Genomic DNA, 57671 nt, shown 5'->3' with positions numbered 1-57671 from the left:
TCGACAACCACATCCCGTTCTGGACCCTGTTCATGGTCTATGTGCTGCAATCGGTCGGTGAGCTGTGCCTGTCGCCTATCGGCCTGTCGATGGTGACTAAGCTGGCGCCTACCCGCCTGGTTGGCCTGGGCATGGGCGGCTGGTTCCTGTCTACCGGTATCGGCAACAACCTGTCGGGCATCTTCGCTTCGGCGGTCAGCGGCGAGAGCGGCATGTCGGTGACGTCGGCGCTGTCCGGCTACACCTTCGGCTTCTGGTCGCTGATGGCTGGCGGCGCGCTGCTGTTCCTGATCGCACCGCTGATCCAGAAGCTGATGCACGGCGTGAAGTAAACGCACCCAGTACCAAGAAAAATACCACCGGCACAGAGCGCGATCTTGAGCGCGTTCTGGCTGGTGGTATTTTTTTATGCTGCTTGTTTGTACTGGAACGGGTTCGCCGCCAACCAAGCCTGCAGTTTGTCGCCGGTGTCCGGCGGCAGGTGCAGGCCAAGCTTGGAGCGCCGCCACAGGATGTCCTGCGCGGTGCGCGCCCATTCGTAGCGGCGCAGGTATTCCACTTCCGCCGCGTACAGGCCCGGCGCGATCTCCTCGCCCATCGCGGCGATATCGTCCTTCTTCCCGAGCAGCGTGTGGATGCGGGTGCCGTAGGCGCGGGCGTAGCGTGCCACCAGCAGCTGCGGCAGCCAGCTGTAGCGGCCCTGCACATTGCGCACCCAGGTGTCGAACTCCAGCACCGAGCGGTTCTGCGGCTCGGCGCCGAACAGGTCCCCGCCAGGCAGGCAGGCGTTGTGGGTCCAGGCGCCGTGGCGGTTGCCCAGCGCCTTGGCGATCTGGTCGACCGCCTCCTCGGCCAGTTTGCGGAAGGTGGTGATCTTGCCGCCGAAGACGCTCAGCATCGGCGGGCCTTCGCTGTCGACTTCCAGCCGGTAGTCGCGCGTGACCGCCTTGGCGTCGGCGCCATCCTCCACCAATGGCCGCACGCCGGAATAGGTCCACACCACGTCGGCAGGCACGATGGGCTTGACGAAGTACTGGCTGGCCAGCCCGCACAGGTAGGCGATTTCGTCCTCGCTGATGGCGACCTGGCCGGCGTCGCCCTGGTAATCGAGGTCGGTGGTGCCGATCAGCGTGAAATCGCGCTCGTACGGGATCGCGAACACGATGCGGCCGTCCGGGTGCTGGAAGATGTAGGCATTGTCATGCTCGAAGATGCGCTTGACGATGATATGGCTGCCCTTGATCAGCCGCAGCTTGCCCCGGCCCTCTTTCGGCAGCGCCGAGTGGAGGAAGTCCGCCGTCCACGGCCCGGCGGCGTTGACCACGTAGCGCGCGTTGACCCGGAAGTCGCCGCAGCCGCTCTTGTGCAGCGACGCCTCCCAGCCGTCCGCCTTGCGCGCCAGCGCGCTGCACACGGTCTGGGTCAGGATGGTGGCGCCTTTTTCGCAGGCGTCGATGGCGTTCAGCACCACCAGCCGCGCATCGTCGACCCAGCCGTCCGAATAAATAAAGCCGCGCTGGAACTCCGGCTTGAGCGGCTTGCCCGCCGCGTGCGTGCGCAGGTTGATGCCGGCCGACGCGGGTAGCAGCTCGCGCTTGGCCAGCAGGTCGTAAAGCATCAGGCCGGCCCGTATCATCAGCGCGGGACGCTGGCCGGGCGCGTGCGGCATCACGAAGCGCAGCGGCCACATGATGTGCGGCGCGGCGCGCAGCAGCACCTCGCGCTCGATCAGCGCCTTGCGCACCAGATTGAATTCGTAGTACTCCAGATAGCGCAGGCCGCCGTGTATCAGCTTGGTGGACGCCGACGAGGTGTGCGACGCCAGGTCGTCTTTCTCGCACAGCACCACCGACAGCCCCCGCCCCGCCGCGTCGCGCGCGATGCCCGCGCCGTTGATGCCGCCCCCTACGATGAGGACGTCGCAATCGAGAGTGTGCTGCGGTTCCGCCATGTCTTCCCCGGTAGTAAAGCGTGAGTAAAGCGTCGTTGAGTCGAATATCTGTTACGTTACGACAAAATCACCAATAGTCATAGGGCTGAGTGACCAATTTTGCATAAAAAACCACTTTTCCGGTCCAATTGATTTAAGAGTGCCCAAATTGTGTTGGTCTATAATCGCGCCTACCAATGCTACCGTGAGACCACGCCTTGACTGCTTCCCCCACTGTTATGTCCAAATGGCTGACCCGCCGCAACGCCATCCGCGGCTTCGTCCTGGCCGGCGTCGCCGCGCTGATCGCCGGCGGCCTGCTGCTGGCCTACATGCTGCTGTACGTGGCGCCCAACCTGCCGTCGCTGGAAGTCATCACGGATTACCGGCCCAAGATCCCGCTGCGCATCTACACGGCCGACAACGCCCTGATCGGCGAATTCGGCGAGGAGCACCGCGATTTCGTGCCGATCAAGGACATTCCGGAGATGATGAAGAAGTCCGTGCTGGCCATCGAGGACAAGCGCTTCTACGATCATAACGGCATCGACTGGCGCCGCGCCCTGGGCGCCGCGCGCGCCAACCTGGGCGGCGCCATGCGCCAGGGCGGTTCCACCATCACCATGCAGGTGGCCCGCAACTTCTTCCTCACGCGCGAGAAATTCTACGGCCGCAAACTCAATGAGGTCATGCTGGCCTTTAAGATCGAGGCGGCGCTCAGCAAGGAACAGATCCTTGAGCTGTATATGAACCAGATCTACCTCGGCCAGCGCTCCTTCGGTTTCGGGGCGGCGTCGCAGGTCTACTTCGGCAAGTCGCTGAAGGATCTGGATATCGCCGAGATGGCGATGCTGGCAGGCCTGCCGCAGAATCCGGCCCGCCACAACCCGGCCGTCAATCCCAAGCGCGCCAAGCAACGCCAGCACGTGGTGCTGAAGTCGATGCGCGACCTGGACTACATCACCGAAGAGCAGTACCAGAAGGCGCTGCATGAAACCCTGCACGTCAGCCATCGCGGCCAGGAGTTCGACACCCACGCCGAGTACGTGGCCGAACTGGCGCGCCAGGTGGTCTACGCCCAGTTCAAAGAGGACTCGTACACCAAGGGCATCAGCGTCTACACCACGATCCTGAAGGCCGATCAGAACGCGGCCTACGAATCGGTGCGTCGCAATGTGCTGAACTACGACCAGCGCCACGGCTATCGCGGCCCGGAAGCCTTCATCACGCTGCCGGCCGGCGAGGAAGAACGCGACGACGCCATCGAGGAAGCGCTGCAGCGCCGCCCGAGCAGCGACCGCCTGATCCCGGCCGTGGTGCTGGATGTCGGCGCCAAGTCGGTGAAGGTGCAGAACCCGTCGGGCGAAGAGATCACCATCAGCGGCGACGGCCTGCGCCTGGCCGCCAGCGCGCTGACCGACAAGGCCAAGGACAGCGTGCGCCTGCGCCCCGGCGCGGTGATCCGCATCATGCAGGAGAAGAACGGCTGGAGCATCTCGCAAGTGCCGCAGGTGGCTGCGGCCTTCGTGTCCATCGATTCGGTCACGGGCGGCTATCACGCCATGGTCGGCGGTTTCGACTACAACCTGCAGAAGTTCAACCACGTGACGCAGGCCTGGCGCCAGCCGGGTTCCTCGATCAAGCCGTTCGTGTACTCGGCGGCGCTGGAAAAAGGCTTCTCGCCGGCGACGCTGATCAACGACGTGCCGCTGGACCTGACCGGCGCCGAAACGGGCAACGAAGCATGGAGCCCTAAAAACGACGACGGCAAATTCGACGGTCCGATCACCATGCGCACCGCGCTGGCGGAATCGAAGAACGTAGCGTCGGTGCGCATCCTGCGTTCGATCACGGTGCCGTACGCACACAACTACCTGGGCAAGTTCGGCTTCGACCTGGCCAAGCATCCGAAGAACCTGACCATGGCGCTGGGCACCGGCTCGGTGACGCCGGCGCAGCTGGTGGGCGCGTACTCGGTGTTCGCCAACGGCGGCTACACCGTCGAGCCTTACCTGATCGCGAAGATCGTCGACGGCAGCGGCAAGATCATCTCCGAAGCCAAGCCGCGCACCACGCTGCCGGACGACGCCCGCGTGATCGATCCGCGCAACGCCTTCGTCACCGACAGCATGCTGCGCCAGGTCACGCGCACCGGCACCGGCGCCGCCGTGGCCCGCCTGGGCCGTCCTGACCTGGCCGGCAAGACCGGCACCTCCAGCGACGCGGTGGACGGCTGGTTCGCCGGCTACGGCGGCGGCATCGTCGCGGTGTCGTGGATGGGCTACGACGATTCGAAATCGTTGGGCGGCAAGGAGTTCGGCTCCAGCGTGGCGCTGCCGATCTGGATCGACTACATGAAGGTGGCGCTGCAAGGCCGCCCGGCGCAGGAGCGCCAGGTGCCGGCGGGATTGACGCAGGTGGACGGCGAGTGGCTGTTTGACGAATTCACCGGCGACGCCGCGCGCCACACGCTGGACATGGACGACGCCGCGCCGGGCGCGGAGAACGTGGCGCCGCAACCGGCCGGCACGCCGCCGAACAACTAGCCAGCCGCCGGGCTGGTTGGTGCGGCCAGGTAGCCGCGCATCATGCGCACGGCGCTATCGGCAAACTGGTCCGGGCTGATATCCGCAGCCCGGTACTTCCAGCGTTTGACATACCAGTCCTGGAACATCGCCATGACGTGGGCGGCCAGCAGTTCCGGCCTGCCTTCGGGACGCTGCGGGATCTGCGCGATCACCTCGGCGAACAAGGCCTGCACATACAGCTCCGACTCCTTGGCCGTGGTGCGCTGCGCCGCCTGCAGCACGCGCGAATCCATGAACACGAAATAAAACCACGGCTGCAGAATCTCGGACACGTAGATCGACGCGCGCATCAGCGCTTCCAGCTTGTCCAGCGGTTCGGCGATCTCGCTGAACAGGCGAGGCATCTCCAGCGTGGCGTGGCGCACCACGTCTTCTATCATCTCCGCCAGTTGGTCCTTGCCGCTGATGTAGCCGTACAGCCCACCCATCGACAGGCCGGTCTCCTGGCACAGGTCGCGCAGGTTCATGGCACGGAAACCGACGTCATTGGCCAGCTTGAAGGTGGCGCGGAAGATGCGCTCCAGGTTTTCCAGCGCCGGCTTGCGGCGCTTGACGGTGATGCGTTCAGCGTTGTGGTCGAGCAGATACGCCCAGATATTGACACCGTCCAGCGGCGTCATCGCCTGAAATTGTTGGAAGTCGAATCGCGCCTGCAAGATAGTCTCTTTGTATGATTTTTGTAACCGATTATAGCCCAGGAAAACAACTGGCATCAGCGCCGCCGCAGATTGGCTCCCCAGGCCTAGCGTGCGGACTGCAAGGCCAACGCCTCGGTGCTACATTTTGCTGACCGGGGAAATACCCGGACCTCAAAATATAATCGGAGACTTCAATGAAAACACGCTTCTGGAAGTATCTGGCGGTCTGCCTGATCGCCCTCGCCTCCCTGCCCTCGCCCTCATGGGCCGCCGGCTACACCCAAACCAAATACCCTATCGTGCTGGTGCACGGGCTGTTCGGCTTCGACAGCGTCGGCCCGGTCGACTACTTCTACGGCATCGCCCCGGCGCTGCGCAGCGGCGGCGCCAATGTGTATGTGACGTCGGTGTCGGCCGCCAACAGCACCGAGGTGCGCGGCGAGCAGCTGCTGGTGCAGGTCAAGCAGATCCTGGCCGCCACCGGCGCCGCCAAGGTCAACCTGATCGGCCATAGCCATGGCGGCCCCACCGCGCGCTATGTGGCCTCGGTGCGGCCCGACCTGGTGGCCTCGGTCAGCAGCGTCGGTGGCGTCAACAAGGGTTCGAAGGTGGCCGATGTGCTGATCGGTGCGGTGCCCAACGTGACCTACAGCCTGGCGAACGCGGTGTCCGGACTGATCAGCTTCCTGTCCGGCAGCCCGACCTTGCCGCAGAACGCGCGCGCGGCGGCGGCATCGCTGAGCACCGCCGGCACGCTGGCCTTCAACAGCCGCCATCCGGAAGGCGTGCCGACGTCGGCCTGCGGCGAAGGCGACTACCAGGTGCGCGGCGTGTACTACTTCTCGTGGAGCGGCGCGCAGCCCTACACCAATGTGCTGGACGTCAGCGATCCGGTGCTGGCATTGACCGCCATCGCTTTTGAAGGCGCCAAGAACGATGGCCTGGTCAGCAGCTGCTCCAGCCACCTGGGCCGCGTGATCCGCGACGACTATGCGCTGAACCATCTGGACGAAGTCAATCAGCTGGTGGGCATCACCAACCTGTTCGAGACCAGCCCTGTCACCATCTTCCGCCAGCAGGCCAACCGCCTGCAGGGACTGGGACTGTAAGGAGCGCGCAATGGACACGAACGCAAAACTGCTGGGCGTCGGCGCGCTGGCCGCAGTCGCCGGCATAGGCCTGTATTTCGCGCTGACGCGTGGCGAGGCGCCGGCGGCGCAGGCCAAGCCCGCCGATCCCGACTACTTTGCGTTCGTGCCGTCGATGACAGGCACGCGGCCGGACGGCGACGTGCGGCAGACGGCGGCCGACAAGCTCGCCGTCAACGCGGAACTGGCCTACCTGTTCGACTACTATCTGGCGGGGCTGGGCGAAAAGCCGCTGGAGGCGATCCGCGCGGAGATAGGCCGCGAGCTGGATCGCCGCCTGAGCGCCGCGCCGGCGACCGAGGCAAGGCGCTTGCTGGATGCGTACCTGGCCTACAAGCGCGCGCTGGTCAATGTGGAGCGCGGGTTGCCGGCCACGCAGGATCTGGCGCAGGGTGCGCGCCAGCGGCTGGAAGCCATGCAGCGCCTGCGCCGCTCCTACTTCAGCGATGCGGAAGCCGAAGGCCTGTTCAGCGCCAGCGACGCCTACGATCTGGATGCGGTGGCGCGGCTGGAGATCAACGCCGACCAGCGTTTGAACGATACGCAACGCAAGGAACGCATCGCGGCGCTCGATGCACGGCTGCCGCAGCAGGTGCGCGATGAGCGCGACGCGCCGGCCAGGGTGCTGAAGCTGGAGGAAGCGGTGGCGAAGGCGCGCGCGCAAGGCCAGGGCGACAACGAAATCTACCGCATGCGCGCGGCGGCGCTATCGCCGGAAGCGGCGGCCCGCCTGGCCGACGTCGACCGGGAGGAAGCCGACTGGCAGCGCCGCATCACCAGTTATCAGGCGCAGCGCCAGCAACTGGCGGGCGCCTCCGATCCGGCGTCGCTGCAAAAACTGCGCGACACCATCTTCTCGGCCGATGAGCAAAAGCGCCTGGGCGCTTATGAGCAGTGATGTTTAAATCATGACGGTCAGCTCCACCCCGGACTCGAAGTCCAGGGTGATGGACGAGTAGGCCGGATTGCCGCTCAAGTACCGTTTGAACGCGCGCACTTCTTCCTCGGCGGTGTACATATTGTCCGTGATGACGACCGAGCCAGGCTTCAGAAAAGGCTCTATCTTCCGGAAGAGATCAAGGTACAAGCTCGCCCATACATCCATGAAGATCATGTCGAACGTTCCTTCAAGCTGGCCGACCGCGTCGAAGACATCGCCTTCGCGCAGGTCGACCCAGGACTGGACGCCGGCAGCGCGCAGGTTCTCCAGCAGTGCTTTGCATTTGAGGGCATCGAGCTCCGTGGCGATGATTTCTCCCTTGCCGATCTGGCGCAGCGCACTGGCGAAATACAGCGTCGAAACGCCGTAGGAGCTGCCGAGTTCCAGTATCCGCGCGGGGCGCTGCATCAGCGCCAGGCTGTACAAGAAGCGCCCCATCTCAGGCGATACGGCCAGGGACATGGGCGTTCCCTGCGATGTTTGCGTGTCGCCTGTCGACAGGCCATATCGCTTCAGGAATTTTCCTTTTTGGCTGGGGGCCAGTAACATGTACTCGCCCAGAAGGCGGGTGAAGTCCTCATCGCCGCCCGCAAACTGCATACGCGCACGCGCTATCGATTGCTGTTGGCTTTGCTCATGCAAAGGCCGCAAAATTTCGTCCGTAGAAAAATTCATGCCATCTCCCTTTGGTTATCCAATGGTGATGACGTTTGAACTCGAAGGAAATTGTGCGGCCCGCTGGCGATCTAATGCACATAACGGGCGATGTAATACACGCCGGCGATCAGCAACGAAGCCAGGCTGTAGATTTTCCAGGCATGACTTGCCAGGGTTTTGTGCAACTCGATGGATTGCATGGCCAATGCAGCATGGAAGTCCTCCCGTTGTTTGGCCAACGCATCGTAGAGCTCCTCACGTTGCTTGCCCAATGCAACGTTGAACTCTTCACGATGCTTGGCCAATGCATCGTAGAGCTCCTCTCGTTGCTTGGCCAACGCAACGTTGAACTCCTCACGATGCTTGGCCAGCGCGTCGTAGACATCTTGACGTTGCTTGGCCAAGGCGTTATTGAAGTCGATCCGTTGATTCGCCAGTGCGGCAATGACCTCCTCGCGTAACTTGTTGATTTCCGACTTAACATCAAGCTTGTGGCTGTTGAACGCCGCAGTAACGCGCTCGAAACCAGCGTGCATTTCCTCTCGCAACGCTTGCAAGTCATCCTTGGTGGCAAAGTTGTTTTGCTTAACAGCCACTTCCGTCTCCAGTGCCGTCAATCGGGCCACGATGCTTTCATCATAGGGCCGGTGCGCGACATTTTCAACTTGACTTCCTTCAACGTTCGCTGACATGACAGATCCTCCCAGGCAGGCAATCCTCCACACTAGCGCCTGTGTCTCCCGCACGGTTTGCGCCAGATCACAGATAAAAAAAGGCAGCCCGAAGGCTGCCTTACTGTGCTGCTGCGCCAGATAGTGGCTTACTTTATTGTTAGAACTCTTCCCAGTCGTCGGAGGCTACGGCGGCCATCTGGCGCGCCGGCGTTTTGGCCGGAGCGGCTTTCGCCACGGGCCGCACAAGCGCCGGTGCAGCCACCGCAAGGCGCTCGCGCACCGGCGCGGCCGCGACGCGCGTCTGCCGCTGCGCCATCGCCTGCGGACGCGGCGCCGCCGCCTGGTCCATCTTGAACACGCTGACCACTTCCGCCAACCCCGCCGCCTGCTCCTGCAGCGAGGCCGCCGCAGCAGCCGCTTCCTCCACCAGCGCGGCGTTCTGCTGCGTCACCGTGTCCATCTGCCCGACCGCCATATTGATCTGATCGATGCCCACGCTTTGCTCCTGCGTCGCCAGCGAGATCTCGGCCATGATGTCGGTCACGCGCTGCACGCTGGTGACGATCTCGCTCATCGTTTCACCCGCCTCGGCCACCAGCTTGCTACCGGTGCCGACCTTGCCGACCGAATCGCCGATCAATTCCTTGATCTCCTTGGCCGCCGCCGCCGAGCGATGCGCCAGCGTGCGCACCTCACCCGCCACCACCGCGAAACCACGTCCCTGCTCGCCGGCGCGCGCCGCCTCCACCGCCGCATTCAACGCCAGGATATTGGTCTGGAAAGCGATGCCGTCGATGACGCTGATGATGTCGACGATCTTCGACGACGAAGCATTGATCGACTCCATGGTATCGACCACGCGCGACACCACGTCGCCGCCGCGCAGCGCCACGCCGGATGCCGATACCGCCAGCTGGTTGGCCTGACGCGCATTGTCCGCATTCTGCCGCACGGTCGAGGTCAGCTCCTCCATCGACGACGCGGTCTCCTCCAGCGAACTGGCCTGCTCCTCGGTGCGCGACGACAGGTCCAGGTTGCCGGTGGCGATCTGCGACGACGCCGTGGCGATCGTCTCCGTGCCGCTGCGCACCTGTCCGACGATGCGTATCAGGCTGCCGTTCATGTCCTTCAAGGCCTGCAGCAGCTGGCCGGTCTCCTCGGTGGTCTTGACCTCGATGCGGCTGGTCAGGTCGCCCGACGCCACCGTCTGCGCCACCTGCACCGCCTCGTTGATCGGCGTGGTGATCGCCGCCGTGATGTAGGCCGCGCAGCCGATCGCCACCAGGGCCGACAGCACCGCCGCGATCACCATCGCCCACTGGGCGCTCTTCACCGCCGCCGTGCCCTCTTCCACGCTGGTGTTGGAGATATCCTCGTTCAGCTTCTCGATCTTCATCAGCGTCGTCTCGGCCTTCTGGAACAGCGGCCGCGACAACTGGTACTGGGCGTAGAAATCGACAAACAAATCCTTCTGCTTCTGTTCGTCCTTGTTGGCGGCCATGGCGCCGATGATGGCGCCGAGCTTGTCGTCCACCGCCTTCCACGCTGCCCACTCGCCGGTGAACTGTTTCCACATCACCGCCTCGTCGGCCGTCTGCGGCAGCGGCTCGTAGCGCTTCCAGCCGCGATCGATATTGGCCCAGGCTTTCTTGCGCAGCTCCTGCGCTTCGGCGAATTTGTCCTGCGAGTGATAGTCGTTCTCGTAGACCGCCGTGTACAGCGTGGCCGACGCCACCGCCGTCTGGCCCTCGCTCATGGCCAGCAGCCCCTGGATCGATGGCAGCCGCACCACGCCGATTTCCTCGACGGCGCCGCCGACCTTGACGATGCCGCGATAGCCGGCCGCGCCGACGATCGCCAAAGCAACCATCATGATAGCCACCAGAACGGCAAGCTTCCACTTGATGAGTAAATTCTTGAACATGCTGTACCTCGTGAAGTGGTTAGTCTGCGTGAGTATTCGTGATATTTCCCCACATAACTAAATATGCTGCCCGACCCCGGCAGCGTCAATCACATTCGTACAGTGTGTGGCTCAGCGCTCACAGTTGTAGGTTAAGCTTGAGGTTTTTACACTGAGAATCAAGATACATGGAACCATTGGACCTCGTCGACACGCAGAGCGACGCGCCGGCCTCCGGCAAGAAGCTCAATGCCACCGTCGCCATCACCGTGGCGCTTCTGGCCACCTTCATGGGCATCTGCAAGGTCAAGGACGATAACATCAACCAGGGCATGCAGCAGGCGCAGGCCAACCGCGTCGACCACTGGGCCTTCTACCAGGCCCGTAACGTGCGCGAGGAAGTGGCCAAGTCCACCGTGGTGCAGCTGCGCCTGGCCGCGGCGGGCAAGCCGGCCGCCGAGCAGGCGGCGTATGGCGTAGCGATACAGCAGTACGAAAAGATCGCGCAGGACCAGGCCGCCAAAAAGGCCGACGCCAAGGCCCAGGCCGAGCAAGACCAGCAGACCTACGACGCCGCCAATTTCAAGGACGACCAGTTCGACCTGTCCGACGCGCTGCTGGCGATCGCCATCTCGCTGCTGGCCATCACCGCGCTGACGCAGCTGTGGGCGCTGTACTTCACGGCGCTGGTGCCGACGGCGTTCGGCGTGTTGATGGGCTTGTCGGGCCTGGCCGGCTGGGGCCTGCATCCGCAGGCGCTGATCGCGCTGCTGTCCTGACGCGGCACGCCGCCCGGTGGCCGGCTAGCCGCCGATGACGCGGTTGCGGCCGGAGCGCTTGGCCTCGTACATGGCGGCGTCGCCGGCGGAGATCAGGCGTATCAGGTCGTAGCCGTGCTCGTCCGACGACACCACGCCGACGCTGGCCGTGTAGCGCACCGACAGCGCGTCGATCTCCACCAGTTCCAGCTCGATGCGCGCGCGCAGGCGCTCGGCGACCTTGATCGCGGCATCGCGGTTCAAGCCGTCCAGCATCAGCACGAACTCCTCGCCGCCGAAGCGCGCCAGCAGATCGTAGGGCCGCAGCTCCAGCCGCAGGATGCGCGCCATGTGGCGCAGCACCTCGTCGCCGACCGGATGGCCGTAGGTATCGTTGATGGTCTTGAAGAAGTCGACGTCGATCATGATCACGGCCAGGCTGCGCCGCCCGCGCTGCGCCCGCAGGCCCACGCGCTTGCCCTGGATCTCCAGGCCGGCCCGGTTCAAGGCGCCAGTCAGCGCGTCCAGCGTCGACAGCTTGCGCAAGCGTTCCGCATAGCGCCACATCACCATCAGGATCAGGCCGAAGGCGATGCAGACCTGGGCCAGCGGGATCGCCAGCATGCTGGCCCCCATCACCAGGGAGCCCGGCACGTCGGCCGGATCGCTGTGGAATACCATGTTCATGCCGCGCGCGAACAGCGCCAGCCCCAGCACGGTGAAGCCGGCCACGCTGATGACGATGCCGCGCCAGCCCCCATGGCGCGCGAGCGTCAGGGCGCACTGCCAGTTCAGCAGGGCGAAATAGAAACCGCTGTAGCACAGCCGCGCGCGCAGGCTGGGCACGATGAAGGTGAAGTAGGCCGGGATCAGCAGCGCCACCGCCGTCACGACGATCACCTCGCGCCAGCGCGGCACCTCGGAGCAGTAGACGCGCAGGCCGCGCAGCACCAGGCCCATGCCGAAGGCGATCATGCCGTAGCCCAGGATGGCGCTGAAGATGTCCGGCACGCCGTACATATTGGCCATCGCCAGTCCGAGCGACACCACCAGGTTGCCCGCCGCCCACCAGCGCTGCTCGGACGGGCTGCCGGTGTAACAGGCGGAGGCAACCAGCAGCGCCGTCGTCAACAGCGTGATGCAGACCTGAACCAGTAAGAGAGTGTCGAGATTGAGCACGCCGGAGTCCGTCCTGAGGATGCCCCAATGTATCGCAGCCCACGGCCAGTGGCAATCGTCCATGCAAGAAAGAAACAAAAAAAGCTGCCGAGGCAGCTTTTTTTTAACGACGAAGCGCCAAATCAGACGGCGCGACGGCGACGTGCGACCACGCCCATCAGCGCCAGGCCGCCCAGCAGCATGGCATAGGTTTCCGGCTCCGGGACCGGCGTGGCGACGTAGCCTTTGAAAGGCTCGTAGCCGATCTCGACCGCGCTGACGATGGACTTGGCGACAATGCTGCCTTCCAGGTGGCCGGCGCCCGACAGCACCGCGTCGTTGGCCAGTACCGAGCCCCAGACGAAGGTGTTGACCTTGACCACGTTGGCGTCGTTCAGGTTGAACAGCACGTTGGCGCGCAGCTTTTCCAGCAAGCCGTCCTGGCCGCCGCCGAAGACCACGTCGCCGCTGCCGGTCACGTTGATGACCACGGTGGCGCCGTCTTTCACGTTGCTCAGCGTCAGGTTGCTCAGGTTGCGGGTGTTGACGTTGAACACTTGCAGGCCGGCGGTGTTGTTGCCGACCAGCTCGATGCCGCCGTTGGCGAAGTTGACCGTGCCGTTGCCGGCTTGGCTGTTCAGCGTGCTCGACAGGCCGGTCAGCTGGGTCTTGGCCGCGCTGAAGTCGGTATAGCTGGAGATGTTGGCCTTGCTCAGGTTCAGGTAGGACGACGACGTGTTGTTGCCGCCGTAGACGCCGTAGCCGTTGTAGTTCTTGGTGTACTCGGTGATCGGGCCGATCGACGCGTTGGTGTTCACATTGGTCAGCGGGGCGGCATAGATGTCGCCGCTGCTCAGTTTGACGTTGCCGCCGACCACCACGGTAGGCGCGGTCACGCCGTACGGGGTGCGGTAGCCGATCGAGGCGCCGTTGGCCGACAGGTTGCCGCCGACGGCCAGGCGGCCTTCGACGTCGGTGAAGTTACTGGCGTTGCCATAGAAATAGCCGCTGTAGCCGGAAGCGAGGCCCAGGTCGAAACTCGGCGCTGCGGCCTGGGCGCTGCACACGGCAGCGACGCCCAGCACCAGCGGCAAAATGCGGTGCATCAGAGTGGAAATGGTCATGGTATGTAATTGGTATGTTCGTTGAGAAACAAGGGAAACCCGCAAGCAAGGGCTGAATTATATCTCATTAACAACATCAATAATATTCTTGATAAGAAAAATATTTTATCTATATAACCAATGCAATACCAATAATATGCCGCGCATGATGATGGCGTATCGGTTAAAGTGATGCTTATAGCAATCCACCGACTAGACCATGGCCTACCCTATCGAGCACAAACTGGTGATCGGCATCGCTTCGAGCGCGCTGTTTGACCTGACCGAATCGCACAAGATCTACCTGGAAGGCGGCGCCGAGGAATACCGCAAGTACCAGGAGCAGCATATCGACGTCATCCTGGGCAAGGGCGTGGCCTTCCCCTTCATCCGCCGCTTCCTGGGCATCAACAAGCACTACGCGCAGTCGGCGCCGGTGGAAGTGGTGCTGATGTCGCGCAATTCGCCGGAAACCGGGCTACGGGTGATGAATTCCATCGCCCACTACGGGCTGGACATCTCGCGCGCCTGCTTCGTCACGGGCAAGTCGCCGTACAGCTACCTGCCAGCCTTCAATACCTCCTTGTTCCTGAGCGCCAACGAAGAGGACGTCCGCAACGCGCTGGAGGCCAATTATCCGGCCGGCCTGGTGCTGCCGTCGCGCACCGAGGACGACGACGACGAGGAATTGCGGGTCGCTTTCGACTTCGACGGCGTGATCGCCGACGACGAATCGGAAACCGTCTTCAAGCGCAACAACGATGTCGACGAGTTCCACGCGCACGAGCGCGAGCGGGTCGCCATCCCCCACCAGCCCGGGCCGCTGGCCGACCTGTTCCAGAAGCTGTCGCTGATGCAGCGCCTGGAAGAGCGCGCCCAGCGCCGCGACCCTTCGTACAAGCGCATCCTGCGCATCGCCATCATCACCGCCCGCAGCGCGCCGTCGCACGAGCGCGTCGTCACCACGCTCAAGAGCTGGGGCGTGTCCGCCAACGAGACCTTCTTCCTGGGCGGCATGGAAAAAGCACGGGTGCTGGGCATCTTCAAGCCGCACATCTTCTTCGACGACCAGCTCAGCCACCTGAAGTCGGCCGACGGCAACATACCGATGGTCCATGTGCCCTTCGGCATAGCGAACCGGCCGCGCTGACCCCGCACGGCGGCGCCGGGGGGTCGGACCCCGCATGGGGTCCGACCCCGGTCTCCCGGGGTTGCAGCGGCGCTCACTCGAACACTAGGCTTCGTCTATAATGTCGGCAGCGGCATTGCCCCTGCGGCGGTGCATCGAGGTCTCCCTAACCGTTGAATGTGTGTTGTGTCCCTGGTCTTAAAAAACTCCCTACCAAAACCCGGCACCCGCTACGCCCTGCCTGCGCTGCACGGCTCGTCGGACGCCTACGCACTGGCGCTCACCGCGCTCGAACTCAAATCCCAGGGCCAGATGCTGGCCGTGATCGTCGCCAACGCCAGCGACGGCCAGCGCCTGCTGGACGAGATCCCGTGGTTCGGCGGCGACCAGCTGCGCTGCCACCTGCTGCCGGACTGGGAAACCCTGCCCTACGACGCCTTTTCGCCGCACCAGGACCTGGTGTCCGAACGCCTGGCGACGCTGCACGAGATCACCAGCGGCCAGTGCGACGTGATGCTGGTGCCGGCCACCACGGCGCTGGTGCGCATGGCGCCGCCGTCGTTCCTGGCGGCCTACACCTTCTTCTTCAAAAAAGGCGAGTCGCTCGACGAGGCGCGCCTGAAATCGCAGCTGACGCTGGCCGGCTACACCCACGTGGCGCAGGTGATGTCGCCCGGCGAGTACTCGGTGCGTGGCGGCCTGATCGACCTGTTCCCGATGGGCTCCGCCCTGCCCTACCGGCTCGACCTGTTCGGCGACACCATTGAAACCATCCGCACCTTCGACGCCGACACCCAGCGCTCGCTGTACCCGGTCAACGAGGTGCGGCTGCTGCCGGGCCGCGAGTTCCCGATGGACGAAGCGGCGCGCACCACCTTCCGCAACCGCTGGCGCGAACAGTTCGAAGGCGATCCTTCGCGCTCCGTGGTGTACAAGGACATCAAGAGCGGCATCGCCTCGGCCGGTATCGAGTACTACCTGCCGTTGTTCTTCGACGAGACGGCCACGCTGTTCGATTACCTGCCACAAGGCGCGGCGCTGGCCCTGGTCGGCGACATCGACGCCGCCATCAAGCGCTTCTGGACCGACACCGGCTCGCGCTACCGCTTCCTGAAGGCCGACCGCGAGCGCCCCATCCTGGCGCCGGAAGCGCTGTTCCTGTCGGACGAGCAGTTCTTCACGCTGGCCAAGCCCTACGGCCGGCTGGTGGTGTCCAAGGATGCCGACAGCGGCGCCTCCGAGCTGTCGGCGCCGGTGCCCAACATCGCCGTCAACCGCCACAGCGAAGACCCGCTGACCAATCTGCGCGCCTACCTGCTGCAGGCGGGCCGCCGCGTGATGATCTGCGCCGAAACCAACGGCCGCCGCGAAACGCTGCAGCAGTACTTCAACGAATACGACCTGGCGCTGACGCCGGTCGAAGGCTACGAAGGCTTCGCCACCTCCAGCGAGAAGCTGATGCTGGGCGTGGCGCCGCTGCACGCCGGCTTCGAGCTGTCCACGCCAGATGAGAACCTGATCTTCATCACCGAGACCGAGCTGTATGCCGGCTCCGGCCGCCGCGTCGGCAAGAAGAAGCAGGAAGCCGTCACCCAGGTCGAGTCGATGGTGCGCGACCTGTCGGAGCTGAAGATCGGCGATCCGGTGGTGCACATCAACCACGGCATCGGGCGCTACATGGGCTTGACCAGCATGGACCTGGGCGAAGGCGAGACCGAGTTCCTGCACCTGGAGTACGCCAAGGACACCAAGCTGTACGTGCCGGTATCGCAGCTGCACGTGATCTCGCGCTACTCCGGCGCCTCGCCGGAAGACGCGCCGCTGCACGCGCTGGGTTCCGGCGCCTGGGAAAAAGCCAAGCGCAAGGCCGCCGAGCAGGTGCGCGACACCGCCGCCGAGCTGCTCAACCTGTACGCCCGCCGCGCGCTGCGCCAGGGCCACGCGTTCGAATACTCGGCGCACGACTACGAACGCTTCGCCGACAGCTTCGGCTTCGACGAAACGCCGGACCAGCAGGAAGCGATCAACAACGTCATCAAGGATATGACCTCCGGCAAGCCGATGGACCGGCTGGTGTGCGGCGACGTCGGCTTCGGCAAGACCGAGGTGGCGCTGCGCGCGGCCTTCATCGCCGTCATGGGCGGCAAGCAGGTGGCGATCCTGGCGCCGACCACGCTGCTGGCCGAGCAGCATGCGCAGACCTTCGCCGACCGCTTCGCCGACTGGCCGGTGCGCATCGCCGAAATGTCGCGCTTCCGCACCGGCAAGGAGATCACGCAGGCGATCAAGGGCATGGCCGACGGCACGCTGGACATCGTCATCGGCACCCACAAGCTGCTGTCGGACGACGTCAAGTTCACCCGCCTCGGCCTGGTCATCATCGACGAGGAGCACCGCTTCGGCGTGCGCCAGAAGGAGACCCTGAAATCGCTGCGCGCCGAAGTCGACGTGCTGACGCTGACCGCCACGCCCATCCCGCGCACGCTGGGCATGGCGCTGGAAGGCCTGCGCGACTTCTCGGTGATCGCCACCGCGCCGCAAAAGCGCCTCGCGATCAAGACCTTCGTGCGCAGCGAGGGCGAGTCCATCATCCGCGAAGCCTGCCTGCGCGAATTGAAGCGCGGCGGCCAGGTCTACTTCCTGCACAACGAGGTCGAGACCATCCAGAACCGCATGGCGATGCTGACCGAGCTGCTGCCGGAGGCGCGCATCGCCGTGGCCCACGGCCAGATGCACGAACGCGACCTGGAAAAAGTGATGCGCGACTTCGTGGCGCAGCGCTACAACATCCTGCTGTGCACCACGATTATCGAAACCGGCATCGACGTGCCGACCGCGAACACCATCATCATGCACCGCGCCGACAAGTTCGGCCTGGCGCAGCTGCACCAGCTGCGCGGGCGCGTCGGCCGTTCGCACCACCAGGCCTACGCCTACTTGCTGGTGACGGACGTGCAGGGACTGACCAAGCAGGCGCAGCGCCGCCTGGACGCGATCCAGCAGATGGAGGAACTGGGCAGCGGCTTCTATCTCGCCATGCACGACCTGGAGATCCGCGGCGCCGGCGAAGTCCTCGGCGACAACCAGTCCGGCGAGATGACCGAGATCGGCTTCCAGCTGTATTCGGACATGCTCAACGAGGCGGTGCGTTCGCTCAAGGCCGGCAAGGAGCCCGACCTGGCGGCGCCACTGGCCACCACCACCGAGATCAACCTGCACGTGCCGGCGCTGCTGCCGGCCGATTTCTGCGGCGATGTGCACGAACGGCTATCTATTTACAAGCGCATGGCCAACTGCAACGTCCAGGACAAGATCGACGACATGCAGGAAGAGATGATCGACCGTTTCGGCAAACTGCCCGACGCCGTCAAGGCCCTGATCGAGACGCACCGCCTGCGCATCGCCGCCAAGACCGTGGGCATCATCAAGATCGACGCCCATGGCGAGGCGGCCACGCTGCAATTCATGGCCAAGCCGCCGATCGACCCGATGCGCATCATCGACCTGATACAGAAGAACCGCCAGATCAAGCTCAATGGCCAGGACAAATTGAAGATCACCGCCGCCATGCCCGACCTGGCCGCGCGTGTCGCCCAAATCAAAGGTGCGATCAAACAGTTGACCGCGTGAGCCTAAACACGTAACTTGGGCGCTTAGCCCAAAAAACGCTATATGGATTTATGAAGACCGCAAAAAATACTATGAACCTTGTGCTGCAAGGGTTGGACGATTGCAAAGCCCGGCTGGAACGCATCGCGGCGCTGACGGCGCCGAAAAACATCACCTGGCTGAGCGACCGCGCGCTGCGCTGCGAAGGCATCACCTTCTCGCCCGCGCTGCGCCAGACCATCGAAGTGGCGGCCCAGGCGGCGCAGCTGGACGCCACCTACTCGATCGGCATGCACAAGATGAGCGAGTTCAAGCTGGTCGCCATGGACATGGATTCGACGCTGATCACCATCGAGTGCATCGACGAAATCGCCGACATGCAGGGTCTCAAGCCGCAAGTGTCGGAAATCACCGAGGCGGCGATGCGCGGCGAGCTCGATTTCTCCGAAAGCCTGAAGCGCCGCGTGGCGCTGCTGGAAGGCCTGGAGGCGTCGGCGCTGGAGCGCGTGTACGAGGAACGCCTGCAGCTGTCGCCGGGCGCCGAGGCCATGCTCAAGGCGGTGCAGCAGGCCGGTCTGAAAACGCTGCTGGTGTCGGGCGGCTTCACCTACTTCACCTCGCGGCTGAAAGAGCGCCTGGGCCTGGACTACACCCACGCCAACGAACTGGAAATCGTCGACGGCCGGCTGACCGGCCGCGTGGTCGGCGGCATCGTCGATGCGGAAGAGAAGAAGCGCACGGTGGAGCGCGTGTGCGCGGAGTTGGACATCGCGCCGTCGCAGGCCATCGTCATGGGCGACGGCGCCAACGACCTGAAGATGATGAGCATCTCCGGCATGTCGGTGGCCTTCCGCGCCAAGCCGGTGGTGCGCGAGCAGGCCAACGTCGCGCTCAACTTCGTCGGCCTGGACGGCATCCTTCCCCTGCTGACCTGAGTTCAGGCGCTTATTCCTGACGGCGCGCGACCTGCTCGGCGCCGAACAGGCGCACGCCGGCCACGCTGCCGTTGTCGCGCTGGTCGAACTCCACCCGCAGGCCGCCCCAGCGCGTGATGAACGCGCCCTTCCCCGCGGCCTCCAGCTCAATCGCCGGACCGCCGTTCATCTGCGCATACAGTTTCTTGCGGCGCTCGGTCACGGTCAGCGTGCGGCCGTCCGCCAGGTCGTACTGTCCCTTGAAGTCTTGCAGCTCGATAGTTTGTGCCGGTTTCTCGGCCGCGCCGGCGGCGCATGGAGCGCAGCAGCACAAGGCCAAAGCCCACATAAAAGTACGCATGATATTTTCCCGTCCAGGTAGTATCGCCATCGCTCTGGATGTGGATGGCAATGACTCACTGTAGGCAAAATAACCATGACCCGTGCGCGGCATCCGACCAAGCCGCGATTTGCGGTGACGGATGGTCGTTATCTGGGGTTAAACGGGAGGCCCGGACTAGGCGATCAGCACGCCGCTGCGCGCCACCGAGTAGATGACCTTGCCGACGCGTTCATAGTCGATGCTGCTCTCTACCTGCAAGTCTATCCGCTCGATCTTTTGCTCGAACAGCAGCCTGACCAGTTCCTCGGCGGTACTCACATTGGTGCCCAGCACCTGGATCTGCTCCTTGCCGACGATAACCAGCGTCGGCGGCGCAGGCGATGCAGTCCAGGCGGGAGGTAGTTTATTCATCGAGATATCAAACACAGAATTTGATTAAAATGATAACATCAAAGCCCGCCTGTCGCCGCCTTTATGCCGCCTTTATTCATGATCCGCCACCTCCTGCTCTGCGCGCCGCTGCTGGCCGCCGGCGCCAGCCACGCCGCCGCCGAATGCCGCTACACCGAACTCGCCACGCTGACCATCGGCGCCGACGACAGATGGGGCCATCCCTACACCGATGCGCAGATCAACGGCAAGCCAGTGCGCATGCTGATCGACACCGGCGCCTATAAAACGCTGCTGACGCGTGCGGAAATCGACCGCCAGCAGCTGATGCTCACGCCCTCCCGGGACAAGGCCTACGGCGTGGGCGGACAGGCGCAGATGTTCGCCGCCCGTCCCGACGAAGTGATCATCGGACCGGCGCGGGTGCGCCAGGCCTTGTTCCCCGTGATCGAAGGCTTCGACTATCCAGGCTACGGCGGCATCGTCGGCGCCGACTATCTGCTGCAGGCCGATCTCGAAATCGCGCTGGCGGACAAACAGCTGAAGTTCTTCCGCGCCGAGGGCTGCGACGACAAGTCCCTGGCCTATTGGGACGTCAACGCGCTGGACGTGCCGCTGAAGATACCCGCCTACGACAGCCGCGCCACGGTCCAGGTGGAGCTCAACGGCAGCAAGCTGACGGCGCTGATCGACACCGGCGCCGCCGTCTCGACGGTCACTCAGCACGCTGCCGAACGCCTGGGCTTCGCGCCCGCCGCCGCCGATGCCCAACCGGGCGCCCGGCTGGTCGGCGTCAACGGCAAATCCAGACGCTCATGGATCGCCACCTTCGACAGCTTCGCGATCGGCGAGGAGAAGATCGACCACCCGCGCCTCACCGTGATGGAAGACGGGGAGGAAGTCGATACCCGAAGCCACCAGATGATACTGGGCCGCGACTTCCTGCGCGCCCACCATGTGCTGCTGTCGAATCGGCAGCACCGCTTCTACTATTCCTACCTTGGCGGACCGGTGTTCGCCGCCTCGCACCGACTGGAGACGCGATGAACGAATACATCATCCTCATGCTCGACGACGCCCCCGGCGGCGCCAACGGCGACTGGGACGGCTACATCGCCCGCCTGCGCCAGACCGGCCAGTTCGACGGCGGCAGCGCCATCGGCAGCGGCCAACGCCTGAAGAAAGGCCAGCCGGAACAGGCGGCCGGCTTGGGCGTCACCGGCTTCATCCGCGTGCGCGCCGCCAGCATAGCCGACGCCAAGCTCCTGCTGGCCGGGAATCCCGACTACGAAGCCGGCGGCAGCGTGGAAATCCGCGAACTGCCGCCCGGCTGAGCGGACTGCGGCATCACTGTGGTTTGGGCGGGCGTATGCCGGTGTACTGGGCCGACGCCAGCTTCCACTTGCCGCCCTCGTTCACCGCGACATAACCGACGCGCAGGGAGAAGCTGCGCTTCTCGGCATTGGGCACGGCCACCGTGCCGGACAGCTTGACCAGGATGGTGCCGGTGTTGCCGTGCATCTGGATGGACGGCTCGGACACTTCCATCGTCGGCGCTTCGCGCTTGTTGGCCGGCAGGTAGAAGCCCAGCACCTTCTCGCGCGGATCCACCTCGCCCAGCGGCGACACTTCGTAAAAATCGCGCGTGACGATGGCGTCGATCTTCGACGGTTCGAAATCGCGCTGGGCTTCGGTATAGGCCTGCACCAGCTTGAGCAGCTGCTGCGGCGCGGCTTCCTGCGCATGCACCTGGGCCGCGGCCAAGGCCAGGACGGTCGCCGACAGCAAGACGGATTTAAATTTCATGCGGACTCCTTATTCAGTTTCAGGCGCCGAAGCGCCAGGGGTTTCGATGGCGGGCGGCGCTTCGGCCACGCGCGGCAGGCGCATATTGCGGCCGCCCTGCTGCAGCGTCACCGCCTCCACCTGGCCTGCCGCGTCGCGGTTCAATTCGAGCTGCGCATCGACCCGGCGCAGGAACAGCAGGTTCGCCGACTCGGCATAGATGGGCAGCACGCCCTGGCCTTGCAGCTGCGACGTCATGCCGCCGCCGTCCACGCGCAGCCACAGGCGGCGCCCGTCCGGCATCGTGTAGGTGCCGGCGATGGCGGCCATCTGCGCGGCCGACAGCGCGACATCCTTGCGCTCGGACGGCAGCACATATTTGGCGTTGCGCGCGGCCGCCGTCAGGCCTGCGGTCAACGACTCCAGCTGGCTGCCTTCGACGTTACTGAGCACGATCACGCTGATCTTGTCGCCCATGCGGTAGCGCACCTCGGTGGCGAAGCCTTCGATGCCGCCGCCGTGGCCGACCTCCTTGCCGCCGTCCTTCTGCTGGATGCCCAGCCCGAAGCCATAGCCGGAGTGATACGCCGTGGTCATCGCCTCCAGCGACGCCGGCGACAGCAGCTTGCCTTCATACAGGCCGCGCTGCCAGCGCAGCAGATCGCCAGTGGTGGAGTACAGCGCGCCGGCGGCGTGCGGGATGCTCATGTTGATAAAGCCGGCATTGCTCACGCCTTTCTTGCCGCGCGCATAACCGGCGGCGCGGTTCGGCAGCACGGTGGCGTTCCAGTCGTAGCCGCTGTCCTTCATGCCCAGCGGCTCGAAGATGTTCTTGCGCACGAAGACGTCGTAGCCCTGGCCGCTGACCCTCTCGATCAGGGCGCCCAGCAGCACGTAGCCGGTATTGCTGTAGCTGAAGCGCGAGCCGGACTCGAACTCCAGCGGCTTGTCGCGCACCAGCGCGATGGATTCTTCCGGCTTCTTGGCGAACGGCTCGATCGACTGATATTCCTTGGTCGACGTGAAGTTGGCGATGCCGGAGGTGTGGTTCAGCAGCTGGAATATCGTCACCTTGCTCCACGCCGCAGGCAGGCCGCCCACGTATTTGCTGACCGGTTCGGAGACCTTGAGCTGGCCGCGCTCCTGCAACAGCAGCACGCTGGCGGCAGTGAACTGCTTGGTGACGGAACCGAGGCGGTACTTGGTGCTCGGCGCGTTGGGGATGTTCCATTCCAGGTTGGCAGAGCCGTAGCCCTTGTCCAGCAAGACCTGGTCGCCTTTGGCCACCAGCACGGCGCCGGAAAAATGGTCGTTGGCGGCGGCCGAATCGACCAGCGCCTCGATGCGTTTCAGATCCTGCGCCTGCCCTGTTCCGCCGGCCAGCATGGCCGTAGCCAGGCCTGCGGACAGCATCCACTTGCGATATTGCGACATGTTTGTCTCCTGATGCGGATCGCTCCAGAATGGCGATCAACGGGCGTATGCTGCCATCATCTTATGGTTTTCGCAATTGCTTTATCAAGCCATCGGAGGCGTCTTCGACATAGTCGAGCACCAGATCGAAACCGCGCCCGCCGCCGTAGTACGGGTCGGGCACCACATCCGATCCGCTGCGGCTGGCGTGCGCCATGAACAGGCCCAGTTTGTGCCGGTGCTGCGGCGGACAGGCCGCTTCCAGCAGACTTAGATTGTCGTGGTCCATGGCCAGCACGAGGTCGAACTCTTCGAAGTCGCTGGCCGCCACCTTGCGCGCGCGCTGCGCCGACAGGTCGTAGCCGCGCCGGGCCGCATGCTCCATCGAGCGCGCGTCGGGCGGCTCGCCGACGTGGTAGCCGTGGGTGCCGGCCGAATCGATGCGGAACTGGTCGGACAAGCCGGCCGCCTCCACGCGATGGCGGAACACCCCTTCCGCCGTCGGAGAGCGGCAGATATTCCCCATGCAGACGAACAGCACCGAAGTTTTCGCCATGTGAGCAAGCCACTTATATAATCAACATGTTTATATTTTATAGATTAAATCGGCGCCTCGCGACACGCCCGCAAAATAAATGAACCTGCCCAACGACCAGTCTCCCCGTGCCGAATACGCGCGCCGCATGAACCGTGTGCTGAACTACATCGACGCCCATCTGGACCAGCCGCTGGAGCTGGCGCAGCTGGCCGATATCGCCAATTTCTCGCGCTTCCACTTCCACCGCATCTTCCAATCGTGGATGGGCGAAACGCTGGGCGACTACGCGCGGCGGCGGCGGCTGGAGAAAGCCGCCTTCCGCCTGAGCTGCACGCCGCCCGAGTCGGTGTTGGAGACGGCGCTGGCCACCGGCTTCGGTTCCGGCGAAGCGTTCGCGCGCGCCTTCAAGCTCAGGTTCGGCTGCACGCCGACCGAGTGGCGGCGCGACACGCGCGAGCGCCTGGCCTCGCAGGCGCTCGGCGGCGACCGGCGCGCGCAGAGCAATCTGGATCAGGTACTGAGCAAGTACGATCAGACGCCGCAAACCGGCATCGGCGACGATGACATCTCCAACAACCCATCAGGAGATTTCAATATGGACGTTAAAGTGATCGACTTGCCCGCGGCCCGCGTCGCCTACCACCGCCACATCGGCCCTTATGGTCCGGGCATCGGCGCCTTCTGGCGCGGCACCGTCGCGCCCTGGGTGCAGTCGCACGGCCTGGGCCAGGCGCTGTGCTACGGCGTCGGCTACGACGACCCGAGCATCACGCCGCCCGACAAATGCCGCTACGACGCCTGCGTGACGGTGCCGGAGAGCTTCACCGCCACCGGCTCGGCCGACATCACCACCCTGCCCGGCGGCCGCTACGCCGTCGCCCGTTTCGAAGGCCAGCCCGCCGCCATCGCCGACGCCTGGACCTGGATGACGCGCAACTGGCTGCCATCCAGCGGCCTGCAATGCGACGACCGCCCCTGCTTCGAAATGTTCACGCCCGACCTGGCGTTCGATCCGCAGACCGGCGCCATGAGCTGCGACATCTGCATTCCGGTGCGGCCGCTGTAGCGCAGATTCTTGCTGCTGTCGCTGGGCATCGCCGGGGAAGTGTGATATTTTTCGCAATGCACACAACACGGAAGGGCGACAGCATGCGACAGGATTTGAGTTTCTTGAGCTTGGGGCACGGCCGCAACACGCGCGGTTCCAGCCTGGCGTTGATCGTCGCGCTGCACTTGCTGATCGTCTGGTTCATGCTGCAAAAGACCGGCAAGATCACGCTGTTCACCTATGAGGCGCCGAGCCGGATCACGCAGGTCGCGATGCTCAGTTCCGGCGCCGGCTCCAGCGCGGCGCCGGCTGCGGACATCGCCGTCGGCAGCATGTCCGCGCCGGCGATGCCACGGCTGGATTTCGGTCCGTCGTTCGCCATCAAGGCCGCAGCCACCACGGAAGATGCGGCGACTGTGCACGCCAGCTCCCATACCTCAATACAGACCGCAACGCAGGCCCGCAACGAGCCGGCGACGCCGCCACTGTCGCCGCCACTATCGTCACCGGACCGCGCAACGGCTGCCACGGCCGCCACGGCGTCGAACGCCGGCTCGGCGGCCGACCGCTCGGCCGGGCCGGGCCTCGGCGCCGGCACGTTGGCGGGCAAAGGCGCGGGCAGCAGCGTGGGGCCGGACGCATTCGAATCGCTGCCGGCGGCGGTGCTGGCGGTCGAATGCGACACGCCGGCCTACCCGCTCGACGCCAAGATGAAAGGCCAGGAAGGCGTGGCCCGCATGGCGCTGCTGATCGACGCGCAAGGCCGCGTTGCCGAGTCGCGCATCATCAAATCGAGCCGCTCGTTTTCGTTGGACCGCGCCTCGCGCGACGCCATCGCCCTGTGCCGCTTCGTGCCGCCGATGCAGAACGGCGTTGCGGTCGGCGGCTGGGTATCGCTCAAGTACACCTGGAGGCTGCGCGAAACCATGGGCGTGTTCCGCGACGGACCTTGACGACACTGTGCGCCGCCTGAAGCAAGGCGTCGCTATACTGCCAACCACCATCTCACAAAGGAGCGATCATGTCACAAGAACTGGTACTGGATAATCGCCTCGAATCGGCCAAGAGCACCGCCTGGTGGCTCTACATTATCCATGCAGTGAGCTTCATCTTTTCGCTCGGCCTGTTTTCCGTGCTGCCGCTGGCGGTCAACTACCTGCAGCGGCCCAGCACCGAAGGCACTTTCGTCCACACCCACCACAGCTGGATGATCCGCTCGTTCTGGTGGTACGTGGTGTTCGTCGCGATCGGCGCCGTGCTGTTCGTCACCATCATCGGCATACCGCTGGCCTACCTGGTCTGGCTGGGCGCCTGGCTGTGGAAGGCTTATCGCCTGATCAGCGGCATCCTGCGCCTGAACCGCAACGAACCCGCCAACGTTTAAACGGCTGGCAGCAGCGCCTTGAGCGCGTCGACCAGTTATGCGCATGCGCCGTCGTGCGGATGGAGATGGCGCGAAACCATGGGCGTGTTCCGCAACGGGCCCTGACGACGCCGCACGAAACTTCGCTCGCCATGGATGGAAATTTTTGACAATACCGGTTATCGAAAATACCTTGGGGCATGACCATGACTTATTGCGGAAAATGTCGCACCACATTTACCACGTCCAAGTGCCCCACCTGCGTACCGAAAAAAACGAAACGGCGGCTGTCCGTCGGAAACATGGTTGTCGCCAGCAGCAGCAGCAGCGCGGCGGCGTCCTCGTCGAGCTCGGCCGCCGCGGCGGCCGGGAGGCAGCGCCTCGTGGCGCCGGGATACGCACTGATCCATACGCTGGGTCGCTGCCGGATCGACGCCCATGGCGGCGACGGCGCTTATGCCAATTGGCTGCAACGCTATTTCCAGGCCGTGATCGGCGGCGGGCAAACCAATTGCAGATATATCGATCGCCTGAGCTACACCGGCCCGGTCGGCAACGCCAACGCCAGAAAACTAGCCAGCGATACCAATCCCCGCATACTGAGTGAGTTCAAGCGGGTACTCGAGTCGCCGGCCCTCGCGACGATAGACACGATCATTCTGAACTGGCACATACGCTATACCGGCACGCCCAACGGCTACACCGGGCGCGGCCTCAGCCAGACACTGCTGGGAAAATTGCACGCGGCGGCCGACGCCGCAGGCAAGCGGCTGTTAATCGTGTACACGGTGCATGAAAACAGCAATGTCAATGCGATCGCCCGTGTCACCGAACAGCCCACCGGGCTCATTACGCTCAATCCAAGCGTCCACAGTCATATGCAAGGACAATTCCCGGCCGACGCCGTCCAGGGCATGCAGTCGCAAGTGCCCGGATTGATGACATCGGTCCATACCACTGTGCTGAGCCACATCTATCAGTACCTGGGTTTTCTAGACCCACCGACCCTGCCTGGCATTGCCCGCCCCAGCAATCCCACGCCGGTGCCGACGCTGAAAAGCGATGGCGACGACAATCTGAATCTGGCCATCATGGTGCAGGAATTTAGACTGCGCATCAGCCAGGCCAGGCAGATACAGGTTGCCACGCCCACCGTCAGGAGCGGCATCGTCCTGTTCGGCATGATCTCCGCACGACACGGCACCACGGTTGCGAACGTCAGTAATTTATGCGCGGCGCTGACGAGGGCGGGCATAGACAACACCTTCCATGTGATCGTCGCCGGCAAGGAGGAAGAGGAGGATCTGGTCACGGCGCTGCGCGATCTCGCCAAAAGCACGCCACGATTGAAAGTACCAGGTTTGCTGGGTTCCTTCGATGAGCTGGCCCACTGCCAATATGCGCTGTCATTTGACCCGCACGGCTTTCGCAGCAACGCCTCGGCAATGATCAACGTGATACGCGCCGGCCATCTGCTGTTCAGCCGCAACAGCGGCGAGAGCGACGAGCAGCTCGTCATCCGCGCCGTGCAAGCCATCGCCAACAAGAAAAAAGACTTCAACCTCACCCGGGCGCTGGCGGACCAGATTCCCCGGTGCATAGAGAGCGAAGAGCACGTTGTTGGACGAAAGCTCGAACAATTTTTCGACAGCATCGCGGCGCGCAGCGGCCCGGCCTTCGTGGACACGAGCCTGCATAAAGTGCTGGGGGAGCCGGAAGAGGACGAAGCGATGGCATCGTCCGACGAACAAGCGATGATACTCAACTTCCAGGCAAACGAGTTTCCGCTCCACAATCGACCGAATATCCGTTTGCGCGTAAGCCGCTGGACCGAACCCGACGGCGACTGCGGCATACACGCGCTGGGGCTATTGGCCGGACAGCCCTTCACCAGGGCGTCGCTGGCGGCGCACCTGCGCAGCCTGGGCACAGCGGAAGCCAATGCTGCGGCAGCCAGCTTCACCGGTCCGTATCAGACTCGCTGGCTAAGCCTGCAGCAGATGTCCATCATCGGCAGGCTGCTCGGTTTCGCGGATATCGCACTGGTCGGTTTCAACACCCATCTGGCCAACACCTGGTCCGAGCTGGAGGGAAATGCCGCCACTTCGCAGCACATCATCGCCCATGTGCCGGCGGCGCTGGGTGCTGGGAACAACCACTGGGTGGTGATGGTGCGCCGGTGACGCCACGGCTCAGCCCAGCAGCGTAATCGGCATACCGCTGGCCTACCTGGTCTGGCTGGGCGCCTGGCTGTGGAAGGCCTATCGCCTGATCAGCGGCATCCTGCGCCTGAACCGCAACGAACCTGCCGCGGTCTAGCCGTCCACCAGACGCAGCGCCTGGCGCAAGCCGTCGACGATGACCTGATAGGCGGCACGCCGGCTGGCCTCGTCCGGGGCCCGCAGCACATACGAGGGGTGATACACCACCACCAGCCATCGCCCCTCGTGCCGGACCGGCGCATCCATCGCCGGCGCCATCGTGGCGCTGCCGTCTTGCAGCACCGACTTCAGCGCCGTGCCGCCGAGCGCCACCACCACGTCCGGCCGCACGCGCGCCAGTTCTTCCTCCAGCCACAGATGGCAGGCGCTGATTTCCTTTTGCGCCGGCGTCTTGTGCAGGCGGCGCTTGCCGCGCAACTCCCATTTGAAATGCTTGACGGCGTTGGTCAGGTAGATGCTGCCGCGGTCCATGCCCGCTTCCGCCATGGCCTTGTCCAGCACCGCCCCGGCCGGGCCGACGAAAGGCAAGCCCTCGAGATCCTCCTGGTCGCCCGGCTGTTCGCCCACCAGCATGATGCGCGCGCGCTGCGGGCCGGCGCCAGGCACGGCCTGCGTGGCGTTCTTCCATAGCTCGCAGCGGCGGCACTGGTCCAGCGTGGTCGGGTGCCCGCGCTGCGGCTGGGCGTCCGCGGCGGCAACGGCAATCGCGCTGCCGCCGCGCCGGCCGACGGTTTCCGCCTGGCCGGTGCGCCGTTCGCCGTTGGCGGCGGCGCTGATCATGGCCGGCACGATGGCGCCCTCCGGCAAATTCTTCCAGAAGCGCGATGGTATATGGCTACGCAGCAGGTCCGCGTTCAGCCGGGCTGGATTGAAGATGCTGCGATAGTAGGTCAGCCACAGTGCTTCGCCGGCATCCTCGATGTCGGCCGCGCTGCGCAGCAACGATGGCGCTTCGTGCAGCGCTTCACCATCCCACAGCACGGCCGCCTGCGGCGTGGCGATCATCCACGTGACGTTGCCCATGCGGCGCGCGAAATGGACGGCGACCTGCGGCAGCACATGGTGCGTCGGCTCGAACCAGGCGACGAAGCGCGGCGCTCCGTCCGCCTCCTTGCGCTCCCTGAAACGTAGATAGGCGTGCATATCGTGCTCCTCCCGGCGGACCGCCTTCACCATGCCGTGCAGGCGCGCGCCGTCGGCGTCGGCCGGCGACACGACGTCGCGCTCGCCACGCTGCCAGCGCCACACCCCAACCTTGCTGTACAAAAAGGCCCAGCGGTCGTCGGCGCTGTGGCAGGACGCCGCCTCCAGCAATGCCATCAGCTGGCGCGGCAAGCGGGTGCCGGCCTGGCCTCCGGACTCCTCCGTCGTTGCCGCTGCCGGAGCCGACGCGCCCGACAGCAAATCGCCAGCGCCGGCACTCGATAGCCATTCTATGGTTTCCGGGGCCACGCGGCGCGCGATAAAACCACGCGCTGCGATGCGCCACTCGTCAAACGACCGGACCAGCGGCGCAGCCTGCGCGCTCATGCCGCCTGCAGCTCCGGCCACAGGTTCATCTGCTGCGGCGCATCGGCCATCGCCCGCCGCAGATGCTCGGAGGGCGTGGTATCGCTCGCAGGCCTGTAATCGGCGGTGATGATGAACGGCGCGATCTTCTTCATGCTGCAACGCAGCCGTGACAGATCGGCATAACGGATTTGCCGCAGGCGCCGCAGATCGGCCAGCCGCTGCGCGTTGCGCAAGCCGATGCCGGGTACGCGCGCAATCATGTGGGGCTCGGCACGGTTCAGGTCCAGCGGAAAATGTTCGCGGTGCGCCAGCGCCCAGGCCAGCTTGGGATCGATGTCCAGCGCCAGGTTGCCGGCGGCGGGCAGCAGTTCGCCGGCCTTGAAGCCGTAGCTGCGCAGCAGGAAGTCGGCCTGGTACAGGCGGTGCTCGCGCAGCATCGGCGGCGGCGCCAGCGGCACGCTCTTCGGGCTTTGCGGAATCGGGCTGAAAGCCGAGTAGTACACCCGTTTGAGCTTGTAGCTGCCGTACAGCGTTTCGGCGGTGGACAGGATCTGCTGGTCATCGCTGGCATCGGCGCCGACGATCATCTGCGTGCTTTGTCCGGCCGGCGCGAAGCGCGGCGCCTTCGGCTCTCCCGCCTTCTCGTCGAGCTTGAGGCGGATCGCGCCCATCGCCAGCTTGATGGTGTGGACGCTCTTTTCCGGCGCCAGCTTCTGCACGCTGTCCTGCGTCGGCAGTTCGATATTGACGCTGAGGCGGTCGGCATAGCGGCCGGCCGCCGCGATCAGCGCCGGATCGGCGTCGGGGATGGTCTTCAAGTGGATGTAGCCGCGGAACTGATGCACTTCCCGCAGTTCGCGCGCGACCTGCACCAGCTGCTCCATCGTGTAGTCGGCCGAGCGGATGATGCCGGAACTGAGGAACAGTCCATCGATGTAGTTGCGGAGATAGAAATCGGTGGTCAGCTTGACCACCTCCGCCACCGAAAAACGCGCGCGCGGCACATTGGAGCTGCGCCGGTTGACGCAATACTGGCAGTCGTACAGGCAGTAGTTGGTCAGCAGGACCTTCAGCAGCGAGACGCAGCGCCCGTCCGGCGTGTAGCTGTGGCAGATGCCCATGCCGGTGGTAGCGCCAAAACCGTCCTTGCCGATGGAGTGGCGCTTGGGCGCCCCGCTGCTGGCGCAGGAGGCGTCATATTTGGCCGCATCCGCCAGGATTTCCAGCTTGTCCGTCAATTCCATCGCCGCCCTCGATATACTGTGTTTTTATACAGTATATCAGAAGGAGTTACGAAAGTATCGCTTTCAGCGCATCGACCAGCTTCGCGCACTCATCGCCGGTGCCAATGGAGATGCGCAGGAACTGGTCGATGCGCGCCTGCTTGAAGTGGCGCACCAGGATCGCCCGCTCCCGCAGCCCCGCCGCCAGTTGCGCGGCGTCGTGCCCCGGATGGCGGGCGAAGATGAAGTTGGCCTGCGATGGCAGCACGTCGAAGCCCAAGGCCTGCATCTGCGCAGTCAGCCATGCGCGGGTGGCGATGATGGCTTGCGAAGTCCGCTCCATGTAGGCCGCGTCGTCGAGCGCCGCCACCGCGCCCGCCTGGGCGACCTGCCCCAGTGGATAGCAATTGAAGCTGTTCTTCACACGCTCCAGTCCCGCGATCAAGTCGGGATGGCCGACCGCGTAGCCCACCCGCAGCCCGGCCAGCGAACGTGACTTGGACAGCGTATGGATCACCAGCAGATTGTCATAGCGGCCAAGCAGCGCAATCGCGCTATGGCCGCCGAAGTCCACATAGGCTTCGTCGATCGCCACCACCTGGTCGGGATGCGCGGCCACCAGCGCCTCGATGCGCTCCAGCGGCAGCCCGATGCCGGTCGGCGCATTCGGATTGGCGACGATGATCGCGCCGCACGGCAGGTTGTAGTCCGCCACGTCGATCTCGTAACGCTCGTTCAGCGGCAGCTGCACCGCCTCGATGCCGTACAAGCTGCAATAAGTCGGATAAAAACTGTAGCTGATGTCCGGACAAAGCAGCGGCAAAGCGTGCTTGAGCAAGGCCTGGAAGGTATGCGCCAGCACCTCGTCCGAGCTGTTGCCGACGAAGACCTGCTCGCGCGCGAGGCCGTAGCGGCGGGCCACGGCGTCCTTCACGGCGGCGTTGCCGGGGTCCGGGTACTTGCGCAACTGGTCGCCGACGGCGGCCTGCATCGCTGCCACCACCCTGGGCGACGGGCCATAGGGATTCTCGTTGGTGTTCAGCTTGACCAGGCCGGGCATCTGCACCTGCTCGCCCGGCGTGTACGGCGTCAGGCCGTGGACCACGTCGCTCCAGTAGCGGCTCATTGCAGCTCCCCCAGCGCGCGTTCGATGTCGGCGATCAGGTCGTTGATGTCCTCCAGGCCGACGTTGAAACGCACCAGGATGCCCTTGTCCCGCCAGTCGTTGCGCATGCGCTGGATACGGTAAGGCATGACCAGGCTGTTGGCCCCGCCCCAGCTGTAGCCGATCTTGAAGAACTTGAGCGCGTCGACAAAACGGTCGGTCTGGGCCTCGGTATAGCGCTCGTCGAACACCACCGAGAACAAACCGCCGGCGCCGCTGAAGTCGCGCTTCCAGATTTCGTGGCCGGGGCAGTCGGTAAAGGCCGGGTGCAGCACCCGGGTGATTTCCGGGCGGGCCTGCAGCCACGCGGCCAGCTTGCGGGCGGCCGCGTCGTGCGCGTCGAAGCGCAGGCGCATGGTCGGCAGTCCGCGCGCGACCAGGTAGGCGTCGTCCGCGCCCACGCCCATGCCGAGCCGCATGTGCGCAAGGCTCAGGCGTTCGTGCAGCGCCGGGTCGCGCGTGATGACGGCGCCCATCAGCACATCCGACCCGCCGGACTGGTACTTGGTCAGCGCCTGCATGATGATGTCGACGCCCAGCTCGAAGCCGCGCAGCGCCAGGCCGGCCGACCACGTATTGTCCAGCGCGACCACCACGCCGCGCTCATGCGCCGCCTTGCAGATGGCCGGCAGGTCAGGCACCTCCATCGATACCGAGCCGGGAGCCTCGGTCCAGATCAGCTTGGTGTTCGGCTGGATCAGCGCGGCGATGCCCTCGCCGATCAGCGGATCGTAGTAGCGCGCGGTGACGCCGAAATCGGCCGACAGCCAGCTCCCCAGCTCGCGGTTGGGGTTGTAGACATTGTCGGGCAACAGCACATCGTCGCCGGCCTTGAGCAGCGCGAAGTCGACCATCGCGATGGCCGCCAGCCCGCTCGGCGCCAGCAGGCAGTGCTTGCCGTCCTCGATCTCGGCCAGGCGCGCTTCCAGCGTGAAGGTGGTCGGCGTGCCGTGCAGGCCGTAGGTATAGGCGTTCTTCTCTTTCCATTCGCCCGAGCGCATGGCCGCCACGTTCTTGAACAGCACCGTCGAGGCATGGTGAATGGCGCCAGGGAAGGCCGCGAAGCCTTCCGGCGCCTGGTAGTCGGTATGGACGAGCGTGGTCTGGAGAGATTTTTTGGTAGTCATGGCTTGATTATAAACGCATTGCACGGCCGGCCTGGCGCAGCCCCACACCTTTGACAAAGCTCAAACGTCAATTGGCGTCGATCGTTAAGTTAGTACTCATGTCCCCCACCACCAACCGTTCAAGGAGAACGCCATGTCGCAGCCGACCGCATGCCAGGATCAAGAGTTGAAACTGAATCTCACCGAGGAACAACGCAAGGAACTCACGCACTTTATCGCCAGCAGCGGACGCGTCAAGCTGGATATCGACCTGCTGTTCGAAGGGGATGTTTCGGTGAAGGCCGTCGCCCCCGTTGCCGTATTGGTCGGCAACGCCATCTGAGCGCAGCGAGGCGAGCATGGTCCCGGACGTCCGCATTCGTCAGGAAGACTTCGGTTTCATCCTGGCGTTCGGTACCGGCGAGATCGGCCTGTACAACCATGCAGTCGCAGGCGCGCTGTTGCATGGTACGACGCGGGAGGCGCTGGAGCCGTACCGCCTGCCATCCGTTCCGGTCAGGGACGAGTTTCACCTGAGCGCGCCGCTCATCGTCTGGTTCGAGATCACCCGCGCCTGCAACCTGACTTGCAGGCACTGCTATATCGAGGCCGGCAAGCCGCGGGAGCAGGAACTCTCGACACCCGAGATCTTCGACGCCCTCGAACAGATGAAGGCGGCCGGCGTGTTTGCCCTGGTGCTGGTTGGCGGCGAGCCGATGATGCATCCGGATTTCCTGGCCATCGTCAACCACGCCCACCAGCTTGGCTTCGTCATCTCCATCGCGACCAACGGCGCCTATATCACGCAAGACCTGATCGACCGCCTGCCGCGCAAGGAATGCGTGGTCAGCGTCAGCGTGGACGGCACAGCCAAGCACAAGGAATTGCGCATCCGCTCCACATGGGACGACGTGCGCGAACGCATACTGCTGCTGCGCCGGAACGGCATCCCAACCGCGATCATGTCGACGCAGACGGCAGGCAATGTGCATGAGTTGCAGACGCTGCTGGACTTCGCCCGCGAGCACCAATGCTTCTTCGGATCGACGCCGATGAGCCCTATCGGGCGCGGCAGGTTTTTCCCGCAGTATCAACCGCAGACGGACATCGTCGAGGAAACGGCTCGGCTGTATATCGCCGACAAGCTCCACGACCAGGTCATGAACGATACCGTCGGGCTGTGCGTGGCCAAGTTCCTGGACGAGTGCCATAACATCGCCAAGGCCACCGGTCGCGAATTCTGCGGCGTGGCGATGGCCTACCTGATGAGCGACGGCTCTCTGTATCCATGCTCGATTTGCGCGTCGAACGACAAGTTCCGCGCCGGCAGCCTGCGCGAGCATACGTTCCAGGAACTGTGGCGGGATTCGTTCAAGGATATCCGTCAGTTCACTTACGACAAATTCAAGGAGTGCCCCAACTGCGAGCTGTCGCGCGACCCCTACTACTGCACGTCACGCTGCGCCGTGATGGCCGAACGCTATACCGGCGACCCGCTCGGCTGCGGCTCCACGCCCTTCGTCAAGGCCAGCCTCAAGCGACGCACCGAACTGCTGCAGACCGAGTTCCCCGGCGCACCGGGGTCGACATGAGCGGCGGTGGCACGAGGCGGATCATCCCCGTCATCACCGGCATCGGCCACGGACAGACGGAGCTGTCCGCCTACGACGACGCGCTCTGGAAAACCGGCATCGGCAATTTCAACGTGATCGCGCTCTCCAGCGTGATCCCGCCCGGATGGGAGCCGGCGCCACAGTCGGAGCCGGACCTGCGCCGTACATGGGGCAACCGCCTCTACGTGGTACAGGCGGCAGCGTCGTCCAGCGGACAGCGCGACACCGGCCTGGCGGCAGGCATAGGCTGGGCCATCTTCGACCATGGCGGCGGCGTATTCGTGGAGCATCACGGGACAGCGGCAGATGCCGCCAGCGCCTTGCAGGCAGTCGAACGCGACATCGAGCTATCCATCGCCGACTTGTGCCAGCGCCGCGCCGCAGTGCCGGCAACGCGGGGCAAGGCGACCATCTCTGCCACGGCATGCAAGCCTTGCTGCGTGCTGGCCGTTGCCGTGTTCCAGCAAGAAGACTGGTGAAAGGACGCCACATGTCCATCGCGCATTTCCGCAATCAACCGATCGCATACGATGACCATGGCGACATTCCGCTCGACGTGCCGTTTCGTTCGCTGCGGCCCGGGGACATCAGCCTCTATCTGCAACTCGACACCACCGTCGGCCGGAAAACCTGCCGCCAGGCGTGCGCGCACTGCTTCTACATCAACCAGCCGGCGGCCGCCAACCGCTCCATCGACCTGGTCGAAGGCCGCCGCATCATGGACTGCCTGGCCGCACAGGGCTACCGCGTCTTCCCCATGATTTCCGACAGCTTCGGCAGGGATGGCATGTTCCTGCGCCTGTTCGGCGATACGCACAACCGGGATTTTCACCAGGAAGAAAACCGCAGGCCAACCAAGACCATGGAGCGCGGCGATATGTGGACCAGCGGCGCGCCCCTGCTCGATGCGCAATGGAAGGAGTATTTGTGGAGCGGCGTAGAAAACGGCTTCGGCAATGTCACTATCACCTTTCACGGCATACTGGACAGCGATCTGAAGCTGTTGCCGCAGGAAGACTATCCGATCAAGGGTGTGTTCGCGGGGCGAGACTGCGAGCGTGTCATTGCGCGCATCCACTCGTTCAACAGCGAGGCGCAGCCGGCGGCACCGCTGGACATCAATATCGGTGTGACGATCGGCAAGCATAACCACACCAGGGAGCACCTGCTGCGCTACACCGCCTACTTTGCGAGGCTGGGGATTTCAGTACTGCGCTTCAACGCCTTCCACGATCATGGAGGCAGGCTGCCGCAGCTGCCGCTGACGACAGCGGAACGAGCACAATGGTATCGCGACCTGAAATGGGTACATGAAAATGTCCCGCTGGATTTTCAGCTCGGCGTGGATGAGGATTTCGGCAGCAGCGGCATAGAGGCCATGGGCTTCCCAACGCATGTGGGATGGTGCCGCGCCGGCCAGCAGTTGTTCGCCATCGTTCCCGATCCGCCGCAAACCATCGCGTCCGGAGACTTCGGCAGTATCGAGCACATCGGATCGATAGCCGCCTGCGTCGACGCTTTCCAGCCCGTCGTCGGCAAACTGCTACGCGCTACGCCGGCCGACGGCGGGCAGCCAACGTACAAGCTTGAGTTTTACGACGAAGTTATCGAGGACTTGCAGCGCAAGCGCCTGGACGGCACTTACCGCGATGGCTGCTTTGCGCCGGAAATGCTGGCGAAGCGATCGATTGCGATCGCCCCGGCGCATTAGCCCGGCACAACAGCAACAGGCTTACTGCGCCTCGCCCCACAGGTCGTGGGCGTCGGACGTGGTGATCTTCACGTCGACGAACTGGCCGACAGCCAGCTTCTTGTGCGGCTCGTACGGCGGCTTGACGTACACCACGCCGTCGATTTCCGGCGCATCGGCGCTGGAGCGGCCGACGCCGCCGGTGCGGTTGACTTCATCGATCAGCACGCGCACGGTCTTGCCGACCTTGGCCTTCAGGCGCGCTTTCGAGATCTCTTCCTGCAGCAGCATCACGCGGCCGCGACGCTCTTCGCGCACTTCTTCCGGCACCGGATTGGCCAGCTCGTTGGCGGTCGCGCCTTCGACCGGCGAGTAGGCGAAGCAGCCCAGACGGTCGATCTGCGCTTCCTTCAGGAAGTCCAGCAGGTATTCGAATTCCGCCTCGGTCTCGCCGGGGAAGCCGGCGATGAAGGTCGAACGGATGGTCAGGTTCGGATTCATCGCGCGCCAGGCCAGGATGCGGTCCAGGTTCTTCTCGCCGCTGGCCGGACGCTTCATGCGCTTCAGCACATCGGGATGCGCGTGCTGCATCGGGATGTCGAGGTAAGGCAGAATGTGCTCGCCCATCATCGGGATCACCTGGTCGACGTGCGGGTATGGATACACGTAGTGCATGCGCACCCAGGCGCCGTAGGACTTGGCCAGCTCGCCCAGCGCTTCCATCAGCTGCGTCATGTGGGTCTTGATCGGACGGCCGTTCCAGAAGCCGGTGCGGAACTTGACGTCCACGCCGTAGGCCGAGGTGTCCTGCGAGATCACCAGCAGCTCCTTGACGCCGGACTTGAACAGGTTCTCCGCTTCCAGCATCAGCTCACCGATAGGACGGGAGACCAGGTCGCCGCGCATCGACGGGATGATGCAGAACGAGCAGCGGTGGTTGCAGCCCTCGGAGATTTTCAGGTAGGCGTAGTGCTTGGGCGTCAGCTTGATGCCCTGCGCCGGTATCAGGTCGAGGAAAGGCTCGTGCGGCTTCGGCAGGTGCAGGTGGACCGAGTCCATCACTTCGGCCAGCGCGTGCGGGCCGGTGACGGCCAGCACCTTCGGGTGCACCTTCATGATGATGTCGTCGCCGGCGGCGTCTTTTTTCGCGCCCAGGCAGCCAGTCACGATCACCTTGCCGTTTTCGGCCAGCGCTTCGCCGATGGCGTCCAGCGATTCCTGCACCGCGGCGTCGATGAAGCCGCAGGTGTTGACGATGACCAGATCGGCGCCGTCGTAGGACTTGGCCGTCTCGTAGCCTTCGGCACGCAGCTGGGTCAGGATCTGTTCGGAGTCGACCAGCGCCTTAGGGCAGCCGAGCGAGACGAAGCCGACCTTCGGGGCGGCACCCGTCACGGTGGTGCTTGCGGCGGCGGGCTTGGTGATGCGGGAGAGTGGTTGCGATTGCATGATAGGTTGCTTTAAACGCCATGAAAATTACGAGCAATCGAGCATTATACCCCATTCCCCATAGGGAGATCATGTTAGGATAGAGGCTAACCCAGTGGCCGCATCCGCGCGCGCCGCATCACCCAGTTCAGGAGAATTAGTGGCAACGCTGAAAGACGTCGCATTGCTCGCCGGTGTAGGCATGTCGACAGCATCGCGCGCCATTTCCGGCGCCGGTCCGGTATCGGCCGAGGCGATGAAAAAAGTCCAGGCCGCGATTGAGCAACTCAACTTCCGCCCCTCCTCCATCGGCCGCTCGCTGTCCGCGCAGTCGCTGGGCATGATAGGGATCTTCGCCCCCTCGTTCTTCGGCGCCTACTACGGCACCATCCTCAAGCAGACCGACATCGAACTGCGCGCCATGCGCCGCCATGTGGTCGTGGCCACCGGCTGCGGCGACGGCACGCCGCGCGACGAGGCGATCGAAGCGGTCAAGTTCCTGATCGGCCGCGATTGCGACGGCATCGTCGTGCTGGGCCACGACCTGTACGACGAGGATCTGATCTCGCTGCAGAAAATGCATCCGAAGATGGCCTTCCTCAACCGCCGCAGCCCGCAGCTGCCGGAGGCGTCGTTCTGCCCCGACCACTATCACGGCGGCGAACTGGCGGCGCAGACCTTGCTGCAGGCGGGCCACCGCGAACTGGCGGTGATCTCCGGCCCGTCCGCGACGTCGGACAACAAGGAGCGCCTGGACGGCTTCTTCGCCGAGCTGCAGCGCAACGGCATTGCGCGTTCGACGGTGCAGCTGATCGAATCGGACTTCTCGCGCGAAGGCGGCTTCGGCGCCACGCAGCGGCTGATCGGCGACGGCCACAAGTTCACCGGCCTGTTTTGCGCCAACGATGAGATGGCGGTCGGCGCGCTGTCGTGCTTCCACCGCGCCGGCATCAGCGTGCCGGGCGACGTCTCCATCGTCGGCTACGACGACGACTACTCGGCCGAGTTCTCGTCGCCAGGCCTGACGTCGGTGCACATCCCGATGCAGCAGCTGACGCAGAACGCCGTGCGCTGGCTGCTCAACCAGTGCTACGGCACGCAGCACGAAATCGTCCGCGACTTCCCGGTCACGGTGACGATGCGCGGCTCGGTTGCTGCGCGCAAGTCGTAAAAAAAAAGGCCGGCATCGCTGCCGGCCCAAAACCACTAGTCACTTCCCTGGATCAGAACTTCATCGACACCCGGCCACCGAAGGTGCGCGGGTTGTTGTAGTACGCGGCCCAGATCTGCTGCGTCGGCTGGCATGGAGCGCCGGTCTGCGTGCAGATTTCGATGGCGTCGTACTTCACTGCCTTGTCGGTCGCGTTGTTGACGAACAGCTCCGCCGTGTAAGCCTTGTTCAGCGGCTCATAGCGCACGCTCAGGTCCAGCGTGGTGTAAGCCTTCTGCTGCTTCACGCCCGGATGGCCCGGCACGTCGGTATTGAACGCGCCCGATCCGACGAACGATTCCGACTCGTAGTGCGCCGAAGCGCGCGGCGTGATGCGGCCCTTGCCGGTGTCGAAATCATGCTCATACATCAGCGTCGCGGCAAACGTCGGCGCATGCTTCAGCGTGGCGCCGCCAACGTTGACGGTCGGCGCGGTGGTGCCGCAGGACTGGTTGTTGGCGCGCGCCGCGTCGACATCGCAGGACAGGAAGTCGTCATAGCGCGCCTTCAGCCAGGTGGCGTTGCCGCTGAAGCGGTCGGCGCTGGTCGGACGATAACTCCACTCAGCCTCGACACCTTTCACCGAAGCGCCGGCCGCGTTGAAGTTCTGCAGCGTGTTGTTCACCACCTGCGATTCCAGCTTGTCCTTGTACTTCATCCAGAACGCGTCCAGGTTCAGCGACAGCTTGCGGTCGAACAGGTCCGACTTGAAGCCGACTTCATAGCTGGTCAGCTTCTCCGGCTTGGTGGTGGCGCCGCCGTCGCCGATGGCCGGCGAGTGGAAACCGGTCGTCACCGAAGCGAAGGTTAGGATGTCCTTGGTCGGCTTGTACTCGACACGTCCCAGCCAGGTGGACTGGCCGTATTTCAGGTCTGCCGTGTTGTCGCCATAGGTATTGCCGCAGGTCTGCTGGTTCACCACGCCGCCAGGGCCGATGTTGTGGGTGTTGATGGTGCCCACGCCCGGCGTGACCAGCTGCGCGATCTGGCTAGGCGTCAGGTTGACGGTGCCGCGCGGCGCGTTGTCCGGCCAGTTCGGGCAGGCCCAGTTCTGGCCGCCGATGTCGAACTTGTGGTCCTTGGTGTAGCGGGCGCCGCCCGTCACCTTCCACATTGGATCGATGTCGTAGCTGGCCTGCGCGAACACGGCTTTCGAATGCAGCTCGCGGTCGCCCTGGATGAAGGACATCGCCGACGCATACTGGCCCACGGTAGGCTGCACGAAGATCACGCTGCCGCTGGCGATATCCTGGTCCAGCATCGCCTGCGAAATCTGGCTGCGGTCGATGTCGAAGCGGATCTTGTTTTTCTCGCGGAAGAAGAACAGGCCGCCCACCCATTGCAGCGGCGATTCGGAGTCCGAACGCAGTTGCACTTCGTTGGAGACGCTGTCGAACTGGCTCCACTCTGTGCGGTTCTCGGCCTTGAAGCCCGGGTAGAAACCGGCGTCGGCATCGCTGCCGTTGGTGCGTTTCAGGCGGCTCCACGAACCCAGGTACTGCGTCGCCAGGCCATCCATCGGACGCCATTCGACCTTGCTCTTGGCGGTGATGATAGACTGGTCCAGCGTACCCGGCGTGTCGATCAGCGCCGAGCGCAGGTTCTGGCCCGGCTTCGGTTCGGCCGCCAGGTAGATGTTGCCCGCGCCGGTATCGCTGTAGTAGTCGGCGATGAAGGTGGCCTTCAGGTCGGGCGTGAACTTCCACAGCAGCGAAGCCCGCGCGCCCTGCTGGTCGCCGGCGCCGTACTTCTTGGTGCCCGGCTGGACGTTCGAGCCTTTGAGGAAGTCGACGTAGCCGTCATGCTGGTCCTTGATGGCGGCGATGCGCAGCGCGATGTCTTCGCTCAGCGGAATGTTGATCATCCCCTGCGTCTGGATGTGGTGGTAGTCGCCCAGCGTGATGCTGGCGGAGCCGAAGGTCTTGGCGGTGCTGGGCGCGCCGGAAACCAGGTTGACCGCGCCGGCGGTGGAGTTACGACCGTTCAGCGTGCCCTGCGGACCGCGCGCGACTTCGACGTGGTTCAGGTCATACATCAGCGCCGTCGCGCCCTGGGGGCGAGGCACGTAGATGCCGTCGACATAGAATGCCACCGCCGGGTCGCCTAACTCGGTGTGGTTGGCCGAACCGACGCCGCGCATGTACACGTGCACGCCGCCCGAATCGCTGTGCGGCTCCACCACCAGGCTGGGCACCATGGCGGTCATCGTCGCCAGGTCCTTGACCTGGTTGTTGGCCAGCGTGTCCTGCGTGTAGGCGGTGATCGCCAGCGGCGTGTCCTGCACCAGCGTGTCGCGGCGGGTCGCCGTGACGATGATCTTCTCCATGTCGCCGCCCGCCTGGGCCGCCTGCTGCTGCGCCATGGCGCCGCCGGCAAATGCGAACTGCGCGATCTGCGCGATGCTCAAGGCTAAAATCGTTTTCTTCATTTTGTCTGTCCTCGCTTCTTCCATCAGTTTAGTTTGCGTGCCCCGTTCTGTGTGACGGCTTATGCACGTGTGGAACCGGTACCACCGCAAGACGCGCCGACGCGGCGGGCCATGCCGTGGCGGCCCGGTCTTACAGCACAACTACTGCTACGGTGTTAGAGCCGCTGTTCGCTGGCCCCGTCAAAAAGAGAAATGCGCTTGGTACGTATCGAGAAGCTGATGTCCTTCTCGGTTTCGATGTTCTGCTGGTCCTGCACGATGCCCGCGATCTGGGTGCCGTGGAAGTCCAGCCACAACACGCGATGCGCGCCCATGGCCTCGACCAGCGAGACCGATGCGCACACCACGTTATCGGCGCCGTCGCAATTGCCGACGTCGATGTCTTCAGGCCGCACGCCCAACACGCATTCGTGCTTGCCGGACGGCTGCTGCTTGAATGGATAGCCCGTCACGTCGACGGACATGTGATCGTTGCGGAACAGCGTGCGGCCGCCCTCCTGTTCCAGCCAGCCCTTGAACAGGTTCATGCCCGGCGAGCCGAGGAAGGTGGCGACGAACAGGTTGGCCGGCTCGTTGTAGATATTGGCCGGCGTGTCGAACTGCTGCACCACGCCGCCCTTCATCACCGCCATGCGCTGCGCCAGCGTCATCGCCTCGACCTGGTCGTGGGTCACGTAGATCATGGTGGCGCCGAGCTGCTTGTGCAGCTGTTTCAATTCGCGCCGCAGTTCGGTGCGCAGCTTGGCGTCCAGGTTGGACAGCGGCTCGTCGAACAGCATCACGTCCGCCTCGCGCACAATGGCGCGGCCGATCGCCACGCGCTGGCGCTGGCCGCCGGACAGGTTGGCAGGTTTGCGCTTCAACAGCGGGCCCAGTTGCAGCATGTCCGAAGCGCGCGAGACGCGGCGGGCGATTTCCGCTTTCGGCGTGCCGTTGATGCGCAGGCCGAAGGACATATTGGCTTCCACATTCATCGTCGGATACAGCGCATACGACTGGAACACCAGCGCGATGCCGCGGTCCTTCGGGTCGGCCCAGGTCATGTCCTTGCCGCCGATTTCGATCTGGCCGGAAGTGGTGTCGATCAAGCCGGCGATGGAATGCAGCAGCGTCGATTTGCCGCAGCCCGAAGGGCCCAGCAGCACCACGAACTCCCCTGCTTTCACGTCCAGGTTCAGCGACTCGATGACCTTGTTGCCGCCCAGCTGAATCTGCAGATTACGAATAGCTACGTTAGACATTGTTTAACCCCAAGTTAACCTTTAACCGCGCCAGAGGCGATGCCGCGCACGAACCAGCGGCCGGAAATGAAATAGAGAGCCAGCGGTACGACCGACGTCAGGATGGTCGCGGCCATGTTGACGTTGTACAGGCGCTCGCCGGTGGTGGTGTTGATGATGTTGTTCAGCTGGACCGTCATCGGCAGATGCTCGGAACCCGCGAACACCAGGCCAAGCAGGAAGTCGTTCCAGATGCCCGTGACCTGCATGATGACCGCGACCACGATCACCGGCGTCGACATCGGCAGCATCAGCTGCAGGAAGATGCGCCAGAAACCGCCGCCGTCGATGCGGGCCGCCTTGAACAGCTCCATCGGCAGCGCCGCGTAGTAGTTGCGGAACAGGAGCGTCATCACCGGCATGCCGAAGATGGTGTGGATCAGCACAATGCCTGGCAATGAGCTGAACAGGTTCACCGCCGCCAGCACGCGCACCAGCGGATACACCATCACCTGCACCGGAATGAAGGCGCCCATCATCAGGATGGCGAACAACAGCCCGGCGCCGCGTGGACGCCAGAACGACAGCGCATAGCCGTTGACCGCGCCGATGGCGATCGACAGGATGGTGCTCGGCACGACGATGGCGACCGAGTTCCAGAAACCGCCGCGTATGCCGTTGCATTCAAGCCCGGTGCACGCGGACTGCCACGCTTGCAGCCACGGCTCCAGCGTCGCGTGCACCGGCAGCGCGAACAGCGTGCCGAGGCGGATCTCCTCCATCGGCTTGACCGACGTCACCAGCATCACGTACAGCGGCAGCAGGAAGAACAGCGCCGCCACAATCAGGAAGCCGTAGACGCCGATGCGGGCCGGGGTCCACGCCAGCGTGCGGCGCGGTTTGATGGCCGGCGGCGCCACGGCGATGGAACTGTCGTTGGCCGCGCCGCCCGGCGCCAGCCCTGCTGCTTTATTGTCCACTGCTGCCTTTTCGAGTTTGACGACCTGTCCCATCACGCCCCCTTCGCTGCGCGGCGGTTGCGCACATAGTACAGCGGCGCGACGATGGCCAGCACGGTCGTCAGCAGCACGATGGACGCCGCCGACGCGAGGCCGATGTTGGCGCGGCCGAACAGGTAATCCATGATGAACTTTGCCGGCACTTCGCTGGCCGTGCCCGGGCCGCCCTGCGTCATCCCGACCACCGAATCGAACACCTTCACCACCATCACAAACAGCAGCACGAAGGCGGTGGAGACGGAAGGCCCGAGCATCGGCAGCACGATGCTGACGTAGACGCGCCAGCGCGGGATGCCGTCGATGCGGGCGGCCTTCCACAATTCCTCGTCCACGCCGCGCAGGCCGGACAGCATCAGCGCCATCACCAGCCCGGAAGCCTGCCAAACGGTGGCGATGACGATGGTGTAGATCGCCATGTCCTGGTCGACGATCCAGTCGAACTTGGCCTCGGCAAAGCCCAGCTTGTGCAGTACTTCCTGGATGCCCAGTTCGGGATTGAGTATCCACTGCCAGATCAGGCCCGTGGCCACGAACGACATCGCATACGGATACAGGAAGATGGTGCGCAGCGCGCCTTCGGCCATCACCTTCTGGTCGATGAACACGGCCAGCAGGAAGCCGATGACCAGGCAGGCGGCGATGAACAGCACGCCGTACACGGCGACGTTTTGCAGCGACAGCAGCCAGCGCTCGTTGTTAAACAGGCGGATGTACTGCGATGCGCCGACAAAATCGCTGGCCGGGAAAGTACGCGAGCTGCTGACCGATACGCGGGCGGTCCACAACATCGTGCCCAGATAGGCCAGCAGCACCGTCAGCGCCATCGGTATCAAGGCGACGTAGGCGGCGAAGGAAACGCTTTGACGCTTCTTGGCCATGGCTTATTGGTCCTTCAGCGCGCGGGCAAAGGCTTTTTGCGCGTCTTCCGGCGACTGGTTCTTGTTCCAGTAGCTGGTCAGCACGTCCTGCAGGGCGCCGGTGGTGTCGGGCGACGCCAGCATCTCGGCGTTCGGCAGCTGGCGGCTCTTGTCCTTGATGATGGCCAGGCCCTGCTTGGCGCAGATGTCCAGCGTCGACTCATCGACGTCGCCGCGTATCGGGATCGCGCCCTTGCGCGAGTTGAAGGCCACCTGCGCGGCCGGCGATGTCACCACCGTCGCCAGCAGCTTCTGCGCCTTGACGGCGTTGGCGTCCGTGGTTTTCGGGAACACGAAAGCATCGCCGGCGACGATGTACGGCGCCTTCGGGCCGAAGCCCGGGAAGCAGCCGAAGTCCTTGCCCGCCACCTGCTTGGCCGACGAGAACTCGCCCTTGGCCCAGTCGCCCATGATCTGCACGCCGGCCTTGCCGCTGACGACCATGGCCGTCGCGTCGTTCCAGTTGCGGCCCGGCGAGCCGGCATCCACAAAGGCTTTCAGCTTCTTGAAGTCCACCAGCACCTGCTTGAAGGCCGGCGACATCACGGCTTTCTGGTCGCGGTCGCGATACACCTTGAGGTACAGGTCGGAGCCGCCCACCATCGCGAAAATGGCGTCGAAGGTGATCTTCTCCTGCCACACCTGGCCACCGAAGGCCAGCGGCACCAGGCCTGCGGCCTTGAGCTTGGCCAGCTGCGCCAGGAACTCGTCCCAGGTCTGCGGCTCGTTGGCGATGCCGGCTTTTTTATACGCGGCCTTCGAATAGAAGAACCAGGCCGGCATGTGGATGTCCACCGGCGCGGCGTAGAAATGGCCGTTGATCTTGATCGCCGCCAGTATCGATGGCGGCATGATCTGGTCCCACTTGCCGGCGGCGGCGACATCGTCGACGTTATTGAGCAAGCCCTGTTCGACGAAATCGCGGAACTGCTTGGAGGTGTTGAACTGCGCGGCCGTCGGCGCATTGCCGCCTACGATGCGATTGATGGTGGTGGCGCGCGACTGGTCGGCGCCGGCGATGGCGTTGTCGACCCACTGGCCGCCGGCCTTGTTATAGGCGTCAGCAAACTGCTTGACCGCCTGCGATTCGCCGCCCGAGGTCCACCAATGGATCACGGTCGCCTTCAGCGGCGCCGATGCGGGCGCCGGCGCCTGCGCCCGCGCGGTCGTGGACCAGCCCGCGCATGCCGCCAGGGCGAGCGCGATGGCGCTTCCCAGCTTTGTAGCCTTAATCATTCTGTCTCCTGTGGGCGTCGAGCGCCCATTTTATTCGGATGCCTGCGGGAAGTTCAATTATTTGGCGTCCCGTTTAGCGAGGAAGTCCGCAACCAGCCTGGCGCTGCGCTTCAAGGTGCGCTTCTGGGTCGCATAATCCACATGGATGATACCGAAACGGCGCACATAACCGAAGGCCCATTCGAAATTGTCCATCAGCGACCAGATAAAGTAGCCCCGCACATCGACGCCCGCCTTCACCGCTTGATCCACCGCAGCCAAATGGCGGTTCAAAAAGGAGATACGGTTTTTATCGTTTACTTCATTGTCGACGACCTTGTCGTCCGAGGCGGTGCCGTTCTCGGTGATGTAGATCGGCGGCAGGTTCGGGTAGTCGCGGTGGAAGCCGACCAGCAGGTGGCGCAGGCCGTCCGGGTACACCTCCCATCCCATCTGGGTGCGCTCGACGTTTTCCAGGTCCACTTCGATGTAACCGTGCTTGCCGTCGCTGACCACATTGGTGCGGAAGTAGTAATTGATGCCCAGGAAATCGAGCTGGCGGCCGATGATCTCCATGTCGCCGTCCAGTATCGCCGGCTGCGCGCCCGGCCACAGCTCCCACAGCGCCGACGGATAGGACTTCTTCAGCAGCGGATCGAGGATCCAGTTATTGTGCTGCAGCTCGAACAGCCAGGCGGCGCGCTGGTCGGCGTCGCCGGTGCCGGTGCTGGTGCCGCGGCCGACGTTGGTGACGATGCCCACTTGCGCCGCCGGATCATTGGCGCGCAGGTGCGCCACCGCCAGGCCGTGGCCCAGCAGCAGGTGGTGCATGGCCAGGGTGGCGAACACCACGTCCTGCTTGCCCGGCGCGTGGTGGCCGGTGCCGTAGCCGTGCATGGCCGAGCACCAGGGCTCGTTCAGCGTGGCCCAGGAATCGACCAGGCCGGCCAGCTCGCGGCTGATCATGTCGGCGTATTCGGCGAAACGGTAGGCGGTGTCGCGGTTGACCCAGCCGCCCTTGTCTTCCAGGTGCTGCGGCAGATCCCAGTGGTACAGCGTGACGAAGGTTTTCAGGCCCTTGGCGCGCAGCGCCGTCAGCAGCTTGCGGTAGAAGGCGATGCCCTTTTGATTCGGCTGGCCGTCGGCCGTCATCACGCGCGGCCAGGAAATCGACAGGCGGTAGGCGCCGACGTTCAGGCTGGCCAGCAGCTCGACGTCCTGTTCCCAGCGGTGATAGTGGTCGCAGGCGATGGCGCCGGTGTCGCCGGACAGGGTCTTGCCCGGCGTGGCCGAGAAGGTGTCCCAGATCGAAGGGATGCGGCCGTCTTCGGCGACAGCGCCTTCGATCTGGTAGGCCGCGGTGGCGGCGCCCATCAGGAAATCCTTGTTCCACAGGACCGAATCGGCCGGCGGGGAGAACGTCTCTTCCAGTGCAATTGATGCTTCGACTACCACAGCAACTCCTTCGTTTGATCGTGAAGTGGAAGCGCTTCCACTGATGTTGTCGATAGTACTACTGAAGAAATTCTGGTGTCAACGGGTTTCTGGGAGTTTTTGTAACTTACCTACAAAAACGGCACAGCGACCGAAGTGGCTGTGCCGTTTGCCGTGTGGCGGAGCGCGAAGGATTACTTCTTGTCGGTCGGCGGCACGCCCGGAACGAACGGGAAAGTGCCGAAGATGTTCTTGCTCTGGCTTTGCATCTGTTCCTGCATCTGCACGAACAGGCTCTTGCTCTGGTCGATGTAGTTATTCATCATGCCCTGCATCATCGGGCCCTGCACGTTCATGAACTGGGTCCACATTTCCGGGCTGAAGGGCTTGCCTTCCAGGCCGCCGACGGCGGTGCCGGTGAACTTGCGCTGGATGTCGGTGAAGGCCTGAACGTTCTTCTCCAGGTAGGAGCCCATCATGCCCTGCATGGCGTGGCCGTAGAAGCGGATGATCTGCGCCAGCACGTCGCTGGAGAACATCGGTGCGCCGCTGGCCTCTTCTTCCAGGATGATCTGCAGCAGGATGCTGCGGCTCAGGTCTTCGTTGGTCTTGGCGTCGACCACGGTGAATTCTTCATTGTCCAGCACCAGCTGCTTGACGTCGGTCAGCGTGATGTAGGAACTGGTCTGCGTGTCGTACAGACGGCGATTCGGGTATTTTTTGATCAGACGGTCAGCATTTTTTTTCGCACTACTCATCACAAGTCCACTTATTGCGCCGCAGCGCGTACTCTAACAATTCGAAAAAAAAGCGAACTTCGGTCCGCTTTCCCACTAGCCTACTTTACCTATTATAGAGGGGAAAAAGCATATCTTGCACAATCTGATATAACTTTTAGGTTTTATTGCAACGCAACCAAATTTACAGATCGACAATAAGACGCCTTTCCCCCACCGCTTCTAGTCGGCGCGCACCTTCACGTAGCGGCCCGGCGCCGGCTCGATCGCCGCGTAACGGGCATTGCCCGGCTTGGCCTTGGGCTTGACGTCCTTGCCGCCGTGCTCGGCCAGGAAGGCGGCCCACTCCGGCCACCAGCTGCCCGGGTGCTCGGTGGCGCCGGCCATCCAGGCCTCGGCATCCTGCGGCTTGGCGGCGGCGCGGCCCAGCGGCTTGTCGTTGGTCCAGTAGCTGCGCTTGTTCTTCACCGGCGAGTTGATCACGCCGGCGATGTGGCCGGACGCGCCCAGGATGAAACGGTTGGCCTTGACCTTGCCCGGATTGAGGATGTTCATCGAACCGAAGGCCGACATCCACGGCACGATGTGGTCTTCCCGCGAGCCGTAGATGAAGGCCGGCGCGTCGATGCTGGCCAGGTCGACCTTCTGCCCCGCCACCTTCAGCTTGCCGGTCTTCAGTTTGTTTTCCAGGTAGGTGTTGCGCAGGTACCAGCAGAACATCGGGCCCGGCAGGTTGGTGCTGTCCGAGTTCCAGTACAGCAGGTCGAACGGCGGCGGTTCGTTGCCCTTCAGGTAGTTGGACTGCACGTAGTTCCACACCAGGTCGTTCGGACGCAGGCTGGAGAAGGTGCTGGCCAGGTCGCGGCCCGGCATCAGGCCGCCGCCCTTGAGCTGCTGCTCGCGCATCGCCACCTGGGCTTCGTCGACGAACACGTCCAGCACGCCGGTATCGCTGAAGTCGAGGAAGGTGGTCAGCAGGGTCAGGCTGGAGGCCGGCTTCTCGCCGCGCGCCGCCAGCACCGCCAGCGCGGTCGACACCAGCGTGCCGCCGACGCAGAAGCCCAGCAGGTTCATATGCTCCTGGCCGCTGATGTCCTGCACCACGTGGATGGCTTCGATCACGCCCTGGTCGACATAATCGTCCCAGGTGGTGCCGGCCAGCGATTGGTCCGGATTGCTCCACGAGATCAGGAACACGCTGTTGCCCTGCTCCACCGCATAGCGCACCAGCGAGTTTTCCGGCTGCAGGTCGAGGATGTAGAACTTGTTGATGCAAGGCGGCACCATCAGCAGCGGGCGCTGGTGCACGGTGGCCGTCGCCGGCGTGTACTGGATCAGCTGGAACAGCGGGTTCTCATACACCACCGTGCCTTCGGTCGTGGCCAGGTTGCGGCCGACCTCGAACGCCGATTCGTCGGACAGCGAGATATGGCCCTTGTTCATGTCGGCCAGCATATTGGCCAGGCCCTTGGTCAGGCTCTCGCCCTTGGTTTCGATCAGCTTTTGCTGCGCTTCGGGATTGGTGGCCAGGAAGTTGGCCGGCGACATGGCGTCGATGATCTGCTGCACGGCAAAGCGGATCTTCTGCTTTTGCTGGCCCGAGGTGTCCACCGTATCGACCATCGCATTCAGGAATTTGGCGTTCAGCAGGTATGATGCCGCATTGAATGACGACATGGGATTGCCCTGCCAGGCGGACGAGGTGAAGCGGCGGTCGCCCACTTCCGGCGTTTTACCGGACAAAAACTCTTGCCACAACTCGACAAAATCTTGCATGTACTGGTTTTTCAGCTGCTCCATGGCCTCCGGCTTCACCGAGGCGCCCACGTCCTGCATCATGGCGGCCAGCGGGTTGGCCTCCGTGGTGGGGGCCATGTTGAACCAGGATTGCCACTGTCCGGGGTCGCTCATCTGCGACATCCAGGCATTGGCAATGGCTTGAGGATCTGGCAAATTCATGTTTGATTCCCTAAAAATAGTTAAATATCTTTACCTGGGCTGCTGATGCTGATTGTTGCTATTGCTTGGATATACGTGGTCGGACTGATGGCGCTGACCGAGCCCTCCGTCGTTGCGGGAATTGTAACGTTTTTGTTCTACTGCGTGCTGCCCCTGGGCACTTTGATCTACATCGCCGGCACCGGCAAGCGCAAAGCGCGCCGCCGCGCCGCCGAATTGGCCGCGCACGAGGCCCGCCAGGCCGCCGCCACTACCGACGGCGAAGCCTAACCCCGCGCCGGCCCGATTCATTTGATCCAGATCAGGGCTGCCTGCCGGCCGGTGACGCCGTCGCGGCGGTAGGAATAGAAGCGGCCGGAATTGGAGACGGTGCAGAATTCGCCGCCATGCACCTGCTGCACGCCGGCCCGGTGCAGCAGATAGCGCGCCAGGCCGTAGATATCGGCCAGGAGCTTGCCGGGCTTGCCCTCGATGGGCGAAAACGCCGCCTCGACGTGGCGCACGCCGGATGCGTCGCGCGCGCCGTTCAGGAAGGCTGCACGCACCTCCGGCCCGACCTCGAACTGGTAGGCGCCGATGGCCGGGCCCATCCAGGCCATCAACTCGCCGGCGCCGGCCGCGCGCATCGATTCCACCGTGTTCTCCAGCACGCCGGCGGCCAGCCCGCGCCAGCCGGCATGCGCCGCCGCCACGGTCTTGCCCTCGACATCGCAGAACAGCACCGGCAGGCAGTCGGCCGTCATGATGACGCACACCTTGCCCGGCGCGGTCGTCAGGCTGGCGTCCGCTTCCGGCACCTCCTGCGGCCCCAGCCTGGACAGATTGACTACCGCCGTGCCATGCACCTGCGTCAGCCAGCCCGGATCGCCCGGCAGCATGGAACGCAGGATTTCGCGGTTGCGGGCGACATTGTGCGGCTGGTCGCCGACATGGGTGCCCAGGTTCAGGCCGCCCTGGCCCATGCCGTCGTCATACGGCACGGGGCTGACGCCGCCGCGCCGCGTGGTCGACAGTACACCGACGCCGTCGGGCAAGCCCGGCCAGTGCGGCACCAACCATTGCTGCTGTAGTGTAGACATCAACTCTGTTCCGGTTCCGTTTCCTCGATGCCGGCCCGGGCCAGCAGTTCGGCAAAATCATCGGCCAGCGGCACCGTCCATTCGCATTGCTCGCCGGTGGCCGGATGCACCAGGCCCAGGCGGCGCGCCTGCAGCGCCTGGCGCGGGAAATAATCGGCCAGGTGCTGCTTGCCGTAGGTCGTGTCGCCGACCAGCGGGAAACCGATCGACATCATGTGCACGCGGATCTGGTGGGTGCGGCCCGTTTCCAGGCGGCACTGCACCAGCGTCACGGGGCGGCCTTCGCCCAGCTTGCCGCCGCCCAGCACCTGGTAGTGGGTGATGGCCGGCTTGGAGCCCATGCCGGTCGACACCGCCATCTTGATGCGGTCTTTCGGGTGACGGCCCATCGACGCATCGATAGTACCGCTAATGCGCGGCATGCCCCACACGACTGCATAGTACTCGCGCTTGACGGTGCGGGCGGCCAGCTGGCGCACCAGGTCGGTCTGGGACGGCAGCGTCTTGCCGACCACCATCAGGCCGCTGGTATCCTTGTCCAGGCGGTGGACGATGCCGGCGCGCGGCACGCCGGCCAGCTGCGGGCAGTGGTGCAGCAGGCCGTTGAGCAGCGTGCCGGACCAGTTGCCGGCGCCCGGATGGACCACCAGGCCGGCCGGCTTGTTGATGACCATCAGGTGCTCATCTTCGTAAACGATGTTAAGTTCCATCGGTTCCGGTTTAAAAGCCTCGTCTTCCGGCGCCGGTTGGGGCAGAATGACGATCTTCTCGTCGCCATAGACGGTGTCCTTGGTGCTTTTGGCCGGTTTGCCATCGACGGTGACGAAGCCGTCGGTGATCCACATTTGCAGGCGGCCGCGCGAGAATTGCGGCACCAGGTGGGAAATCACCTTGTCCAGGCGTTCGCCGCAGACTTCCGGGGTCAGTTCCAGATGGATCGGAGCCAGGCCGTCGTCGTCGCCAAAATCGCCGTCGTGCTCGACCAGCAGGTCGGCGTCGGAGTCATGATCGGAGGAAGATTCGGCCAAATTCGGCTTTGGAGTTAATATCACAGCATTCCCATCGGCTATAATCAGCCTATTGTAAAACTTTGGTTAAACAGCTTCTTGCAAAACATATGCAAAAAAAATTGAAAGTAGTCGCAGCAACGTTGGTTCTGCTTAGTTTGTCCGCTTGCGGTTTGTTCTCGGAGAAAATCGACGAGACTAAAGGTTGGAGCGCTACGAAATTATACTCGGAGGCGAGCGAAGAGCTGGAAGGACAGCACTACGAACGCGCAATTCAGTTGTACGAGAAGCTGGAATCGAGCTATCCGTTCGGCACTTACGCCCAGCAGGCGCAGATGCAGATCGCTTACGCCTACTACAAATCGCAGGACCAGGCCCAGGCGCTGGCAGCCGTGGAGCGCTTCATCAAGCTGCACCCGAACCACGCCAACGTCGATTATATGTACTACCTGCGCGGCCTGATCAACTTCAACGACCAGATCGGCTTCCTGAACTTCATCTACGAGCAGGATGCCACCGAACGCGACCCGAAAGCCACGCGCGAAGCTTACGCGGCCTTCAAACAGCTGGTGGACAAATTCCCGAACAGCAAGTATACGCCGGATTCGCTGGATCGTATGCGTTATCTGATCAATGCGATGGCATCGTATGAAGTGCACGTGGCGCGCTACTACTATCGCCGCGGCGCCTACCTGGCAGCGGCCAACCGCGCCATGGGCATCATGAACGATTACCGCGACTCGCCGGCCATCGAAGAAGCGCTGTTCATCATGATACGCAGCTACGACAAGCTGGGCATGACCGAGCTGCGCGACGACACCATGCGCGTGTTCAAGCTGAACTACCCTGCCAGCAAGTTCCTGGACGAAGGCAAAAAAGCCGAACGCCACTGGTGGAAGCTGTGGAATTAAGCTGAATTTCATCTGAAATCCAGCAAAAACCGGGACCCAGGTCCCGGTTTTTTATTATTTACCCCGTTTTACAGTGGGGTCAAGTCTGACATTTGGACACGAGCTCTGCCTTAAGCGCTCTTACGGCAGAGCTCGTGTCCAAATGTCAGACTTGACCCCAGGCGGTTTATTCGACCCGGCGGCGGAAAATCCAGGTCTTGTCGTCCGAGTCTTTCTTGTCGAAGGCATAGCCGTCGACGTTGAATTTCTTCAGCTTCTGCGGATCGGTGACCCCCTTGACGGCGGCGTAGCGCGCCATCAGCCCGCGCGCCCGCTTGGCGTAGAACGAAATGATCTTGTATTTGCCGTTCTTCCAGTCCTCGAACTGCGGCGTGATCACCGGCACGTCCAGCAGCTTGGGCTTGACCGACTTGAAGTACTCTTCGGACGCCAGGTTGACCAGCGTCTCGGCGCCCTGCTCGGCCGCCGTCTTGTTCAGCGCCTGGGTGATGGTCTCGCCCCAGAACGCGTACAAGTCCTTGCCGCGCGGGTTGCTCAGGCGGGTGCCCATTTCCAGCCGGTGCGGATGGATCAGGTCCAGCGGCCGCAGCATGCCGTACAGGCCGGACAGGATGCGGATGCGCGATTGCGCATAATCGAGCTGGCCCGGCTTGAGGCTGCGCGCATCGAGGCCGCCGTAGACGTCGCCGTTGAAGGCCATCACGGCCTGGCGGCCTTCGGCGGTGTCGTGGGTCCACGTGGCATAGCGGGCAACGTTGAGCGCCGACAGGTTGTCGGACAAATCCATCAGCTCGCCGATCTGCGCCGGCGAGAATTCGCGCAGACGCTCGATCAGCTGGGCTGAGTGGTCGAGAAAATCGGGTTGGGAGTGCAACTTGGTGGTCGGAGGAGTCTCCAGGTCGAGACTTTTTGCAGGCGAAAGCACTATCAGCATAAGATTCCAGATAAACATAATTACGAACTAAGCACATGATACCTGTTCCAGAGAAACTCACACCGACGCGCATCGTTATCGATACCAACGTCTGCCTCGACCTGTTCGTGTTCAAGGACCCGCGCTGGGCCGGCCTGCTGGCGGCGCTGGAGAGCGGCGCGGTCGAAGCGATCACCCGTTCGGATTGCCGCGACGAGTACAACATCGTGCTGCACTACAAGCACCTGCCGCTGGACGACGACTCCCGCCCGCTGGCCGCCGCCCGTTTCGACCAGCTGATCAAGGTGGTCGCCCCGCCCGAGTCCGGCATCCGCCTGCCGGTCTGCACCGATAAGGACGACCAGAAGTTCCTCGAAGTGGCGCGCGACGCCAACGCCGCCATCCTCATCACCAAGGACAAGGCGCTGCTGAAACTGGCCCGCCGCCTGGCCAAGGCCGGCATGTTCAAGGTCATGGTGCCAGAGGCGTGGAGCCCGGAAAGTTAAGGTTTTTTCACCACACCAAACCCGGCGCGCTGAGCTAGAATAGGCTATCTGTCCACTACACCGCCGCCATGAATAGCCGTAATAATCTGCCGAGCAGCACGCCATTCACGCCCACCCTGACGAGCCGCCTGCCGGCCGTCGGCACCACCGTGTTCACCCGCATGTCCACGCTGGCCGCGCAAGCGAACGCGGTCAACCTGGGCCAGGGCTTCCCCGACTTTGCCTGCGAGCGCAGCCTGCTGCAAGCCGTCAACGACGCCATGCAGGCCGATTTCAACCAGTACCCGATGATGAGCGGCGCACCGGTCTTGCGCAACGCCATCGCCGCCAAGGTCGCGGCGCTGTACGGCCACCAGTACGACGTCAACGCCGAGATCACCGTCACCGCCGGCGCCACCCAGGCGCTGACCACCGCCATCCTGTGCTGCGTGCATCCGGGCGACGAGGTCGTCGTCATCGAGCCGAGCTACGACAGCTACGTGCCGGCGATTACGCTGGCCGGCGGCGTGCCGGTGCTGGTGCAGATGGAAGCCGGCGCCGACGGCTACACCGTGCCCTGGTCCAGGGTCGCGGCGGCCGTGAACGGCAAGACCCGCCTGATCGTCATCAACACTCCGCACAACCCGACCGGCAGCGTGCTGCGCGTGGCCGACATGGAAGCGCTGGCCGACATCGTGCGCGGCACGGACGTGCTGATCCTGTCGGACGAAGTCTACGAACACATGGTCTACGACGGCGCCCGCCACGAGTCGGTGTGCCGCTACCCGGAACTGGCGGCGCGCGCCTTCGTCGTCTCCAGTTTCGGCAAGACCTACCACGTCACCGGCTGGAAGGTCGGCTATGTCGCCGCGCCGGCCGCGTTGATGGCGGAGTTCCGCAAGGTCCACCAGTACAACGTGTTCACCGTCAACACGCCCATGCAGCATGGCATCGCCAGCTACATGGCCGATCCCAAGCCCTACCTGGAACTGCCGGCCTTCTACCAGCGCAAGCGCGACCTGTTCCGCGCAGGCTTGAAGGGCTCGCGCTTCGAACTGCTGCCGGCCGACGGCACCTACTTCCAGTGCGTGCGCTACGATAAAATTTCAACGCAAACGGAAGCGCAGTTTGCGGAGTGGCTGACCACCGAGATCAAGGTGGCGGCGATACCGGTATCGGCGTTTTACCAGCAAGGCAAGGAATCGGGCATCGTGCGTTTCTGCTTTGCCAAACAAGATGAGACCCTGGCACTCGCACTGGAGCGACTGGGCAAAGTTTAATTCGGGGACGAGAATCATGGCCGATACCAACCAGGCGGACGCCCCGCTCGAAGCGGGCGTCTTCGCCGAACAAGAGCCGCCGCCGTCGGTGCTGCATCTGCTCAACCAGTCGAACCGCCGGCTGGAGCGCCTGCTGCAAAACCTGCGCAACGAACACAACGCCGAAAGCGAATTGCGCGACATCGCGCGCGACGTGATCCACGCGGTGGAGCTCGATCCGGACATCGCGCTGGCCTGCATCTTCCTGTGCCAGATCGCCGGCAGCTACGCCGTGCGCCACTGCATCGAGACGGCGGTGGTGGTGGTGGTGGTCGCGCGCAGCCAGCACAAGAACCCGCAGGAAACGCTGACCGTCACGGCGGCCGCGCTGACCATGAACGTGGGCATGCTGCGCCATAACGAAACCTTCCAGAACAAGAACACGCCGCTGAGCAGCGAGGAAATCGCCATCGTGCGCCGCCATCCGGAAGAAAGCGCGGACATGCTCAAGTACGCCGGCATCCAGGATGACGAGTGGATTTCCTGCGTGCTGCTGCACCACGAGAACGATGAAGGCAGCGGCTATCCGGCCGGCGTGGCCAGCCCGGAGGTGACGCTGAACGCCAAGCTGCTGAGCCTGGCGGACAGGTATTGCGCGCAGGTGTCGGCGCGCAATTACCGCCGCTCCATCCTGCCGGACCAGGCCTTGCGCAATCTGATCGACGACAAGGTGGCCCCGGTCGATCCCATGCTGGTGCAGTGCTTCCAGCGCGAGCTGGGGGATTTCCCGCCGGGGGCGCTGGTGCGCCTGGCGAGCGGGGAGATTGGCGTGGTCAGCCGCCGTCAGGGTGGCGCGGGTGGTTTGCAGGTGCACTGCCTGCGCGACCCTGCTGGCGCCGCGCTGGCCCCGGCGGTGCCGCGCAGCACCGCCGATCAGGCATGCGCGATCGCGCAGGTGCTCAGCGAAGACGAGGCCTCGATCCGCTTCAGCATGAAACAGATCTGGGGCCCGCAGGCCAGCCTGTAGTTCCTTGCCGGCTTAGCGCGACAGCGATTCGATCTTGCGGTCGATGAAGGCTTGCAGCTCCGGCGACAAGCCGCTGGCCGCGCGGGCGCGACGGTAGGCTTCGCGCGCTTCCGGCAGATGCATGTCGGCCTGCAGCGAAATCCCCAGCCCCATCCACCACACGCCATTCTGCGGCATCAGCCGCAGCGCTTCGCGATAATGATCGGCCGCCTCGGTATGGCGCTGTTCGCGTTGCAGCACGCCCGCCAGGAAGGCCTGGTACTCGGCGCTGTTGCCGGCGTACGGCAAGGTCGTCATCAGCGTTTCCAGCGCGGGACCGCCCTTCTCCAACTGCAAGCGCGCCAGCACCATCGCCAGGCCGGGCTGGCGCGGATCGATGCCCAGCGCCAGGCGCAGCTGGCGCACGGCGTCTTCATTGCGCTTCTGTTCCAGCAGCAGGCTGATGTTGGTCTGGCGCGCCGCTTCGTTGCGCGGATCGATTTCCAGCGCGCGGTCGAAATCCGCCAGCGCGGCGTTGACGCGCCCTTCCTGCAAGGCCACCAGCCCGCGCCGATAGGTGTTTTCCGCCATCTGCTTCGGGTTGATGTCGTGCGTGATCGTGCCCGGGTTGTTGGCCGCATCGTCGCTGCCGCGCGCGGCGGCCTGGCGGGCAGGCTTGCGTTCGGCCGGCGCCGTGGCGGCGCGCGGCGCGGCGGCGGATGCCACGACGGGCGCCTCGGCGGCGGGCGCGGCGACGTCCGGCGGCGCTGCAGGTGCCGCGGCATGTACGTCGGCATGTGCGGCGGCGGCTTTGCGCGGGACCGGTGTGGCCGCTTGCGGCGTTGCCGCCGGCTCCGGCGGCATCACGGCGACCTTGACCGCTG

53 protein-coding genes (1 of these 53 running past the window's edge) are annotated in these 57671 nt (G+C 64.0%); 24 read left to right on the top strand and 29 right to left on the bottom strand.

From position 1 onward, the window contains the following. Positions 1-332: the 3' end of a peptide MFS transporter gene (locus DUGA2_RS27310; RefSeq protein WP_070272548.1), read on the top strand. Its footprint begins 1168 nt before the window's first position; only the last 332 of its 1500 coding nucleotides appear in the window; the start codon falls outside the window, past its left edge; it ends in the stop codon at positions 330-332. Between the two features lie 74 nt (positions 333-406). Here DUGA2_RS27310 and glpD read toward each other — a convergent pair whose 3' ends face one another. After that, on the bottom strand, positions 407-1951 hold the full coding sequence (glpD, locus tag DUGA2_RS27305; protein WP_070272547.1) for a glycerol-3-phosphate dehydrogenase: 1545 nt from the start codon (positions 1949-1951) through the stop codon (positions 407-409). A 218-nt stretch (positions 1952-2169) separates the two neighbouring features. On the opposite strand from glpD, the gene DUGA2_RS27300 reads away from it, so the two are divergent. Further along, a complete protein-coding gene (locus tag DUGA2_RS27300) occupies positions 2170-4476 on the top strand; it encodes a penicillin-binding protein 1A (RefSeq protein WP_070272546.1) in 2307 nt (768 codons plus the stop codon). Here DUGA2_RS27300 and DUGA2_RS27295 read toward each other — a convergent pair. Further along, entirely contained in the window at positions 4473-5174 is a 702-nt protein-coding gene (locus tag DUGA2_RS27295) for a TetR/AcrR family transcriptional regulator (protein WP_229212321.1), read from the bottom strand. The genes DUGA2_RS27300 and DUGA2_RS27295 overlap by 4 nt on opposite strands. Before the next feature lie 176 nt (positions 5175-5350). On the opposite strand from DUGA2_RS27295, the gene DUGA2_RS27290 reads away from it, so the two are divergent. Together DUGA2_RS27290 and DUGA2_RS27285 are read left to right on the top strand one after the other, a co-directional pair. Beyond that, positions 5351-6265 (top strand): triacylglycerol lipase, encoded by a 915-nt coding sequence (locus DUGA2_RS27290; RefSeq protein ID WP_070272544.1) that lies wholly within the window; start codon positions 5351-5353, stop codon positions 6263-6265. Between the two features lie 10 nt (positions 6266-6275). After that, complete coding sequence (locus DUGA2_RS27285) at positions 6276-7202, top strand: lipase secretion chaperone (protein WP_070272543.1); 927 nt, start codon at positions 6276-6278, stop codon at positions 7200-7202. Positions 7203-7205: 3 nt separating this feature from the next. Here DUGA2_RS27285 and DUGA2_RS27280 read toward each other — a convergent pair whose 3' ends face one another. The 3 genes from DUGA2_RS27280 to DUGA2_RS27270 form a co-directional block, all read right to left on the bottom strand. After that, positions 7206-7919, bottom strand: coding sequence for an O-methyltransferase (locus tag DUGA2_RS27280; protein ID WP_070272542.1), 714 nt, complete (start codon positions 7917-7919; stop codon positions 7206-7208). 71 nt (positions 7920-7990) lie between these two features. Continuing rightward, complete coding sequence (locus tag DUGA2_RS27275; protein ID WP_070272541.1) at positions 7991-8593, bottom strand: hypothetical protein; 603 nt, start codon at positions 8591-8593, stop codon at positions 7991-7993. Positions 8594-8732: 139 nt separating this feature from the next. After that, positions 8733-10499 carry a methyl-accepting chemotaxis protein gene (locus DUGA2_RS27270; RefSeq protein ID WP_070272540.1) on the bottom strand — a complete coding sequence of 589 codons (1767 nt, stop codon included), beginning with the start codon at positions 10497-10499 and terminating at the stop codon, positions 8733-8735. A 167-nt stretch (positions 10500-10666) separates the two neighbouring features. Between DUGA2_RS27270 and DUGA2_RS27265 the strand changes: the two genes are divergently transcribed. Beyond that, positions 10667-11257: a DUF4337 domain-containing protein gene (locus tag DUGA2_RS27265; RefSeq protein ID WP_070272539.1), complete on the top strand. Its 591-nt coding sequence runs from the start codon at positions 10667-10669 to the stop codon at positions 11255-11257. 24 nt (positions 11258-11281) lie between these two features. Here DUGA2_RS27265 and DUGA2_RS27260 read toward each other — a convergent pair whose 3' ends face one another. Beyond that, entirely contained in the window at positions 11282-12415 is a 1134-nt protein-coding gene (locus DUGA2_RS27260; RefSeq protein WP_229214783.1) for a diguanylate cyclase, read from the bottom strand. Between the two features lie 122 nt (positions 12416-12537). Further along, on the bottom strand, positions 12538-13518 hold the full coding sequence (locus tag DUGA2_RS27255) for a choice-of-anchor A family protein (RefSeq protein WP_070272537.1): 981 nt from the start codon (positions 13516-13518) through the stop codon (positions 12538-12540). A gap of 199 nt (positions 13519-13717) precedes the next feature. On the opposite strand from DUGA2_RS27255, the gene DUGA2_RS27250 reads away from it, so the two are divergent. The 3 genes from DUGA2_RS27250 (at position 13718) to serB (ending at position 19170) form a co-directional block, all read left to right on the top strand. Further along, positions 13718-14647, top strand: coding sequence for a 5'-nucleotidase (locus DUGA2_RS27250; protein WP_070272536.1), 930 nt, complete (start codon positions 13718-13720; stop codon positions 14645-14647). Between the two features lie 156 nt (positions 14648-14803). After that, positions 14804-18256 (top strand): transcription-repair coupling factor, encoded by a 3453-nt coding sequence (mfd, locus tag DUGA2_RS27245; protein WP_373994847.1) that lies wholly within the window; start codon positions 14804-14806, stop codon positions 18254-18256. A 71-nt stretch (positions 18257-18327) separates the two neighbouring features. After that, entirely contained in the window at positions 18328-19170 is an 843-nt protein-coding gene (gene serB, locus DUGA2_RS27240; protein ID WP_070272534.1) for a phosphoserine phosphatase SerB, read from the top strand. A 10-nt stretch (positions 19171-19180) separates the two neighbouring features. On the opposite strand, the gene DUGA2_RS27235 is transcribed toward serB, so the two are convergent. Next, positions 19181-19510 (bottom strand): DUF3471 domain-containing protein, encoded by a 330-nt coding sequence (locus DUGA2_RS27235; RefSeq protein ID WP_070272533.1) that lies wholly within the window; start codon positions 19508-19510, stop codon positions 19181-19183. Between the two features lie 156 nt (positions 19511-19666). Continuing rightward, a complete protein-coding gene (locus DUGA2_RS27230; RefSeq protein ID WP_008447892.1) occupies positions 19667-19903 on the bottom strand; it encodes a hypothetical protein in 237 nt (78 codons plus the stop codon). Positions 19904-19981: 78 nt separating this feature from the next. Between DUGA2_RS27230 and DUGA2_RS27225 the strand changes: the two genes are divergently transcribed. Together DUGA2_RS27225 and DUGA2_RS27220 are read left to right on the top strand one after the other, a co-directional pair. Next, entirely contained in the window at positions 19982-20929 is a 948-nt protein-coding gene (locus DUGA2_RS27225) for a retroviral-like aspartic protease family protein (RefSeq protein ID WP_168167829.1), read from the top strand. Beyond that, entirely contained in the window at positions 20926-21216 is a 291-nt protein-coding gene (locus DUGA2_RS27220) for a hypothetical protein (protein ID WP_070272531.1), read from the top strand. Before DUGA2_RS27225 ends, DUGA2_RS27220 begins: the two co-directional genes overlap by 4 nt. Positions 21217-21229: 13 nt before the next feature. On the opposite strand, the gene DUGA2_RS27215 is transcribed toward DUGA2_RS27220, so the two are convergent. From DUGA2_RS27215 to DUGA2_RS27205, 3 genes are all read right to left on the bottom strand, one after another. Beyond that, positions 21230-21688 (bottom strand): nuclear transport factor 2 family protein, encoded by a 459-nt coding sequence (locus DUGA2_RS27215; protein ID WP_083296496.1) that lies wholly within the window; start codon positions 21686-21688, stop codon positions 21230-21232. Between the two features lie 9 nt (positions 21689-21697). Next, the gene (locus DUGA2_RS27210; protein ID WP_070272530.1) at positions 21698-23101 is read right to left on the bottom strand and encodes a serine hydrolase; all 1404 of its coding nucleotides are present in this window, start codon (positions 23099-23101) and stop codon (positions 21698-21700) included. Positions 23102-23162: 61 nt separating this feature from the next. After that, positions 23163-23636 (bottom strand): low molecular weight protein-tyrosine-phosphatase, encoded by a 474-nt coding sequence (locus tag DUGA2_RS27205; protein ID WP_070272529.1) that lies wholly within the window; start codon positions 23634-23636, stop codon positions 23163-23165. Positions 23637-23715: 79 nt separating this feature from the next. Here DUGA2_RS27205 and DUGA2_RS27200 point away from each other — a divergent pair, with 79 nt between their 5' ends. The 4 genes from DUGA2_RS27200 (at position 23716) to DUGA2_RS27185 (ending at position 28212) form a co-directional block, all read left to right on the top strand. Continuing rightward, positions 23716-24684 (top strand): GyrI-like domain-containing protein, encoded by a 969-nt coding sequence (locus tag DUGA2_RS27200; protein ID WP_070272528.1) that lies wholly within the window; start codon positions 23716-23718, stop codon positions 24682-24684. Between the two features lie 104 nt (positions 24685-24788). Continuing rightward, positions 24789-25619, top strand: coding sequence for an energy transducer TonB (locus DUGA2_RS33805; RefSeq protein WP_141753395.1), 831 nt, complete (start codon positions 24789-24791; stop codon positions 25617-25619). A gap of 68 nt (positions 25620-25687) precedes the next feature. Then, positions 25688-26050, top strand: coding sequence for a hypothetical protein (locus tag DUGA2_RS27190; RefSeq protein ID WP_070272526.1), 363 nt, complete (start codon positions 25688-25690; stop codon positions 26048-26050). Between the two features lie 179 nt (positions 26051-26229). Beyond that, positions 26230-28212, top strand: a complete 1983-nt coding sequence (locus tag DUGA2_RS27185; RefSeq protein ID WP_141753394.1) for a hypothetical protein — start codon at positions 26230-26232, stop codon at positions 28210-28212. 132 nt (positions 28213-28344) lie between these two features. On the opposite strand, the gene DUGA2_RS27180 is transcribed toward DUGA2_RS27185, so the two are convergent. From DUGA2_RS27180 to DUGA2_RS27165, 4 genes are read right to left on the bottom strand one after another with little or no spacing between them, the layout of a single operon-like run. Then, the gene (locus tag DUGA2_RS27180) at positions 28345-29781 is read right to left on the bottom strand and encodes a UdgX family uracil-DNA binding protein (RefSeq protein ID WP_070272524.1); all 1437 of its coding nucleotides are present in this window, start codon (positions 29779-29781) and stop codon (positions 28345-28347) included. Further along, the gene (locus DUGA2_RS27175; protein ID WP_070272523.1) at positions 29778-31007 is read right to left on the bottom strand and encodes a putative DNA modification/repair radical SAM protein; all 1230 of its coding nucleotides are present in this window, start codon (positions 31005-31007) and stop codon (positions 29778-29780) included. Before DUGA2_RS27175 ends, DUGA2_RS27180 begins: the two co-directional genes overlap by 4 nt. A gap of 46 nt (positions 31008-31053) precedes the next feature. Then, on the bottom strand, positions 31054-32112 hold the full coding sequence (gene hisC / locus DUGA2_RS27170; protein WP_070272522.1) for a histidinol-phosphate transaminase: 1059 nt from the start codon (positions 32110-32112) through the stop codon (positions 31054-31056). After that, entirely contained in the window at positions 32109-33278 is a 1170-nt protein-coding gene (locus DUGA2_RS27165; RefSeq protein ID WP_070272521.1) for a cystathionine beta-lyase, read from the bottom strand. The genes hisC and DUGA2_RS27165 overlap by 4 nt, the downstream gene beginning before the upstream one ends. Positions 33279-33411: 133 nt before the next feature. On the opposite strand from DUGA2_RS27165, the gene DUGA2_RS27160 reads away from it, so the two are divergent. Genes DUGA2_RS27160 through DUGA2_RS27145 form a run of 4 tightly spaced genes read left to right on the top strand, consistent with a single transcriptional unit; the run spans position 33412 to position 36581 of the window. Then, on the top strand, positions 33412-33600 hold the full coding sequence (locus DUGA2_RS27160; RefSeq protein ID WP_008447872.1) for a hypothetical protein: 189 nt from the start codon (positions 33412-33414) through the stop codon (positions 33598-33600). Between the two features lie 16 nt (positions 33601-33616). Further along, positions 33617-34849 (top strand): radical SAM/SPASM domain-containing protein, encoded by a 1233-nt coding sequence (locus tag DUGA2_RS27155; protein ID WP_070272520.1) that lies wholly within the window; start codon positions 33617-33619, stop codon positions 34847-34849. Then, positions 34846-35349, top strand: a complete 504-nt coding sequence (locus DUGA2_RS27150) for a pyruvoyl-dependent arginine decarboxylase (protein WP_070272519.1) — start codon at positions 34846-34848, stop codon at positions 35347-35349. The genes DUGA2_RS27155 and DUGA2_RS27150 overlap by 4 nt, the downstream gene beginning before the upstream one ends. A gap of 11 nt (positions 35350-35360) precedes the next feature. Continuing rightward, positions 35361-36581, top strand: coding sequence for a radical SAM protein (locus tag DUGA2_RS27145; RefSeq protein ID WP_070272518.1), 1221 nt, complete (start codon positions 35361-35363; stop codon positions 36579-36581). Positions 36582-36602: 21 nt separating this feature from the next. Here DUGA2_RS27145 and rimO read toward each other — a convergent pair whose 3' ends face one another. Next, positions 36603-38009, bottom strand: a complete 1407-nt coding sequence (rimO, locus tag DUGA2_RS27140) for a 30S ribosomal protein S12 methylthiotransferase RimO (protein ID WP_070272517.1) — start codon at positions 38007-38009, stop codon at positions 36603-36605. 139 nt (positions 38010-38148) lie between these two features. Here rimO and DUGA2_RS27135 point away from each other — a divergent pair, with 139 nt between their 5' ends. Next, positions 38149-39159 carry a LacI family DNA-binding transcriptional regulator gene (locus tag DUGA2_RS27135; protein WP_070272516.1) on the top strand — a complete coding sequence of 337 codons (1011 nt, stop codon included), beginning with the start codon at positions 38149-38151 and terminating at the stop codon, positions 39157-39159. A 52-nt stretch (positions 39160-39211) separates the two neighbouring features. Here the strand turns inward: DUGA2_RS27135 and DUGA2_RS27130 are convergent, their stop codons facing one another. From DUGA2_RS27130 to phaC, 8 genes are all read right to left on the bottom strand, one after another. Beyond that, entirely contained in the window at positions 39212-41626 is a 2415-nt protein-coding gene (locus tag DUGA2_RS27130; protein ID WP_168167828.1) for a TonB-dependent receptor, read from the bottom strand. A gap of 155 nt (positions 41627-41781) precedes the next feature. Continuing rightward, complete coding sequence (locus DUGA2_RS27125) at positions 41782-42867, bottom strand: ABC transporter ATP-binding protein (RefSeq protein ID WP_070272514.1); 1086 nt, start codon at positions 42865-42867, stop codon at positions 41782-41784. 14 nt (positions 42868-42881) lie between these two features. Further along, on the bottom strand, positions 42882-43772 hold the full coding sequence (locus DUGA2_RS27120) for a carbohydrate ABC transporter permease (protein ID WP_051077391.1): 891 nt from the start codon (positions 43770-43772) through the stop codon (positions 42882-42884). A gap of 86 nt (positions 43773-43858) precedes the next feature. Next, the gene (locus DUGA2_RS27115) at positions 43859-44743 is read right to left on the bottom strand and encodes a carbohydrate ABC transporter permease (protein WP_070272513.1); all 885 of its coding nucleotides are present in this window, start codon (positions 44741-44743) and stop codon (positions 43859-43861) included. Between the two features lie 3 nt (positions 44744-44746). Next, entirely contained in the window at positions 44747-46018 is a 1272-nt protein-coding gene (locus DUGA2_RS27110; RefSeq protein ID WP_070272512.1) for an ABC transporter substrate-binding protein, read from the bottom strand. A gap of 57 nt (positions 46019-46075) precedes the next feature. After that, complete coding sequence (locus tag DUGA2_RS27105) at positions 46076-47452, bottom strand: GH1 family beta-glucosidase (RefSeq protein ID WP_070272511.1); 1377 nt, start codon at positions 47450-47452, stop codon at positions 46076-46078. 173 nt (positions 47453-47625) lie between these two features. Continuing rightward, positions 47626-48189 (bottom strand): polyhydroxyalkanoate synthesis repressor PhaR, encoded by a 564-nt coding sequence (gene phaR / locus DUGA2_RS27100; RefSeq protein ID WP_008447858.1) that lies wholly within the window; start codon positions 48187-48189, stop codon positions 47626-47628. A gap of 201 nt (positions 48190-48390) precedes the next feature. Further along, on the bottom strand, positions 48391-50127 hold the full coding sequence (gene phaC / locus DUGA2_RS27095) for a class I poly(R)-hydroxyalkanoic acid synthase (RefSeq protein WP_070272510.1): 1737 nt from the start codon (positions 50125-50127) through the stop codon (positions 48391-48393). Between the two features lie 75 nt (positions 50128-50202). Here phaC and DUGA2_RS27090 point away from each other — a divergent pair, with 75 nt between their 5' ends. Continuing rightward, entirely contained in the window at positions 50203-50397 is a 195-nt protein-coding gene (locus DUGA2_RS27090) for a hypothetical protein (protein ID WP_373994846.1), read from the top strand. 17 nt (positions 50398-50414) lie between these two features. Here the strand turns inward: DUGA2_RS27090 and pgeF are convergent, their stop codons facing one another. Then, positions 50415-51206, bottom strand: a complete 792-nt coding sequence (pgeF, locus tag DUGA2_RS27085; protein WP_070272508.1) for a peptidoglycan editing factor PgeF — start codon at positions 51204-51206, stop codon at positions 50415-50417. Further along, a complete protein-coding gene (locus DUGA2_RS27080; protein ID WP_070272507.1) occupies positions 51206-52234 on the bottom strand; it encodes an RluA family pseudouridine synthase in 1029 nt (342 codons plus the stop codon). The genes pgeF and DUGA2_RS27080 overlap by 1 nt, the downstream gene beginning before the upstream one ends. Positions 52235-52323: 89 nt before the next feature. On the opposite strand from DUGA2_RS27080, the gene DUGA2_RS27075 reads away from it, so the two are divergent. Beyond that, the gene (locus DUGA2_RS27075; protein ID WP_070272506.1) at positions 52324-53124 is read left to right on the top strand and encodes an outer membrane protein assembly factor BamD; all 801 of its coding nucleotides are present in this window, start codon (positions 52324-52326) and stop codon (positions 53122-53124) included. Between the two features lie 166 nt (positions 53125-53290). Here the strand turns inward: DUGA2_RS27075 and yaaA are convergent, their stop codons facing one another. Beyond that, positions 53291-54058, bottom strand: a complete 768-nt coding sequence (yaaA, locus tag DUGA2_RS27070) for a peroxide stress protein YaaA (protein WP_070272505.1) — start codon at positions 54056-54058, stop codon at positions 53291-53293. A 35-nt stretch (positions 54059-54093) separates the two neighbouring features. On the opposite strand from yaaA, the gene DUGA2_RS27065 reads away from it, so the two are divergent. From DUGA2_RS27065 to DUGA2_RS27055, 3 genes are all read left to right on the top strand, one after another. After that, positions 54094-54543, top strand: coding sequence for a putative toxin-antitoxin system toxin component, PIN family (locus DUGA2_RS27065; RefSeq protein ID WP_070272504.1), 450 nt, complete (start codon positions 54094-54096; stop codon positions 54541-54543). A gap of 68 nt (positions 54544-54611) precedes the next feature. Continuing rightward, positions 54612-55802: a pyridoxal phosphate-dependent aminotransferase gene (locus tag DUGA2_RS27060; RefSeq protein ID WP_008447850.1), complete on the top strand. Its 1191-nt coding sequence runs from the start codon at positions 54612-54614 to the stop codon at positions 55800-55802. 16 nt (positions 55803-55818) lie between these two features. Continuing rightward, positions 55819-56808 (top strand): HD-GYP domain-containing protein, encoded by a 990-nt coding sequence (locus DUGA2_RS27055; RefSeq protein ID WP_070272503.1) that lies wholly within the window; start codon positions 55819-55821, stop codon positions 56806-56808. Between the two features lie 12 nt (positions 56809-56820). Here the strand turns inward: DUGA2_RS27055 and DUGA2_RS27050 are convergent. Beyond that, a partial coding sequence (locus tag DUGA2_RS27050; RefSeq protein ID WP_070272502.1) for a tetratricopeptide repeat protein occupies positions 56821-57671 on the bottom strand: 851 nt, incomplete at its 5' end.

The organism is Duganella sp. HH101, assembly GCF_001758795.1.
Classification (GTDB): Bacteria; Pseudomonadota; Gammaproteobacteria; order Burkholderiales; family Burkholderiaceae_D; genus Rugamonas; species Rugamonas rivuli.
This window is presented reverse-complemented; position numbering and strand designations above follow the sequence as displayed.

Coding starts and splice junctions, on each gene's coding strand:
- DUGA2_RS27255 (WP_070272537.1), bottom strand. CDS start 13,518: ATGACCATTTCCACTCTGATGCACCGCATTTTGCCGCTGGTGCTGGGC.
- DUGA2_RS27110 (WP_070272512.1), bottom strand. CDS start 46,018: ATGATTAAGGCTACAAAGCTGGGAAGCGCCATCGCGCTCGCCCTGGCG.
- DUGA2_RS27125 (WP_070272514.1), bottom strand. CDS start 42,867: ATGTCTAACGTAGCTATTCGTAATCTGCAGATTCAGCTGGGCGGCAAC.
- pgeF (WP_070272508.1), bottom strand. CDS start 51,206: ATGTCTACACTACAGCAGCAATGGTTGGTGCCGCACTGGCCGGGCTTG.
- DUGA2_RS27235 (WP_070272533.1), bottom strand. CDS start 19,510: ATGCGTACTTTTATGTGGGCTTTGGCCTTGTGCTGCTGCGCTCCATGC.
- DUGA2_RS27270 (WP_070272540.1), bottom strand. CDS start 10,499: ATGTTCAAGAATTTACTCATCAAGTGGAAGCTTGCCGTTCTGGTGGCT.
- DUGA2_RS27230 (WP_008447892.1), bottom strand. CDS start 19,903: ATGAATAAACTACCTCCCGCCTGGACTGCATCGCCTGCGCCGCCGACG.
- DUGA2_RS27150 (WP_070272519.1), top strand. CDS start 34,846: ATGAGCGGCGGTGGCACGAGGCGGATCATCCCCGTCATCACCGGCATC.
- DUGA2_RS27145 (WP_070272518.1), top strand. CDS start 35,361: ATGTCCATCGCGCATTTCCGCAATCAACCGATCGCATACGATGACCAT.
- DUGA2_RS27175 (WP_070272523.1), bottom strand. CDS start 31,007: ATGGAATTGACGGACAAGCTGGAAATCCTGGCGGATGCGGCCAAATAT.
- DUGA2_RS27155 (WP_070272520.1), top strand. CDS start 33,617: ATGGTCCCGGACGTCCGCATTCGTCAGGAAGACTTCGGTTTCATCCTG.
- DUGA2_RS27290 (WP_070272544.1), top strand. CDS start 5,351: ATGAAAACACGCTTCTGGAAGTATCTGGCGGTCTGCCTGATCGCCCTC.
- glpD (WP_070272547.1), bottom strand. CDS start 1,951: ATGGCGGAACCGCAGCACACTCTCGATTGCGACGTCCTCATCGTAGGG.
- DUGA2_RS27215 (WP_083296496.1), bottom strand. CDS start 21,688: ATGAAATTTAAATCCGTCTTGCTGTCGGCGACCGTCCTGGCCTTGGCC.
- DUGA2_RS27220 (WP_070272531.1), top strand. CDS start 20,926: ATGAACGAATACATCATCCTCATGCTCGACGACGCCCCCGGCGGCGCC.
- DUGA2_RS27200 (WP_070272528.1), top strand. CDS start 23,716: ATGAACCTGCCCAACGACCAGTCTCCCCGTGCCGAATACGCGCGCCGC.
- DUGA2_RS27060 (WP_008447850.1), top strand. CDS start 54,612: ATGAATAGCCGTAATAATCTGCCGAGCAGCACGCCATTCACGCCCACC.
- DUGA2_RS27265 (WP_070272539.1), top strand. CDS start 10,667: ATGGAACCATTGGACCTCGTCGACACGCAGAGCGACGCGCCGGCCTCC.
- DUGA2_RS27205 (WP_070272529.1), bottom strand. CDS start 23,636: ATGGCGAAAACTTCGGTGCTGTTCGTCTGCATGGGGAATATCTGCCGC.
- rimO (WP_070272517.1), bottom strand. CDS start 38,009: ATGCAATCGCAACCACTCTCCCGCATCACCAAGCCCGCCGCCGCAAGC.
- DUGA2_RS27280 (WP_070272542.1), bottom strand. CDS start 7,919: ATGAATTTTTCTACGGACGAAATTTTGCGGCCTTTGCATGAGCAAAGC.
- DUGA2_RS27065 (WP_070272504.1), top strand. CDS start 54,094: ATGATACCTGTTCCAGAGAAACTCACACCGACGCGCATCGTTATCGAT.
- DUGA2_RS27185 (WP_141753394.1), top strand. CDS start 26,230: ATGACCATGACTTATTGCGGAAAATGTCGCACCACATTTACCACGTCC.
- DUGA2_RS27300 (WP_070272546.1), top strand. CDS start 2,170: ATGTCCAAATGGCTGACCCGCCGCAACGCCATCCGCGGCTTCGTCCTG.
- DUGA2_RS27190 (WP_070272526.1), top strand. CDS start 25,688: ATGTCACAAGAACTGGTACTGGATAATCGCCTCGAATCGGCCAAGAGC.
- yaaA (WP_070272505.1), bottom strand. CDS start 54,058: ATGCTGATAGTGCTTTCGCCTGCAAAAAGTCTCGACCTGGAGACTCCT.
- DUGA2_RS27225 (WP_168167829.1), top strand. CDS start 19,982: ATGATCCGCCACCTCCTGCTCTGCGCGCCGCTGCTGGCCGCCGGCGCC.
- DUGA2_RS27275 (WP_070272541.1), bottom strand. CDS start 8,593: ATGTCAGCGAACGTTGAAGGAAGTCAAGTTGAAAATGTCGCGCACCGG.
- DUGA2_RS27075 (WP_070272506.1), top strand. CDS start 52,324: ATGCAAAAAAAATTGAAAGTAGTCGCAGCAACGTTGGTTCTGCTTAGT.
- DUGA2_RS27210 (WP_070272530.1), bottom strand. CDS start 23,101: ATGTCGCAATATCGCAAGTGGATGCTGTCCGCAGGCCTGGCTACGGCC.
- phaC (WP_070272510.1), bottom strand. CDS start 50,127: ATGAATTTGCCAGATCCTCAAGCCATTGCCAATGCCTGGATGTCGCAG.
- DUGA2_RS27055 (WP_070272503.1), top strand. CDS start 55,819: ATGGCCGATACCAACCAGGCGGACGCCCCGCTCGAAGCGGGCGTCTTC.
- DUGA2_RS27160 (WP_008447872.1), top strand. CDS start 33,412: ATGTCGCAGCCGACCGCATGCCAGGATCAAGAGTTGAAACTGAATCTC.
- mfd (WP_373994847.1), top strand. CDS start 14,804: ATGTGTGTTGTGTCCCTGGTCTTAAAAAACTCCCTACCAAAACCCGGC.
- DUGA2_RS27165 (WP_070272521.1), bottom strand. CDS start 33,278: ATGACTACCAAAAAATCTCTCCAGACCACGCTCGTCCATACCGACTAC.
- phaR (WP_008447858.1), bottom strand. CDS start 48,189: ATGAGTAGTGCGAAAAAAAATGCTGACCGTCTGATCAAAAAATACCCG.
- DUGA2_RS27250 (WP_070272536.1), top strand. CDS start 13,718: ATGGCCTACCCTATCGAGCACAAACTGGTGATCGGCATCGCTTCGAGC.
- DUGA2_RS27180 (WP_070272524.1), bottom strand. CDS start 29,781: ATGAGCGCGCAGGCTGCGCCGCTGGTCCGGTCGTTTGACGAGTGGCGC.
- serB (WP_070272534.1), top strand. CDS start 18,328: ATGAACCTTGTGCTGCAAGGGTTGGACGATTGCAAAGCCCGGCTGGAA.
- DUGA2_RS27285 (WP_070272543.1), top strand. CDS start 6,276: ATGGACACGAACGCAAAACTGCTGGGCGTCGGCGCGCTGGCCGCAGTC.
- hisC (WP_070272522.1), bottom strand. CDS start 32,112: ATGAGCCGCTACTGGAGCGACGTGGTCCACGGCCTGACGCCGTACACG.
- DUGA2_RS27130 (WP_168167828.1), bottom strand. CDS start 41,626: ATGAAGAAAACGATTTTAGCCTTGAGCATCGCGCAGATCGCGCAGTTC.
- DUGA2_RS27115 (WP_070272513.1), bottom strand. CDS start 44,743: ATGGCCAAGAAGCGTCAAAGCGTTTCCTTCGCCGCCTACGTCGCCTTG.